62 protein-coding genes and 1 pseudogene (1 of these 63 only partly in view) are annotated in these 54,230 nt (G+C 57.4%); 31 read left to right on the forward strand and 32 right to left on the reverse strand.

From position 1 onward, the window contains the following. The 3 genes from ACR0KL_RS17895 to ACR0KL_RS17905 all read right to left on the reverse strand — a co-directional run. Positions 1-2,128, reverse strand: partial view of a chromosome segregation SMC family protein gene (locus tag ACR0KL_RS17895; protein ID WP_480777341.1) — the 5' portion only. Its footprint begins 1,328 nt before the window's first position; 2,128 of the gene's 3,456 nt are visible here — the first part of the coding sequence; its start codon is at positions 2,126-2,128; its stop codon lies off the left edge, out of view. 141 nt (positions 2,129-2,269) lie between these two features. Next, positions 2,270-2,665: a hypothetical protein gene (locus tag ACR0KL_RS17900; protein ID WP_170681290.1), complete on the reverse strand. Its 396-nt coding sequence runs from the start codon at positions 2,663-2,665 to the stop codon at positions 2,270-2,272. 35 nt (positions 2,666-2,700) lie between these two features. Beyond that, on the reverse strand, positions 2,701-3,909 hold the full coding sequence (locus tag ACR0KL_RS17905) for an aminotransferase-like domain-containing protein (protein ID WP_480777342.1): 1,209 nt from the start codon (positions 3,907-3,909) through the stop codon (positions 2,701-2,703). Between the two features lie 149 nt (positions 3,910-4,058). Here ACR0KL_RS17905 and ACR0KL_RS17910 point away from each other — a divergent pair, with 149 nt between their 5' ends. After that, complete coding sequence (locus tag ACR0KL_RS17910) at positions 4,059-4,835, forward strand: FCD domain-containing protein (protein WP_170556365.1); 777 nt, start codon at positions 4,059-4,061, stop codon at positions 4,833-4,835. A 17-nt stretch (positions 4,836-4,852) separates the two neighbouring features. Here the strand turns inward: ACR0KL_RS17910 and ACR0KL_RS17915 are convergent, their stop codons facing one another. The 8 genes from ACR0KL_RS17915 to ACR0KL_RS17950 form a co-directional block, all read right to left on the reverse strand. Further along, positions 4,853-6,367 carry an FkbM family methyltransferase gene (locus ACR0KL_RS17915; RefSeq protein ID WP_170681295.1) on the reverse strand — a complete coding sequence of 505 codons (1,515 nt, stop codon included), beginning with the start codon at positions 6,365-6,367 and terminating at the stop codon, positions 4,853-4,855. 150 nt (positions 6,368-6,517) lie between these two features. Next, positions 6,518-7,375 (reverse strand): DUF5672 family protein, encoded by an 858-nt coding sequence (locus tag ACR0KL_RS17920; protein WP_170556363.1) that lies wholly within the window; start codon positions 7,373-7,375, stop codon positions 6,518-6,520. Positions 7,376-7,522: 147 nt separating this feature from the next. Next, positions 7,523-8,083, reverse strand: a complete 561-nt coding sequence (locus tag ACR0KL_RS17925; RefSeq protein WP_480777343.1) for a F0F1 ATP synthase subunit B — start codon at positions 8,081-8,083, stop codon at positions 7,523-7,525. A 5-nt stretch (positions 8,084-8,088) separates the two neighbouring features. Then, positions 8,089-8,640: a F0F1 ATP synthase subunit B' gene (locus ACR0KL_RS17930; protein WP_170681299.1), complete on the reverse strand. Its 552-nt coding sequence runs from the start codon at positions 8,638-8,640 to the stop codon at positions 8,089-8,091. Between the two features lie 86 nt (positions 8,641-8,726). Continuing rightward, a complete protein-coding gene (locus ACR0KL_RS17935; RefSeq protein ID WP_005981269.1) occupies positions 8,727-8,951 on the reverse strand; it encodes a F0F1 ATP synthase subunit C in 225 nt (74 codons plus the stop codon). 48 nt (positions 8,952-8,999) lie between these two features. Beyond that, positions 9,000-9,758 (reverse strand): F0F1 ATP synthase subunit A, encoded by a 759-nt coding sequence (locus ACR0KL_RS17940; protein WP_170681303.1) that lies wholly within the window; start codon positions 9,756-9,758, stop codon positions 9,000-9,002. A 2-nt stretch (positions 9,759-9,760) separates the two neighbouring features. Continuing rightward, on the reverse strand, positions 9,761-10,093 hold the full coding sequence (locus ACR0KL_RS17945; protein WP_170380482.1) for an AtpZ/AtpI family protein: 333 nt from the start codon (positions 10,091-10,093) through the stop codon (positions 9,761-9,763). 185 nt (positions 10,094-10,278) lie between these two features. Further along, positions 10,279-11,190 (reverse strand): DMT family transporter, encoded by a 912-nt coding sequence (locus ACR0KL_RS17950; RefSeq protein WP_480777352.1) that lies wholly within the window; start codon positions 11,188-11,190, stop codon positions 10,279-10,281. Positions 11,191-11,274: 84 nt separating this feature from the next. On the opposite strand from ACR0KL_RS17950, the gene ACR0KL_RS17955 reads away from it, so the two are divergent. Further along, a complete protein-coding gene (locus ACR0KL_RS17955; RefSeq protein WP_170681306.1) occupies positions 11,275-11,610 on the forward strand; it encodes a metalloregulator ArsR/SmtB family transcription factor in 336 nt (111 codons plus the stop codon). 1 nt (position 11,611) lies between these two features. Here ACR0KL_RS17955 and ACR0KL_RS17960 read toward each other — a convergent pair whose 3' ends face one another. The 4 genes from ACR0KL_RS17960 to ACR0KL_RS17975 all read right to left on the reverse strand — a co-directional run bounded on the left by ACR0KL_RS17960 (position 11,612) and on the right by ACR0KL_RS17975 (position 14,228). Next, the gene (locus tag ACR0KL_RS17960) at positions 11,612-12,025 is read right to left on the reverse strand and encodes a universal stress protein (RefSeq protein ID WP_480777344.1); all 414 of its coding nucleotides are present in this window, start codon (positions 12,023-12,025) and stop codon (positions 11,612-11,614) included. Positions 12,026-12,112: 87 nt separating this feature from the next. Then, positions 12,113-12,388 carry a hypothetical protein gene (locus ACR0KL_RS17965; RefSeq protein WP_170681310.1) on the reverse strand — a complete coding sequence of 92 codons (276 nt, stop codon included), beginning with the start codon at positions 12,386-12,388 and terminating at the stop codon, positions 12,113-12,115. A 59-nt stretch (positions 12,389-12,447) separates the two neighbouring features. Further along, on the reverse strand, positions 12,448-13,353 hold the full coding sequence (locus ACR0KL_RS17970) for a DMT family transporter (protein WP_170681312.1): 906 nt from the start codon (positions 13,351-13,353) through the stop codon (positions 12,448-12,450). After that, on the reverse strand, positions 13,350-14,228 hold the full coding sequence (locus ACR0KL_RS17975; RefSeq protein WP_170681314.1) for a LysR family transcriptional regulator: 879 nt from the start codon (positions 14,226-14,228) through the stop codon (positions 13,350-13,352). Before ACR0KL_RS17975 ends, ACR0KL_RS17970 begins: the two co-directional genes overlap by 4 nt. Positions 14,229-14,340: 112 nt before the next feature. Here ACR0KL_RS17975 and ACR0KL_RS17980 point away from each other — a divergent pair, with 112 nt between their 5' ends. Both ACR0KL_RS17980 and ACR0KL_RS17985 read left to right on the forward strand, forming a co-directional pair. Then, positions 14,341-14,922 (forward strand): NAD(P)H-dependent oxidoreductase, encoded by a 582-nt coding sequence (locus tag ACR0KL_RS17980; protein ID WP_170681316.1) that lies wholly within the window; start codon positions 14,341-14,343, stop codon positions 14,920-14,922. 73 nt (positions 14,923-14,995) lie between these two features. Continuing rightward, on the forward strand, positions 14,996-15,736 hold the full coding sequence (locus tag ACR0KL_RS17985; RefSeq protein WP_170681318.1) for an aspartate/glutamate racemase family protein: 741 nt from the start codon (positions 14,996-14,998) through the stop codon (positions 15,734-15,736). Here ACR0KL_RS17985 and ACR0KL_RS17990 read toward each other — a convergent pair whose 3' ends face one another. Beyond that, positions 15,737-16,267 carry a prolyl-tRNA synthetase associated domain-containing protein gene (locus ACR0KL_RS17990; protein WP_170681319.1) on the reverse strand — a complete coding sequence of 177 codons (531 nt, stop codon included), beginning with the start codon at positions 16,265-16,267 and terminating at the stop codon, positions 15,737-15,739. Positions 16,268-16,355: 88 nt separating this feature from the next. Between ACR0KL_RS17990 and ACR0KL_RS17995 the strand changes: the two genes are divergently transcribed. From ACR0KL_RS17995 to ACR0KL_RS18045, 11 genes are all read left to right on the forward strand, one after another. Beyond that, positions 16,356-16,874, forward strand: a complete 519-nt coding sequence (locus ACR0KL_RS17995; protein ID WP_170681321.1) for a hypothetical protein — start codon at positions 16,356-16,358, stop codon at positions 16,872-16,874. 206 nt (positions 16,875-17,080) lie between these two features. After that, a complete protein-coding gene (gene ffh / locus ACR0KL_RS18000) occupies positions 17,081-18,589 on the forward strand; it encodes a signal recognition particle protein (RefSeq protein ID WP_170681323.1) in 1,509 nt (502 codons plus the stop codon). Beyond that, positions 18,590-19,144: a GNAT family N-acetyltransferase gene (locus ACR0KL_RS18005; RefSeq protein WP_170681325.1), complete on the forward strand. Its 555-nt coding sequence runs from the start codon at positions 18,590-18,592 to the stop codon at positions 19,142-19,144. It begins immediately after the preceding gene. Next, positions 19,141-19,692 (forward strand): GNAT family N-acetyltransferase, encoded by a 552-nt coding sequence (locus ACR0KL_RS18010; RefSeq protein ID WP_170681327.1) that lies wholly within the window; start codon positions 19,141-19,143, stop codon positions 19,690-19,692. Before ACR0KL_RS18005 ends, ACR0KL_RS18010 begins: the two co-directional genes overlap by 4 nt. Next, a complete protein-coding gene (locus ACR0KL_RS18015) occupies positions 19,689-19,985 on the forward strand; it encodes a chorismate mutase (protein ID WP_480777345.1) in 297 nt (98 codons plus the stop codon). Before ACR0KL_RS18010 ends, ACR0KL_RS18015 begins: the two co-directional genes overlap by 4 nt. A gap of 71 nt (positions 19,986-20,056) precedes the next feature. Beyond that, a complete protein-coding gene (rpsP, locus tag ACR0KL_RS18020) occupies positions 20,057-20,446 on the forward strand; it encodes a 30S ribosomal protein S16 (protein ID WP_170350323.1) in 390 nt (129 codons plus the stop codon). A gap of 12 nt (positions 20,447-20,458) precedes the next feature. After that, the gene (gene bluB, locus ACR0KL_RS18025; protein WP_170681329.1) at positions 20,459-21,094 is read left to right on the forward strand and encodes a 5,6-dimethylbenzimidazole synthase; all 636 of its coding nucleotides are present in this window, start codon (positions 20,459-20,461) and stop codon (positions 21,092-21,094) included. Positions 21,095-21,236: 142 nt separating this feature from the next. Next, positions 21,237-21,740, forward strand: coding sequence for a ribosome maturation factor RimM (gene rimM / locus ACR0KL_RS18030; protein WP_170681331.1), 504 nt, complete (start codon positions 21,237-21,239; stop codon positions 21,738-21,740). Further along, positions 21,740-22,555 carry a hypothetical protein gene (locus tag ACR0KL_RS18035; RefSeq protein WP_170681333.1) on the forward strand — a complete coding sequence of 272 codons (816 nt, stop codon included), beginning with the start codon at positions 21,740-21,742 and terminating at the stop codon, positions 22,553-22,555. The genes rimM and ACR0KL_RS18035 overlap by 1 nt, the downstream gene beginning before the upstream one ends. Continuing rightward, positions 22,552-23,361 carry a tRNA (guanosine(37)-N1)-methyltransferase TrmD gene (trmD, locus tag ACR0KL_RS18040; protein ID WP_170681334.1) on the forward strand — a complete coding sequence of 270 codons (810 nt, stop codon included), beginning with the start codon at positions 22,552-22,554 and terminating at the stop codon, positions 23,359-23,361. The genes ACR0KL_RS18035 and trmD overlap by 4 nt, the downstream gene beginning before the upstream one ends. 138 nt (positions 23,362-23,499) lie before the next feature. After that, entirely contained in the window at positions 23,500-23,925 is a 426-nt protein-coding gene (locus tag ACR0KL_RS18045) for a hypothetical protein (protein WP_170681336.1), read from the forward strand. Positions 23,926-23,930: 5 nt separating this feature from the next. Here ACR0KL_RS18045 and ACR0KL_RS18050 read toward each other — a convergent pair whose 3' ends face one another. Continuing rightward, positions 23,931-24,728: a glycoside hydrolase family 25 protein gene (locus tag ACR0KL_RS18050; protein ID WP_170681338.1), complete on the reverse strand. Its 798-nt coding sequence runs from the start codon at positions 24,726-24,728 to the stop codon at positions 23,931-23,933. Positions 24,729-25,094: 366 nt separating this feature from the next. Here ACR0KL_RS18050 and rplS point away from each other — a divergent pair, with 366 nt between their 5' ends. Next, positions 25,095-25,478, forward strand: coding sequence for a 50S ribosomal protein L19 (gene rplS / locus ACR0KL_RS18055; RefSeq protein WP_170380501.1), 384 nt, complete (start codon positions 25,095-25,097; stop codon positions 25,476-25,478). An 11-nt stretch (positions 25,479-25,489) separates the two neighbouring features. Beyond that, the gene (gene rpmE / locus ACR0KL_RS18060; RefSeq protein ID WP_170380502.1) at positions 25,490-25,711 is read left to right on the forward strand and encodes a 50S ribosomal protein L31; all 222 of its coding nucleotides are present in this window, start codon (positions 25,490-25,492) and stop codon (positions 25,709-25,711) included. Positions 25,712-25,839: 128 nt separating this feature from the next. Here the strand turns inward: rpmE and ACR0KL_RS18065 are convergent, their stop codons facing one another. Continuing rightward, the gene (locus ACR0KL_RS18065) at positions 25,840-27,426 is read right to left on the reverse strand and encodes an MFS transporter (protein ID WP_170556343.1); all 1,587 of its coding nucleotides are present in this window, start codon (positions 27,424-27,426) and stop codon (positions 25,840-25,842) included. Positions 27,427-27,506: 80 nt separating this feature from the next. After that, on the reverse strand, positions 27,507-28,394 hold the full coding sequence (locus tag ACR0KL_RS18070) for an AEC family transporter (protein ID WP_170681340.1): 888 nt from the start codon (positions 28,392-28,394) through the stop codon (positions 27,507-27,509). A 217-nt stretch (positions 28,395-28,611) separates the two neighbouring features. Here ACR0KL_RS18070 and ACR0KL_RS18075 point away from each other — a divergent pair, with 217 nt between their 5' ends. Next, positions 28,612-29,421, forward strand: a complete 810-nt coding sequence (locus ACR0KL_RS18075) for a division plane positioning ATPase MipZ (RefSeq protein ID WP_480777346.1) — start codon at positions 28,612-28,614, stop codon at positions 29,419-29,421. A gap of 56 nt (positions 29,422-29,477) precedes the next feature. Here the strand turns inward: ACR0KL_RS18075 and ACR0KL_RS18080 are convergent, their stop codons facing one another. Beyond that, positions 29,478-30,164: a GNAT family N-acetyltransferase gene (locus ACR0KL_RS18080; RefSeq protein WP_480777347.1), complete on the reverse strand. Its 687-nt coding sequence runs from the start codon at positions 30,162-30,164 to the stop codon at positions 29,478-29,480. Positions 30,165-30,287: 123 nt separating this feature from the next. Between ACR0KL_RS18080 and ACR0KL_RS18085 the strand changes: the two genes are divergently transcribed. Next, positions 30,288-31,223 (forward strand): hydrogen peroxide-inducible genes activator, encoded by a 936-nt coding sequence (locus tag ACR0KL_RS18085; protein WP_170681346.1) that lies wholly within the window; start codon positions 30,288-30,290, stop codon positions 31,221-31,223. A 160-nt stretch (positions 31,224-31,383) separates the two neighbouring features. Here the strand turns inward: ACR0KL_RS18085 and ACR0KL_RS18090 are convergent, their stop codons facing one another. The 3 genes from ACR0KL_RS18090 to ACR0KL_RS18100 all read right to left on the reverse strand — a co-directional run bounded on the left by ACR0KL_RS18090 (position 31,384) and on the right by ACR0KL_RS18100 (position 34,563). Beyond that, positions 31,384-32,724 carry a serine hydrolase domain-containing protein gene (locus tag ACR0KL_RS18090; protein ID WP_480777348.1) on the reverse strand — a complete coding sequence of 447 codons (1,341 nt, stop codon included), beginning with the start codon at positions 32,722-32,724 and terminating at the stop codon, positions 31,384-31,386. An 82-nt stretch (positions 32,725-32,806) separates the two neighbouring features. Continuing rightward, complete coding sequence (locus ACR0KL_RS18095; protein ID WP_170681350.1) at positions 32,807-34,063, reverse strand: adenylate/guanylate cyclase domain-containing protein; 1,257 nt, start codon at positions 34,061-34,063, stop codon at positions 32,807-32,809. Between the two features lie 59 nt (positions 34,064-34,122). After that, positions 34,123-34,563, reverse strand: a complete 441-nt coding sequence (locus tag ACR0KL_RS18100) for a MarR family transcriptional regulator (protein ID WP_170380509.1) — start codon at positions 34,561-34,563, stop codon at positions 34,123-34,125. A gap of 57 nt (positions 34,564-34,620) precedes the next feature. Between ACR0KL_RS18100 and hmgA the strand changes: the two genes are divergently transcribed. From hmgA to ACR0KL_RS18120, 4 genes are all read left to right on the forward strand, one after another. Beyond that, entirely contained in the window at positions 34,621-35,976 is a 1,356-nt protein-coding gene (gene hmgA, locus ACR0KL_RS18105; RefSeq protein WP_170681352.1) for a homogentisate 1,2-dioxygenase, read from the forward strand. Positions 35,977-35,982: 6 nt separating this feature from the next. Further along, the gene (locus ACR0KL_RS18110) at positions 35,983-36,606 is read left to right on the forward strand and encodes a LysE family translocator (protein WP_170681354.1); all 624 of its coding nucleotides are present in this window, start codon (positions 35,983-35,985) and stop codon (positions 36,604-36,606) included. Positions 36,607-36,626: 20 nt separating this feature from the next. Next, a complete protein-coding gene (gene fahA / locus ACR0KL_RS18115) occupies positions 36,627-37,883 on the forward strand; it encodes a fumarylacetoacetase (RefSeq protein ID WP_170681356.1) in 1,257 nt (418 codons plus the stop codon). A gap of 90 nt (positions 37,884-37,973) precedes the next feature. Beyond that, a complete protein-coding gene (locus ACR0KL_RS18120; protein ID WP_170681358.1) occupies positions 37,974-38,309 on the forward strand; it encodes a DOPA 4,5-dioxygenase family protein in 336 nt (111 codons plus the stop codon). Here the strand turns inward: ACR0KL_RS18120 and ACR0KL_RS18125 are convergent. Next, on the reverse strand, positions 38,306-39,934 hold the full coding sequence (locus ACR0KL_RS18125; RefSeq protein WP_480777349.1) for an acyl-CoA synthetase: 1,629 nt from the start codon (positions 39,932-39,934) through the stop codon (positions 38,306-38,308). The two genes, ACR0KL_RS18120 and ACR0KL_RS18125, sit on opposite strands and share 4 nt — an antisense overlap. A 224-nt stretch (positions 39,935-40,158) precedes the next feature. On the opposite strand from ACR0KL_RS18125, the gene ACR0KL_RS18130 reads away from it, so the two are divergent. Continuing rightward, entirely contained in the window at positions 40,159-41,550 is a 1,392-nt protein-coding gene (locus ACR0KL_RS18130; RefSeq protein WP_170380990.1) for an aminotransferase class III-fold pyridoxal phosphate-dependent enzyme, read from the forward strand. A 141-nt stretch (positions 41,551-41,691) separates the two neighbouring features. Continuing rightward, positions 41,692-42,510 carry a DUF2189 domain-containing protein gene (locus ACR0KL_RS18135; RefSeq protein ID WP_480777350.1) on the forward strand — a complete coding sequence of 273 codons (819 nt, stop codon included), beginning with the start codon at positions 41,692-41,694 and terminating at the stop codon, positions 42,508-42,510. Positions 42,511-42,601: 91 nt separating this feature from the next. On the opposite strand, the gene rplT is transcribed toward ACR0KL_RS18135, so the two are convergent. The 5 genes from rplT to pyk form a co-directional block, all read right to left on the reverse strand. Further along, on the reverse strand, positions 42,602-42,967 hold the full coding sequence (gene rplT, locus ACR0KL_RS18140; RefSeq protein WP_008756009.1) for a 50S ribosomal protein L20: 366 nt from the start codon (positions 42,965-42,967) through the stop codon (positions 42,602-42,604). Positions 42,968-42,981: 14 nt separating this feature from the next. Beyond that, positions 42,982-43,182, reverse strand: a complete 201-nt coding sequence (gene rpmI, locus ACR0KL_RS18145; RefSeq protein WP_010443552.1) for a 50S ribosomal protein L35 — start codon at positions 43,180-43,182, stop codon at positions 42,982-42,984. Positions 43,183-43,364: 182 nt separating this feature from the next. Next, positions 43,365-44,915 carry an alanine/glycine:cation symporter family protein gene (locus ACR0KL_RS18150; protein WP_170681364.1) on the reverse strand — a complete coding sequence of 517 codons (1,551 nt, stop codon included), beginning with the start codon at positions 44,913-44,915 and terminating at the stop codon, positions 43,365-43,367. A 14-nt stretch (positions 44,916-44,929) separates the two neighbouring features. Further along, a complete protein-coding gene (locus ACR0KL_RS18155) occupies positions 44,930-45,367 on the reverse strand; it encodes a universal stress protein (RefSeq protein ID WP_170380993.1) in 438 nt (145 codons plus the stop codon). 246 nt (positions 45,368-45,613) lie between these two features. Continuing rightward, positions 45,614-47,059: a pyruvate kinase gene (gene pyk, locus ACR0KL_RS18160; protein ID WP_170681366.1), complete on the reverse strand. Its 1,446-nt coding sequence runs from the start codon at positions 47,057-47,059 to the stop codon at positions 45,614-45,616. A 127-nt stretch (positions 47,060-47,186) separates the two neighbouring features. Between pyk and ACR0KL_RS18165 the strand changes: the two genes are divergently transcribed. The 6 genes and pseudogenes from ACR0KL_RS18165 to ACR0KL_RS18190 all read left to right on the forward strand — a co-directional run bounded on the left by ACR0KL_RS18165 (position 47,187) and on the right by ACR0KL_RS18190 (position 49,949). After that, positions 47,187-47,924 carry an N-formylglutamate amidohydrolase gene (locus ACR0KL_RS18165; RefSeq protein ID WP_170681368.1) on the forward strand — a complete coding sequence of 246 codons (738 nt, stop codon included), beginning with the start codon at positions 47,187-47,189 and terminating at the stop codon, positions 47,922-47,924. Between the two features lie 61 nt (positions 47,925-47,985). Then, positions 47,986-48,225, forward strand: a complete 240-nt coding sequence (locus tag ACR0KL_RS18170; RefSeq protein WP_170681370.1) for a DUF6868 family protein — start codon at positions 47,986-47,988, stop codon at positions 48,223-48,225. Positions 48,226-48,301: 76 nt separating this feature from the next. Beyond that, complete coding sequence (locus tag ACR0KL_RS18175) at positions 48,302-48,616, forward strand: DUF1244 domain-containing protein (protein WP_170681372.1); 315 nt, start codon at positions 48,302-48,304, stop codon at positions 48,614-48,616. Between the two features lie 445 nt (positions 48,617-49,061). Next, positions 49,062-49,187: a hypothetical protein gene (locus tag ACR0KL_RS18180; protein ID WP_480555436.1), complete on the forward strand. Its 126-nt coding sequence runs from the start codon at positions 49,062-49,064 to the stop codon at positions 49,185-49,187. Beyond that, positions 49,147-49,269, forward strand: a pseudogene (locus ACR0KL_RS18185) (hypothetical protein); the annotation flags it as partial. The gene ACR0KL_RS18180 and the pseudogene ACR0KL_RS18185, both read left to right, overlap by 41 nt. 215 nt (positions 49,270-49,484) lie before the next feature. After that, positions 49,485-49,949, forward strand: a complete 465-nt coding sequence (locus ACR0KL_RS18190) for a hypothetical protein (protein ID WP_480555473.1) — start codon at positions 49,485-49,487, stop codon at positions 49,947-49,949. A 771-nt stretch (positions 49,950-50,720) separates the two neighbouring features. Here ACR0KL_RS18190 and ACR0KL_RS18195 read toward each other — a convergent pair. The 3 genes from ACR0KL_RS18195 to ACR0KL_RS18205 all read right to left on the reverse strand — a co-directional run bounded on the left by ACR0KL_RS18195 (position 50,721) and on the right by ACR0KL_RS18205 (position 53,913). After that, the gene (locus ACR0KL_RS18195) at positions 50,721-51,662 is read right to left on the reverse strand and encodes a hypothetical protein (RefSeq protein WP_170681374.1); all 942 of its coding nucleotides are present in this window, start codon (positions 51,660-51,662) and stop codon (positions 50,721-50,723) included. After that, on the reverse strand, positions 51,659-52,408 hold the full coding sequence (locus tag ACR0KL_RS18200; protein ID WP_170556694.1) for a class I SAM-dependent methyltransferase: 750 nt from the start codon (positions 52,406-52,408) through the stop codon (positions 51,659-51,661). The genes ACR0KL_RS18195 and ACR0KL_RS18200 overlap by 4 nt, the downstream gene beginning before the upstream one ends. A 1,334-nt stretch (positions 52,409-53,742) precedes the next feature. Further along, complete coding sequence (locus ACR0KL_RS18205; RefSeq protein ID WP_480777351.1) at positions 53,743-53,913, reverse strand: SAM domain-containing protein; 171 nt, start codon at positions 53,911-53,913, stop codon at positions 53,743-53,745. Positions 53,914-54,230 lie beyond the last annotated feature (317 nt).

The raw sequence follows: 54,230 nt of genomic DNA on the forward strand, positions 1-54,230 counted from the left end.
CCAGCTTGCCCTGCGCCAGATTGCGATCCGCCTCGGCGCGCGACAAGGCGCGGGCGGCTTCGGCCATGCGCTGATCGGCACCGCGGCGCGCCTCACGCGCGCGGCGGTCTGCTTCGGTGACATCGGCCAATTGCTGCGACAGGGCCTCATGCGCTGCGCGGGCCCCTTCGGCCTGCGCCTCGGTGCGGGCGAGTTCCTGTTTCAAAGCTTCCAGCTTGTTCAACTGCTCCAACCGCAAGGCAGCTGCGCTGGGTGCATCTTCGGCCCAGGCGCGGAATCCGTCCCAGCGCCACAGATCACCGGATCGCGACACCAGCCGCTGACCCGGTTTCAAGGACGTCTGCAACCGCGCGCCAAGCTCTGCATCAACCAAGCCGATTTGCGCGATCCGGCGGCTGAGGCGATCCGGCCCCGAGACATGCAGCGCCAAAGGTTCGGCCCCTTCCGGCAGAGGCTGATCCGCGTCGTAGCCCGCGACCTGCACCCAACCTGATGGCCCATCGCCCTCAACCAAGGGCGCGCGCAGATCGTCGGCCAAAGCCGCCCCAAGCGCCTTTTCAAAGCCCGGTGCGACGCGCAGAAGGTCCAGCACCTGCCCACCTTCGGCAGTGTCCCGTTCGACCAGTTTGGCCAGCGCGGTGGTTTCGGCCCGTATAGCCCCCAACTCACCCTCGGCCTCGGACCGTTGGGCCCGGGCCTCAGCCTCGCGCGCCTGCGTCTCGGTCCGCATCTCATCTGCGGCAGCCAGCGCTTCCTCGGCCGCTTCGGCAGCTTCACGAGCCTCTTCTTCACCCTCTTGCGCCGCCTCAAAAGCGTCATCCGCGCGCGTCAGGGCAGACTTGGCATCGTCCACCGCCAGCCGCGCTTTCTGCTCTTCGCCCTCGGACCGAGCTAGGGTCTTGCGGCTGTCCTCAACCAAGCGCTGCGCCGACTGGTGGCGCGCGACCAGGCGGGCCATATCCTCGGTCTGTTGAGACAGGTGGTCTTCGCGTTCCTGCAGGATCGAGGCCGCTTCGCGCGCCACCTCAGCTGCCTCGGCAACCTTTTCATCATGACCTTCCGCAGCCTTGATCAGCTCGCGGGCTTCCCATTCGAGGCGCTCAATCATTTCGCCTGCATCGCGGTTCAGGCCCGTTTCGCGTTCGATATCGTTGCCGAGTTGCTGGATGCGGTTGGTCAGCGTCTCAATGGTCTGGCGCGCGCGGGTTTCCTGATCCGAGAGTTGATCGCGCTGTACCTGCTGGCGTTGCAGGACGGCGGCGGCGATGGCCTCTTCTTCGCGAAGGGGCGGTAAGGTTTCCTCAATCTCCGCGCGTTTGGCAGCGGCCTCTCGAGCAGCGGCTTCAGCGCGTGAAGCCTCTGTGATCCGGTCGCGCAGCTTGTCTTCGGCAACCTGGCGGGCGATATCGGCCTCTTTCCATCGCCGATAAAGCAGCATCCCCTCGGCCTGCCGCAGCTGTTCTCCGATCTCGCGGTAGCGCGCGGCCTGACGCGCCTGACGCGCCAATTGCGCAAGTTGGCCGCCCAACTGTTCCAACACATCATCGACACGGGTCAGGTTGGCCTCAGTGCCTTTCAACTTCAACTCGGCCTCATGCCGCCGCTGATAGAGGCCTGAGATCCCGGCAGCCTCTTCCAGAATGCGGCGTCGGGCGCGGGGTTTGGCGTTGATCAGCTCGGCAATGCGGTTCTGACCCACCAGTGCCGGCGAGTGCGCCCCGGTCGAGGCATCGGCGAACAGCATCTGCACATCGCGGGCGCGCACGTCCTTGCCATTGGTCTTGTAGGCGCTGCCGACATCGCGGGTAATGCGGCGGATGATCTCCAACTGGTCGCTGTCATTGAAGCCCGAAGGCGCCAGACGTTCCGAGTTGTCCATGGTTAGGACCACTTCGGCAAAGTTGCGCGCAGGTCGCGTAGCCGCCCCGGCGAAAATCACATCCTCCATCGCGCCGCCACGCATGGATTTGGGACGGTTTTCGCCCATCACCCAGCGCAGAGCTTCAAGAAGGTTGGATTTGCCGCAGCCATTGGGACCCACCACACCGGTCAACCCGTCCGCAATGATCAGATCGGTCGGATCAACAAAGCTTTTGAAGCCGGTCAGTTTGAGTTTGCTAAAGCGCAAAGGCCGCCTGTCCCATGATTCCTAATACAGGGAAGTCTGCGCAACGGATTGGGGCCGAGTCAACGGATATGCGCAGGATATGGGCGATGGACCCGAGTTATCCACAACATCTTGGCAGTTTCACGCGCAATGCGACGCGCGCTAATAGGGCGTACACTCAAAGACCTGATAGTCGGAACTGCCGGAATAACCGTAGTTGACGCATTCATAGGGCCGCAAAAGCAGCGCACCAAAGATCAGCTTTTCCCCAAGTTCCTGATCACAGCCCAACACGCCCACCGTCACCGCCGCATCCCCCAACACATCCATCAACGGACAGCCCGAGACCTGCGCCATGGCTAGCGCCGCCCGGTCGCGAACCGGCCCCAGCCGCGGCGCGTATTGAGAGTTCACTCGCACCGCCTCGGCCAATGGGCCGCGCACACGCACGTCAAAGACACTACCATTCACTGCAACCCGCGTCGCAGGCATATCACGGAAATGAGGCGAGCCACCCGAACAGGCAGCCAGCAGCAGGACAGGAAGCAAGCGCATCATGCTGCCGTTCTAACGGCGATATGGTTAACGAAGCCTTACTGACCGCCAGCACGCAGCACCTGCCCAAGGCGCCGAATGCCCTCGCGGATGGTGTCCTCATCGGAGTTTGAGAAACTCAGCCGAAGGGTGTTTTCACCACTGCCATCCGGGAAAAACGCCTGACCGGGAACAAAGGCCACTTTGACCGTGTCCAGAGCTCGGGCCAAAAGCGCAGCACCGCTGGTCCCGGCGGGCAGCGTCAGCCACACGAACATCCCACCCTCGGGTTTGGTCCAGGAGACACCGTCGGGCATATGGGCCTGCAACGCCGTCAACATGGCATCGCGGCGCGCGCGATAGGTCTGCCTCTCTTTTGGGATATGGCTTTCGAAACAGGCCTGCGCCACCTGATGCACAGCCATCTGGTTGATCGTGGCCGAATGGAGATCCGCCGCCTGCTTCATCAGAACCAGCTGCGAGATGATAGGTTTGGCCGCCACAACCCAACCAACCCGCAACCCCGGCGACAGGGTTTTCGAGAAGCTGCCGCAATAGATCGTCCGACAGCCCTCAATCGACCCCTTCCGCGCTTGCTCCAGCGCCAGAATCGGAGGGATTGGCGCACCGTCATAGCGCAGCGCCTGATAGGCCCCATCTTCGATAACCACGCAGTCCAGATCCTCGGCCAGATCCAGCAGTGCCTCGCGCCCACGCAGATCGACAGTTTCACCCGTGGGATTGGAAAAGTCCGGCGAGAGATACGCGAATTTGACCCGTCCCTCGCCTGCGGCCTTTCGATATTCCTCGGCCCCTTGATTGCCGGGAATGCTGAGCTGGTCGAAACGCGGCTCATAGGCATTGAACGCGGAGATTGCACCCAGATAGGTCGGCCAGCCGACCAAGGCGGTATCGCCGGGAGACAAGAACAGCTTGCCCAAATAGTCCAGCGCCTGCTGCGAGCCCGAAGTGATCAGGATGTTGTCCATGTCACACGCGACTCCGATTGAGGCCATATGGTCGACCAACCATTCGCGCAGCGGAGCATATCCTTCGCTCACCGAATATTGCAGCGCTTGCGCCTGCCGGTCCGGACCAAGAGCTGCCTGAAAGGCCTGCGCAAACGCGTCCGCCGGAAACAGGGCAGGATCGGGGATACCACCGGCGAATGAGATGATATCTGGCTGATCCAGGAGTTTCAGCAACTCCCTGATCTCGGATGCCTTCATGTTCTGCGTCCGAGTGGCGAATAGCGGATGTGTGGTCATTGGGCTCCTCCGATCTCAATGCGCGCAGCCTATGCGGACGCCAAATAAAGTCAATAATATTGACCTAATGTTTCACACGATGTGAGGCCCTGTTCTTGAACCTGCACGCGCCCTGTGGTCATATGTTTTGACCAATTTCGGACGACCCTATGCCCTTTCAGAAAATTCAGACCGAGAAGCTATCGATTGCAGTGGTCCGGCAGATCGAGCTGCTGATCCTGCGTGGCATCCTGCGCCCCGGCGAGAGATTGCCGTCAGAACGAGAACTGGCCGAGAGGATGGGAGTCTCTCGCCCATCCCTCCGCGACGCCATCGCCGAATTGCAGGAGCAGGGCCTGCTGACCGCGAAAGCCGGGTCAGGAATCTACGTAGCCGAGGTGCTCGGGTCCGCCTTTTCGCCAGCGCTGATCCGATTGTTTGGCAGCCATGAAGAGGCAGTGTTCGACTACCTCTCTTTCCGCCGCGACCTCGAGGGGCTGGCCGCCGAGCGTGCCGCGCGTCTGGGATCGACAAGTGATCTGAAAGTCGTTCAGGCGATCTTTGACCGGATGGAGGCCGCCCATGACCGCAACGCCACCCAAGATGAGGCGCAACTGGACGCGGACTTCCACATGGCCATCATCGAGGCCAGCCACAATGTAATCATGCTGCATATGATGCGGTCAATGTATGACCTGCTGCGTCAGGGCGTGTTCTACAATCGCCAGATGATGTTCCAGCAACGCGCAACCCGCGAAGCCATCCTCGACCAACACCGAGCGATCAATCAGGCACTGCAACAGCGCGATCCTTTCAAGGCAAAGCAAGCTGTTGAAAAACACTTGAGTTTTGTCGAAACGTGTCTCTTCGAGCAACAAACCTCGAAACGAAATGACGAAATCGCAAAGCAAAGACTTCAACATCTACCGATGATGTGGCCCGATTGATGTAGGTTTACCAATTCCTAGGTTGCTCGTACGGCAGCAACAACCGTCGCTTCACTTTTTTGAATTTCAAAACCGTAAGCCTCCAGCTTTTCTAGTAATTGCTGAACGGTTTTCCCCCGATCGTAAAACACTCCAGGATGCAATTCCACGATCATTGCGCGACAGTTGCTAAGCGCCGCTGCATCTTGGGAAATCAGATCGAACTCAGCGCCTTCAATATCACACACCAAAGAATACTCACCTTCAATGCACTCTTGTTGCAGTAGCTGCGTCAATGTTATGGCTTGCACCGATATTCTTTCGCCACCGGTTCCGTTGTCCCGCCAGTTTTCAGCGACATGGCTACCGTGGGTACCGGAGGTGACCGTAAACGGGATACTATCTCTTCCAGAATAGTCTATCGCACAATTAACTAGCGCAAGTTTTCGACTAGGGTTGATAGCGAGCGCGTTTTCTCTGCATAGGTCTAAGAGTTCGGGGTTAGCTTCGACAACAACTTGGCGAGCGTCCTCGTTCAGTTTTCGATTCAAAAGTCCTGAGACAATTCCATAGGATCCACCAAGTTCAACGACTGGGAGATCAGGAGGAAGATAGTCCTGCATCAAATTGCGCTCTGGTTGCTGATAAATCCCTTTGTAGAGGGCGTGGTACGCAGCAAAAGGAATATCTTCGGGGTAGCTGAATCGCATTCCGTCTATTTCAATGGTGTGCCCCGACAGTTTTGAACGAATTTTCTTCTTCGCTTTTTTACTCGGCCGAACAAAGTTTGGTCCGCGTTCAAATCCAAGGTAGCGATCTTTTCGCCCCTTACCTTCCAATGTACCAATGTCGACTGTTGCACATGTCGTGGTTACAGTCTTCGGCTTGAATGCGCGAGCATATTTTTCTTCGAACCTATTGCAAGATTCCTTGAACGCATCGTCAATCTTGCCTAGGCCCAAATGCTCCACTCGGAAATCGACGACGTAACAAGAGTATCCTCGCATTTCGGCCTGCGCAACGAGGTCTGTTCCATAGAGATGAAACCCCGTGAGATCATTCGAGAATGCAACGCGGGTGTTTTGGCGAACCACCATGAAGTTCTCATCAAGAGAATTCACCCTGGCTATTGGGTTCCTTTTCGTCCCTGCGACAACTGTGTTTCTTTCAGTCAAATAGTAATAACGATCTTTGCCTCCAACTCCTGCGTTCCCTAAAACCGCCCAATTTGGATCCAGCTCGCTAACTTGTGAAATTACTTCTCGCAACCTTGTGGGTCCATCTATTGCAAGGATATCCTGATGGCACAAAATCGCATACCGCCCTCGAGCCTGGTTTAGGGCCGCATTCAAACCAGCAAATCCATCACCAGTATTTTCCACGCGATTGTCGACATATAGAAACTCGCAAAATGTATCATCAAAACCCGCATTTCGCATTGAAACAATCATATTTTGGTATTGATCAGCGCTGGACACCAACGAACAGAACGAAAACTCCAACTCGTACCCGGTCTTGTTGGTTACGACAGACGCCTTCGGTATCGTTTTCATTTCTTTTCGTCCGTTTCCTCGCGCGACATGCGTCGCAGTTTGCACAAAGCAAGATTGTACTGAGCTCTGCCAGGCTGGTGTCCAATGAAACCTGCCGACCAAGTGTTTGCCTTGTTTGACACTTCGGCAGAAGCAATAGTCCGGCCTTCGCTATTCAGTTTTTCCCAAATATCCTATCGCAGCCTTCAATTCGGCGGGCACATGTTTTACCCAAAAGTCAGGCTCATACCGCTCATAAGCATGACCGCCCATTGGTAATTTTCTGTCAAGCAGTTCATATAACTCTGACGGACAAGCTTCAAAGGCAAATTGAGCGGCGTCTCTCGGCCGTGGAACCCGAAATTCTGGAAATCTTTCTGGCACAAATCCGGACCAAAAAATGTCCTCGTTTATACCGGATTTCACAACCATTACCCTGGAATTTAGAAAAATTCGACAAATCCAATCAGCAATACGCACGAAACCAAGCTTAGAAAGCGTACTAAAAAACTTGGTTCGATTGATCATTTTCGTCGATTGCAACACCCTCAAAGCAGATTGAACGTGGCGCAAACTGAACCCTCCATTCAACGTCTTCAAGAGCTTCAATGGCCTGTGAGGCTCGCTATACCCTTTAAACATAGGTGCTCCGACAAATGCATAGCCTTTTTGCACCCACTCCTCAACTTCATCCCTTAGAACAACCGCATCATGCTGACAGATCAAAATGTACTCGCTGTCCAAGAAGCGGCGAAAAAATGTCTCGCTCTTTAGTAGACTGTTGTAACCTTTTACACTTTCAAAGTGATTGCCTTCAAAGAGCTCCAAGAAAACTTCCTGTCCGACCGCTGGTGATATGACATCTCTCGTTTTTCGCAGCAAATCACGTTGACAGCGTGAACCAATGAGCACGACTCTATTTCTCGCCAACACGTCCAGATTGTGCTTGAGTACCTGAAGCTCAGCCGAACAAAGTTCACGATAGACCGGAACCACAACAGTACATGTACTGCTTACTGACTTGTTCAAGATCAATCTCCTAAGTCACTCTGTTTCAATGCAACCAGCAGGTACTATAGAAGTGTTGTTCTTTGGAAATACAGGGCGTCCGCAACGTTCGGTGTTGTTATGTTTCAGGCACCTCAACAGGCGCCTGAAACATTGGTCTTGCATGCTCTAGTGCAACTTAGCACCGACATCAGCAATGGCCGCGTCGATCAGCTTGTTCGCCTGCGTCGCAGTCATCTGTTTCGCCAGAACGGCGTTTGCAGCGGATACCGCAACCGAGATCGCCTGATCGCGAACTTCCTTCACAGCCGAAGCTTCAGCCGAAGCGATCTGATCCTGCGCGGCCGCCAAACGGCGTGCGATGGATATTTCCAGGTCGACCTTGGCCTGTTCCGCTGCCAGAGCCGCATCGTCCTTGGCCGCAGCCACGATGGCATCTGCCTGCGTCTGCACTTCACGCTGCTTACGCTCATACGAGGCCAGCAGGCTGCGGGCTTCTTCATGCAGGGCTCGGGCTTCGTCGAGTTCCGACTTGATGCCCTCGGCACGGTTGTCCAGGGCGCCACCGATCATGCCGGGGACCTTGAAGTAGAACAGAACCCCGATGAAGACGATGAAGCCCAGAAGGACGACAAAGTCGGTGTTGCCCAGCGAGAAGAACGGTCCTTTGGCCGCCAATGCGGGGCTGGCCGCGCCGAAGGTCAGGATAAGGGCAAGAGTGTTCCGCATGTCACTTATCCTTTCATCTGCGCGTCAACGGCACCGTCGATGGCTTTGGCATCTGCCTCGCCGCCCAGTGCAGTCACCAGTTCAGCCGCCGTATCTTTGGCAACCACTTGAATGCTTTCCAACGCACCGGCACGGATGTCGGCAATTGCCTTCTCCGATTCAGCCGCCTTTGCAGCGATTTCCGCATCCGCTTTGGCAATCGCGTCATCCAGACCAGACTGGATTTCGGCGCGGGCTTCCGCTGCGATACGCTGAGCCTCAGAACGGGCATCGGCCAGCGCCTTGTTATAGGCCTCTTCGGCCTCGACCGCTTTGGCCTTCAGATCTTCGGCCGCAGCCAGGTCATTTGTAATGGTCCCCTGACGTTCAGCCAGGATTGCCGCGATGCGAGGCAGAGCCACGCGAGACAGGACCAGAAAGATGACGACCAGCGTAATGACCAGCCAGAAAATCTGGTTGGGGAACCAATCGAAGCAGAGCTGCGGCATCCCGATGGCAGAGCCATAGGAGTCGACGCACGAGCCAGCTACCTCTTTAGTAATGGGTTCAGTCGCCATGATATCCTCCGTCGGAAACGTGTCTTTACAACAGGTGGGCCGCTATGGCTTGGGCCCACCTGCGCGTAAGGATCAGGTTCCGCAGATTATACGGCGAACATCAGCAGCAGCGAGACCAGGAATGCGAAGATCCCCAGGGCTTCTGCGAACGCGATACCGATGAAGAGGGTTGCGGTCTGCGAAGCAGCCGCCGAAGGGTTGCGCAGAGCGCCGGCCAGGAAGTTGCCTGCTACGTTGCCCACCCCGATTGCGGCTGCGCCGGAACCGATTGCTGCCAGGCCTGCGCCGATGTGTGCGAGATCGCCTTCCATGATGTATCTCCTTACGAATTGGAAGTTTCGATGTTGGGTGTTCGGACCTTAGTGCGACGGATGCAGCGCATCTTTCAGATAAACACAGGTCAGAATGGTGAATACGTAGGCCTGAATGAAGGCCACCAGGACCTCAAGACCGTACATTGCGGTGATCGCCAGAACGGACACGGGCGAGATCACGGCAACCGCAGCGAAGCCTGCGAAAACCTTGATAACCGCGTGGCCAGCCATGACGTTACCGGCAAGACGAATGGAGTGGCTGACGGGGCGTACGAAGTACGAGATCAGCTCGATGATCGCCAGGATCGGGCGCAAGGCCAGAGGCGCGCTGGAAACCCAGAACAGACCCAGGAACGCGGCGCCGTTTTTGACGAAGCCCAGAACGGTTACGGTCAGGAACACTGCCAGCGCCAGCGGAATGGTGACCGCGAAATGCGAGGTTGTAGTGAACGAGGTCGGGATCAGGCCCAGGAAGTTGGCGCAGACAATGAACATGAACAGGGTCATGACATAGGGGAAGAACTTAACGCCCTCCTTGCCGCAGATGTCTTCCAGCATCTTGTAGACGAATCCGTAGGTCAGCTCTGCAACAGACTGCATACGTGTCGGAACAATCGCGCGCTTCGATGTGGGCAGAACCAGCAGCAGAATAACCGCGACGATTGCAAAGAACAGCCACAGGGTTACGTTGGTGATGGTGAACATACCAACAGCGCCGTCGCCAAACAGCGGTTTGACGATGAACTGATCCATTGGGTGGAATACCAGGCTGCTGCCTTCTGCTGCGGTGGTCTCAGTTGCCACGTTCAGTCCCTCTCGTCCTTCTCGGCAGCCGTCGCCGCCATTTGTTTCTCTTGGGCCTCTTTCGCGCTGCGGAGCATAACCTTCACGCCCGCGACAAGGCCCAGCAATGTGAACAGCACCAGAAAGATCGGGATTGTCCCGAGCAGGCTATCCAGCCCATATCCGATGCCAAATCCGATCCCCAGACCGGATACCATTTCGATGACCATCCTCCAGGCAAGCTCGCCTCCGGATACGTCAGCATCTGCACGGGGCTTGGGCTGTTTTGCCTTTTTCGCCGCGTCGATCTTGGCCTCAAGCTGCGCCATACGCTGCTTTTGGTCGTCATCGGTCACGGGCGTTTCCCTCGTATAGTCTTGAGGCTAGGTGCTAAGGGGCAAGGGGCGCAGAGTCAACGGGCTTGAACGCCCGAATTGACGCAGGTTAAAGTACTGATTTTAAAATAATAAACCACCTACTCAAAATCGCTCAACTGCACAGGCAAAGGCCAAAATCAGGCAATCCGCCTAAAATGCCATATTCAACCCTTTGGTTGATCTTTGACTTCCGTGCCTTGGCGCATCCGCCGAACAATGCGGCCATCGATCAGCAAAAGCCCGACAAGGATCGCTGCCATACCAAGCATATGCTCGGGGCGCAGGGCCTCTTTTAACACCCACGTTCCCAGCACCAACGCCGAGACCGGCGCGATGAGGGTAACGGTTGAAATGTTCGTCGGACCCACTTTGGGCAGCAGCCAATAAAACACGATGAACGCCGCCGAGGTCAGGACAAATCCGATCATCAGCAGAGACGCCCAGGTCTCAACCCGGGTGACATGGGGCAACCCCTCTTGCCAGAGGGCCAGCGGAGTGATTGCCAGTGTTGCTCCGGTCAGAGCCAAGGCAACCAGAACCACGGGCTGCATATCCTGGAACGCGCGCGCGAAGTTGACCGAGAAGGCGTAGCAGACCGGAGCCAGCAGGATCAGCAGTATGGCCCAGAACTGGGAACCGGCCCCGGAATACAGAACCGGCAGCGACAGCACGACAATGCCCGCGAACCCACAGACCACGCCCATAGACTTCAAGAAGGTTGCCCGCTCACCCCCCGGCCAGAAATGCGAGACGATGACCGCGAAGGCAGGCGTCGTTGCATTCACGATACCCGCCACGCCGGCACCAATATGCTGCTGGCCCAGCGCGTAAAACGCGAATGGCGCGGCATAGCTGAGCGCACCAAACCCCAGTAAGGCAATCGCGCGGTTGCCTGACAGGCGTGCGTTCAGACGGGCGCCAATGACGTAAATCCAGCACCCCAGTGCTCCAAACCCAACCCGCCCCATGGACACGGACAGCGGCCCGAGTTCGCGCAGCAAAATGGCGTTGAACATGAAAGACATGCCCCAGCCTATGCCGAGGATACAGATCACCAGCCAGTATTTCAGCGGCATTGAGACACCCATTTTCAAGTCAACGCGCAGCATCGCGATGGGCCGCAAATTGTCAAACCGGTTCCTGCGTATTAGGAACGTGACATGTCAAACGACCTCGATACTGTTTTTGCCGCTTTGGCCGATCCGACCCGCCGCACCATCCTTGCGATGCTGCTGGAGGATGACATGGCCGTCACCGATGTGGCCGAACCGTTCGAGATGTCTCTGGCCGCGATCTCGAAACATCTGGTCATTCTGACCCGGGCCGGGCTGATCAGCCAGGAAAAACGCGGGCGGGTGAAATGGTGCAAGCTGGAGCCGGACGCCCTGCGCACAGCCTCGGTCTGGATGCAGGGCTTCGGGCAGTTCGAACCCGTCAATCTGGACGCGTTCGAACGGTTTTTGGAAGTCGAGCTACCGTCGGGAGACGACCCCTAAGTCATCTGACCACGAAGACCGACATTTTTGAATGCTGCGCCAGTTTCCCGGCGTGGCTCGTGAAGATGTAGTCTGTGATCCGCGGGGCGTGTGTGCCAACAACGATCAGATCCGCGCCAATCTCTTCGGCGGCTTTCGCAAGATCCCCGTCTACCTCGGCGGCGACATCGACAGAGTGGATATTGCGCGTCTCAACCTCGGTGCCACTTAGTTTGCCGATCTCGTCTGCCAGCGCCGATAGGCTTTCGGCAATCGCCTCATCCGTTTGCAAGGCCTCGCCAGGCAGCATACCCGTCACGCTGACGAGGGTAACCTTGGCGCTCTGCCATTTGGCGATTTCAGCCGCGACTGCAGTTGCCTTCTGGACCTCAGGCGGCATATGCAAGTCGACAGGGATCATGATGTGATTGTACATGAATTCCTCCTCTCTCCGGGTTTGAGGTTAGAGGACAACGCAATTTGGGGCCTTGATCTGGCTCAACCCCTTTAAAAAAGGGCCGGTTTACCCCTCCTGACTGTATTCTACACCGGTGATCACACCGGTCGCATCGGCCCGGCAAATCCAGGGCGCTTCAGCACCCGCCACAGAGACGCTCACGACCGTTCCCGTTGCCTCTGACCGCGTTGAGGTCGCCTGAACATCGCCAGATGCCACACCCGTTTCCGCCGATACCAGCGCCTCGCAACTGGCCTGCAGATCTGATCCCTTCTTGTCAGAGCCGCTCGGGGCACAGGCACAGAGAAAAAGGGCCGTTCCAATCACGAAAACTCGGGTCATTTTTGCGTTCCTTTCGTGCAATGGTCGAATTCTGCCACAGCTGGGATCAAGCACAAGAGTCACTCCGGCGCTGTTTGCGGAGCGGGCGCTTCGTCTTTCAAGAGCATGAGAAGCGCGAGGATGGTCAGCCCGACCCCACCCAGAAGAAGGCCTGTCGGGATGCCGTTGCCCAGCGCGATCTCCCACAGGATCACCCAGCTTGGGACGAGATAAGTATACGCCATCACTTTGGCCGAGGGCAGGCGCAAAGCTGCGAACTGCACCAGCACGAAACTGACAGCTGTTGCAAAGAAGGACAGGTAGAACAGGCCCAGCCAAACGATACCCGGAAGGTTGGCCCAGTCGGTTGCAAGGATGTCGCGCCAGCCAAAGCCGGTCAGCAACAGGCACCCTGCGACGAGCGTGCCGAAGGTGAACACCACGGCCGGCTCGCCCCGGTTCAATTTGCGCACCATCGGGGTGTAGATCGCATGGGCGACACAGCCCCAGAAATAGATGATCTCACCTCCTCCGATCGAGAACGCCCGGAACGCCTGCCAATCAGCGCGAAAGATCACCCAAAGCGCACCTGCCGCGCCGACCACCAAGGCCAGAGCCATCCGGGGCGTTGTGACCTGACGCAACAGCGCCCACCCAGCGAAGGCGGCAATCACGGGTGTAAGGGTAAATACCGCAGCCGCGCTGACCGGGGGGGCGGTTTGCAGCCCGTAGAACATCAGCACGAAATAGGTGGCGAACAGCCCGCCCAGCACAAGATACCGCCAAGGCGCCTGCGCTGCACTGCGTGGCAAACCGGTGGTGGCCAATGCGGCAAGGCCGATCACAGCTGCTGCTATCCCGAACCTCACCGCATTCAGCGCCGCCGGAGCGATCTCATTGGCGATGATCGACCCCAACGAGAAACTGCCTGCGACCAGGGCCGAGAAGACCAGCATGGCCAGATGGCCACGCGCTTGTGGGCTCATGGCAGCCAGCCCTTGGACTGGTCCTTCAGGAATTGCAGGAAAGACTGCACCTTGGTCGTACGATGCAGGTCTACATGGGTCACCAGCCACAGCTTGCCGGACCACTCCGGCAGCGGCTCCATGACCTCTTCGAGTTCAGGATGGCGCACGGCCTCCCACCGGGCCATGAAGCCTATCCCTGCCCCAGCCAGAACCGCTTCGCCGCAGGTGAAGTTGTTGGAACACAGGAAAGTCATCGCCTCAACCGGTGCATTTGCACGCAGCCAGCGTGAAAACGGCGCGCGGCTGTTTTCATCGTCATTGCCGACAAATGCGTGATTGCCAAAATCCTCTACACCCGAAGGCTTGCCGCGCCGTGCTATATAATCCTTGCTGGCGTAGAGCCCGACCTCCTGCGCTACAAAGGGCTGTACAACATTGTCAGGCTGATCAGGCGCGGCACCTGCACGAATGGCCACATGCGCCTCACCATATTCCAGCCGAAACAGACGATCCCCGGTCAGATAGCGCACGATCAGGCCCGGATGTGACCTCTGAAACTCGGTCAATGTCGGCACGACCAGGGGGGCCAGCGACGCCAGAGAGGTCACGACCAACTCGCCCGAGACGTCATCGCCGCGCCCTTTCATGCGACCAACCAATTGGTTGAACTGATCTTCTGTGGCTTGGGCCACGCGCAAAAGGTCCTCACCCGCTTCGGTCGGGGTGTACCCCCGCGCATGACGCTGGAACAGCTTCACTCCAAGGCGCGCCTCGATGGCGTCGATATGGCGAATGACCGTTGCATGATGCACGCCCAGAACCTCGGCCGCGCCGCTGACCGTTCCCATACGGGCCACCTGATACGCGGTTCTGACTTCGTCCCAATTGTCCATCACGACCTCATAATGTGCAATTTCAAACACTCAATGTTGACTTAGCCGAGTTTTGTTCGCCAGCACAACGCTCATATTGGGAGCAGAGCGAAATTTCCCCAATGAGGACATCATGACCAAAACAATCCTGCATATCGACGCCTCGGCCCGCCGCACCGGATCAGCAACCCGCGACCTGTCGCATCGCGTCGTCCAGCATCTTGGCGCGGAACGCATCATCCGCCGCGATCTGGCCAGCCCCCTGCCCCTGCTGACCGAGGACTGGATCGCCGCTAACTTCACTCCGGCAGACCAACGCGATGCCGTTCAGCGTGATCAACTGGCCCTGTCCGACGAGCTGGTGAACGAACTTCAACGCGCCGATACCATCGTGATCGGCCTGCCGATCTACAACTTCTCGGTCCCGGCGGCGTTCAAGGCATGGATTGATTTGGTTGCCCGAGTCGGTCTGACATTCTCTTACTCCGAAAACGGCCCCAAAGGCCTTCTCGAAGGCAAACGCGCCGTTCTGGCAATCGCATCAGGTGGCACGGCGGTCGGATCTGAAATCGACTTTGCAACCAATTACGCCAAGCATGTTCTAGGCTTCATCGGCATCACTGACGTCGACGTCGTAGCTGCAGATCAATTGGCCATTGACGCCGACTCGTCGGTCAAAAATGCCCACAAAGCCATTGGTGAACTGGCAGCCTGATCAGGCTCTGGCCAAAGCAAAGCGAAACGTCCAATCTGCACGGCAGTAGCTTTCTGCGGATTGGGCGTTTGTCATGAAAAAGATCGGAATTCTTGGGGGCGTCGGCTGGGCCTCGACGGTGGATTACTACCGCGCGATTTCCGAAGGGGCGAGCCGCCACTTCGCCGCGCGTGGACACGGGTCCCCCCTCCCCATTCCACCGATGACAATCGAGTCCGTCACGCAAGCCAAAACACGGGCCTTGCGCGGTATGGCCGGCGATGAGGCAAGTTGGACCGCATTCGACGCGGTGTTTCGAGAGGCGCTTCTGACCTTGGAGAATGCGGGATGCGACTTTGGCATCATCGCCTCAAACACTCCGCACGCACGTCTTCATGCTATCCGGCAGGGCGTGTCGATGCCAATTCTCAGCATCTTCGACGCGACGGCCGAGGTCACCGCGTCAACAGGCGCGTCACGGGCGCTGGTTTTGGGCACGGCCGTGACCATGCAGGCGACCAACTACGCCGACAGGTTGGCACAGGAGGGCCTCGCCGCAAATGATCGTCTGCCCGAAGTCGAAATCGCCGAGATGCAGGCCATGATCGACAACGAGTTTTACGGCGGTGCGTCAGAATCCGCTCATGACCGGCTGCTGGCCTTTTGTAACAAGCATGCAGAACCGGGCACGGCCATCCTGCTGGCTTGTACGGAACTGCCGCTGGCCTTCCCCAACCATCTGGACGATCCCGTGTTCGAAGCCGACGGACATTTGTTCATCAACCCTTCGGCGGCCCATGTAGCCGCCGCGCTGAAACAAGCGTTGGAGGAGTGACTAAGGCAGCCAGGTCACGGCGCATCCGATCCGGTCGAAGAACGCCATCAAATCGGACTGCGTCATCGCGACGGTTCGGTCATTGACCAGCGGGTGCATGTAGATCACGTCGGCCTGCTGCGCCGCTGCGTCCATGAAGAACCGCACGTTATTCTGTACCCCGTTGATCATCGCCAGCGGGCTGACTGCACCCGGACGGATGCCGAGGTTCTCCAACAAGCGATCCGCCGAGCCGAAAGACAGGTTACCGATCCCCAATTCAGCGCCCAGCGCTTTGAGGTCAATCTCGCGGCTCTGTTCAAGCGTCACCAGATAGTTGCGCTTTTTCTTGTCGCGCAGGTACAGGTTCTTCAACCGCAAGGCATTCTCACCCGGCACCATAAACTGGTCCTCAACGGCCTTTGCATCCTCAACTGTGCGCAGCGGCACATGAGAATGCAGCCGATACTCCAACCCCCAATCATCCAGCTGCGCCAACAACGCATCGGAACTGAGCGGCAATGTGTCCTGAAAAGCGGATGATGCGTCCATGAGACCCTCCTGTTCGACGCGCTCATCGCGCAACGCGCGGGCGAATTCAAGCCACGACAGCCCTCGAATTCGATGCTAGCGTACCGCCATGAAAGTCACGCGCAACACCCCGGACCAGTTGATCCTGTCCAATACACCCTGGCTGATAGGCATCATGCTGGTTGTCTTCATCCTCTGTTTCGTCGGCGCAGGCCTCTTCATGGCCACCGAAGGGGGTGAGGGCATCTTCTTCGGCATTTTCTTTGCCCTGGTCGGTGGAGGTTTGGGCTTTGGCGCCTTCTGCGTCTTTGTGCGGCGCGTGCAGGTCATACTGGACCGTCGCACAAACAGCATCGTGATCCGCCGCCAATCGATCTTTGGTTATGACACCGTGGAACATGATCTGTCGAACCTCTCCCATGCCGAGGTGGAAACCACCACCTCGAGCCGTAAAGGAAACTCGTCCAAGATGCATCGCCCTGTTCTAATCTTAGAAAAGGGCATGAGTGCTGGTCGTCACCCGATTGTCGAAGCCTATGTCAGCGGAGGCGGCGCACAGCGGATGGTCGATGCGGTCAATGCCTGGCTTCCGGCGCACACGGTTGACTCTGACATCCAATCCGCCTAAAGCCCCACCAAACATCCGGAAGCGTAGACCTTCCGGTCCCTTGAGTCGTTCAGGGATCGCCCCCCACCAGCGAGTTTCGCCCGTGGGGGCAATGCCATTTGGCATTACCCCCACGTCTAATTCAGTGGGAGGGGGCAATTGTGCATTTAACCGGCGTTTCCTACTTAGGGGATGCCACATCTAAACCGGCATAGGAGGCCGAAGGCATGTTTGAAAATCTATCCGAACGCCTCTCTGGCGTCTTTGACCGGCTGACAAAACAAGGTGCGCTGTCCGAGGAAGACGTCAAAACCGCCCTGCGCGAGGTTCGCGTTGCCCTGCTTGAGGCCGACGTCTCGCTGCCGGTGGCGCGCGCTTTCGTCAAGAAGGTTCAGGAGCAGGCGACCGGCCAGGCGGTGACCAAGTCGATCACGCCCGGCCAGCAGGTCGTCAAGATCGTGCACGACGCGCTGGTCGAAACCCTGCGTGGCGAAGAAGACCCCGGCAAGCTGAAGATCGACAACCCGCCTGCCCCGATCCTAATGGTCGGTCTGCAGGGCTCGGGTAAAACCACGACCACCGGTAAGCTCGCCAAACGACTGAAAGAGAAAGAGGGCAAGAAGGTCCTGATGGCCTCGCTCGACGTCTATCGCCCGGCGGCGATGGATCAGCTTGCTGTTTTGGGCACGCAGGTTGGTGTTGACACGCTGCCGATCGTTCCGGGCCAGACGCCGGTCGATATCGCCAAACGCGCCAAACAGCAGGCGACGCTGGGTGGTTACGACGTCTACATGCTCGACACTGCGGGCCGTCTGCACATTGACGAAGTGCTGATGGACGAGGTCGAGCAGGTCCGCAATGTGGTTGACCCACGCGAAACCCTGCTGGTCGTCGACGGCCTGACCGGCCAGGTCGCAGTTGAAGTCGCCGAGGAGTTCGACGCCAAGGTCGGCATTTCCGGCGTGGTCCTGACCCGGATGGACGGTGACGGGCGCGGCGGTGCGGCGCTGTCGATGCGCGCTGTCACCGGCAAGCCGATCCGTTTTGTTGGTCTGGGCGAGAAGATGGACGCGCTCGAAACCTTCGAGCCGGACCGGATCGCTGGTCGTATTCTGGGCATGGGCGACATCGTTGCTCTGGTCGAAAAGGCCCAGGAAACGATGGAGATGGAACAGACCGAGCGCATGATGAAGCGCATGGTCAAAGGTCAGTTCAACATGAACGACCTGAAAATGCAGCTGGAGCAGATGATCCAGATGGGCGGTATGCAGGGCATGATGGGCATGATGCCTGGCATGGGCAAGATGGCCAAGCAGATGGATCAGGCCGGTCTCGATGACAAGATCCTGCGCCAGCAGATTGCAATGATCCAGTCGATGACCAAACGCGAACGCGCCAACCCGCAGCTGCTGCAGGCCAGCCGTAAGAAACGGATCGCCGCCGGTTCGGGGATGGAGGTTAGCGACCTCAACAAACTGCTCAAGATGCACCGGCAGATGTCGGACATGATGAAGAAAATGGGCAAGATGGGCAAAGGCAAGATGCTGAAACAGGCCATGAAGGGCATGTTCGGCAAAGGTGGTCCCTCGCCCGAAGAAATGGCAGCAGGCATGGACCCCAAGGCGCTGGAACAGGCGGCCAAGGCCATGGGTGGCAAGATGCCCGGTGGTCTGCCCGGACTGGGCGGCGGCATGGGCTTGCCTCAGGGCCTCAGCGGGTTTGGCAAGAAGAAGTAAATGACTGCCCTCGCGCCTAATATCCCCCAACTTGAGACCGAGCGCCTGATTCTGCGCGCGCCGTTCGAGGCTGATCTGGACGCAGACACCGCGTTCTTCTCCAGCGAAGCTGCGAAGTATGTCGGCGGTCAGATGCGCCGGGACGAGGTATGGCGTGTGATCGCTGCTCTGCTGGGCCATTGGTCGCTGCGCGGCTACGGATACTGGAGCGTCGATGAAAAAGACACCGGCGAATATCTTGGTCGTGTCGGTCTATGGTGCCCCGAAGGCTGGCCTGAACCCGAGGTTGGCTGGACGCTGCTGAACCACGCCACTGGCAAGGGATACGCGACTGAGGCCGGGTTTGCAGCGCGCAGCTATGCCTATGATGTTCTGGGTTGGGATACTGCGATCTCGCTGATCGATCCTGATAATCACGCCAGCATCGCCGTTGCCAAACGTCTGGGCGCACAGTTCGAATACAATTACGAGCATCCCAAATATGGGACGTCGGAAATCTGGCGGCACCCAGCCCCGGCGGATCTGGTGAATGGTGGAATGGAGGCCTACGCATGACCTCTTTCAACATCCCCACTGTCGAAACCGAACGTCTTATCCTGCGCGCACCGCATCAGGACGACCTTCCCGCGATGACTGCGTTCTTCAATACAGAACGCAGCTATATGGTCGGAGGTCCGAAGGATGAACTGGGCAGCTGGGATTCGCTGGTTAAACGGTTGGGCCATTGGGCGCTCAATGGCTTTGGCCTGTGGCATCTGACACAGAAATCCAGCGGCGCGTTCGTTGGTTGGGCGGGTATGATCTTTGCTCCGGGCTGGGATGAGCCGGAATTGGGCTGGACCCTGATGGAGCAGGCAGAAGGCAAAGGTCTGGGCTTTGAGGCCGCGCAGGCCGCGCGCCACTACGCTGCCCAGCATCAAGGCTTGAACGGCGTTATGTCCTATATCGCCCACGCAAATGACCGCTCGCGCGCTTTGGCCGAGCGTCTTGGCGCCACCTATGAGCGCGAAGCCGAGCTGCTGGGCAAGAAAGCCCAGATGTGGCGTCACCCGCGTATCACCGTTTCTAAAACTGCTTTGACCTCCGAAAGGACCGGCCAATGACGAACCCCGTGACACAGGCTGCGACGCTGCTGAAAGAGCATCGCAAAAGCATCGACCGGCTGGACGCGATCCTTGTCTATACGTTGGGCGAGCGGTTCAAGCACACGCAGGCCGTTGGCAAGCTCAAGGCCGAACACGACCTTCCCCCGTCCGATCCCACGCGCGAAGCCGCGCAGATCGCACGGCTAGAAGACCTGGCGAAAGAGGCCGATCTGGACCCAGATTTCGCCAAGGCTTTTCTGAATTTCATCATTCAGGAAGTCATCCGACACCACCGGAAACATCAAGAGTGAACGTCCGGTTCAACAAATACCAGAATTGACCGGGCAATTCCCGGTACACGCCATCTAAAGGAGATACCACCATGGCAATGAAAATTCGTCTCGCCCGCGGCGGCTCGAAAAAACGTCCCTTCTATCGCATCGTTGCGGCTGACAGCCGTATGCCTCGCGATGGTCGTTTCATCGAGAAACTGGGCACCTACAACCCGCTGCTGCCGAAAGACAGCGAAGAGCGCGTGAAAATGAACATGGAGCGCATCCAGTACTGGCTGGATCAGGGCGCTCAGCCTACCGACCGTATCGCACGCATGTTGGAAGCTGCCGGCACTCGTGACAAAGCCGAGCGCAACAACCCCAACAAGGGTACTCCGGGCAAGAAAGCCCAAGAGCGCGCAGAAGAGAAAGCTGCAAAGGCTGCTGAAGCGGCCGAAGCTGCTGCTGCACCGGCTGAAGAAGCTGCAGCAGAAGAATAAGCAGGCCGACGCGTGCAGGATCAGGCTTTCACCGACGATTTTCGCACGCAGTTCGATCTGTTGATGCGGCTCCGGCGCGATGTGCGTCGGTTCCGCACCGACCCTGTGGACGAGGCAGTGCTGACGCGCTGCCTCGACGCATTTCTGCTGGCCCCTTCCGTGGGGCTCAGCGAACCTTGGCGCGTGATCCGCGTCGAAAGTGAGGCCGCGCGCGACGCGGCGCTCAAGAATTTCCAAACCGCCAATGCGGACGCTCTGGCCGGGTATTCCGGTGAGAAAGCACAGCTGTATAGCGGCCTCAAACTTTCGGGCATGCAGGAAGCGCCAGTGCAATTGGCGGTGTTCTGCGATGACACCACCAGCAAAGGCCAGGGTCTGGGCGCGGGCACCATGCCCGAGATGCGGCGCTATTCGGTTGTCTCAGCCATCACCCTGTTCTGGCTGGCCCTGCGCGCGCAGGGGCTGGGGCTGGGCTGGGTCTCGATCCTCGACCCCGACCAAATGAACACCGATCTGAACGTGCCGGACAACTGGCGGCTGATCGGCTATTTCTGCGTCGGCTGGCCGGAAGAAGAATCCGACACGCCCGAGCTGGAACGGGCGGGTTGGGAAGACCGCGACGAGACTCTGCCGATCGAGGTGCGATAGCCGATGTTCGGATTGTTACGACTTCCCATCCTGTTGCTGATCGCTTTTATTGTCGGCGTGTTCTTTGAACGCAATAACCAGCGCGAAGCCTGCGAAGTGATCGGGCAATGGCGAAACGGACTATGTATAACGGAAGGCTCAAATGAGTGATCTGATCTGCGTCGGCAGCATTGCGGGCTCATACGGTGTGCGCGGCGAGGTGCGGCTGAAAAGCTTTTGCGCCGTGCCGGAAGACATCGAAGCCTATTCGCCACTGACCGACGAAGACGGCAAAGAGCGCTTTCCCGTGGTGCTGACCCGCGCAATCAAAAACGGATTTGCCGCGCGTCTGGGCGGGGTTGAAACCAAGGAAGAGGCGGACGCCCTGAACGGCCTACGCCTGTATGCTCGGCGGGATCAACTACCTTCGCTGCCGGATGACGAGTTCTATCACACCGACCTGATCGGGCTGGAGGTGTATGACACCGGCGGCACCCTGCTGGGCCGGGTCAAATCGGTCCAGAACCACGGCGCCGCGGATTTGTTGGAATTGCACGGGCCGGGTCTGAAATCGACTGTCCTGCTGCCCTTCACTTTGGACGCTGTTCCGACAGTTGATCTGGAGGCCGGTCGCATCGTCGCCGATCCGCCAGAAGGCCTGATCTGATGCGGCGCGTTCTGCTGCATCTGGGGTTGCACAAGACCGGCACCACTGTTGCGCAGTCGTTTCTCTACAAGAACCGTCAGCTGATCTGGCCGCATTTTTCACTGATCCTGCCCTATAAGACCCGCAAAACCGGACTTGCAGACATCGCCACGCGGCATTCGGTCTATCGCATGAACAGCACCCTGGCCGAGTTCGAAACAGGTGTGCATGCGCTGCTGGAACCGATCGACTTTGGCACCAGTCGCGGCTTGATCCTCAGCGAGGAAAACTTCGCCGGTCTGCGCCCCAGTCGCAACAGCGCCGAAGGCTACGGGGCGACCCCGGAATTGGCGACGACGCTGGTTGAACAGGTCAAGGATCGGCTGGGTCCCGAGCCGGTCGACCTTACGATCTATCTGTCCCTGCGACAGCGTGAGGATTGGACGCGCAGCCTCTGGGCACATGATTTGAGGCGGACGCGGCTGGTGCAAGACTATGACGGGTTCCGGGAGGCGCTGAACCACCTGCCCTCTCCGAAAGAGACGGCCGACATGCTTCAGGACCGACTACCGCTAGTCAAGGTCCAGACCGAGTGGATGGAGGACCTGCGCAAGCGGCGCTTTGGTCCGGGCGCTCCGTTTGCGGCATTTCTGAATCTACCACGCGACAAGATGTTCAAACTGGTCGCGCCGGAGCCGCACAAGGCCCGTCCGACTGATGATGTTCTGCTAGAATTGCTGGAGTTGAACCGTTCCGCGCTGGACGATGCGGCTTTGATGGCGCAAAAGAAGGCCCTCATCAAACGCGCCAAGGACGATCTGGTTGCCCAATCATGACAGATACACCAAGCAAATCCTACGGTCGCAAGGCCATCCGACCCACTCTGCAACCGCGCGAGTTGATGACTCCAACGCCGGATCTGCACGGCGTATGGAAAGCCAAGATCATCACCTTGTTTCCCAGCGCTTTCCCCGGCGTTCTGGGCGAAAGCCTGACAGGTAAGGCTCTGCAGGAAGGGCTTTGGCAGCTGGAAACTGTTGATTTGCGGCAATTCGGGATCGGTAAACACCGCAATGTGGATGACACACCCGCAGGCGGGGGCGCTGGTATGGTGCTACGCGCCGACGTGTTGGGGCCTGCCATCGAACAGACCATGGCCGGTATCCGAGGCAACTGGCCACTAATCTATCTCAGCCCGCGCGGCAAGCGTATGGACCAGCGGATGATGCAGAATCTGGCGCGCTGCGACGGGATGACCTTGCTCTGCGGTCGGTTCGAGGGCGTAGACGAGCGTGTGTTGGAGCATTACGGCGTGCAAGAGGTCAGCCTCGGCGATTTCGTCATGACCGGCGGTGAGATCGCGGCGCAAGCTCTGATCGACGCCACCGTGCGGCTGATCCCCGGCGTGCTGGGCAATCAGGCCTCGACCGAAGAAGAGAGCTTTTCCTCGGGCCTGCTGGAACACCCGCAATACACGCGCCCCGCAGAATGGAACGGCCGCCCGATCCCCGAGGTCCTGATGTCCGGTCACCACGGCCGCATCGCCGAATGGCGCCAAAAGATGGCCGAGGACCTAACGCGGGAACGGCGGCCTGATGTGTGGGACGAATACGTTCGCGCCAGGCAGAAATCTATCAAATGATACAGGCTACTGTGGCCCGCAAACCGCAGGTCCACAGTTAAAGCTGATGCTAATTGCAGTTGAAGAAATCGCGGGATACTCATCCCAGAGCAATGCGATGGACACAAAAGATTCGCACATTTGAATGAACGGCAATTCATGAAAAAGCTATTACTTTTGGGCTGCGCACTTGTCTCGGCATGCGCGACCAGTGCTTTGGAAGACTCCGTGCCAACTCAGGCCGGACACAATATGGCATCCGCTCGAAACGCGGTATTGTCTTGCTCGAACGAAGCAGAAATCGGCGGGAATGCCGCAGTGATCGGAGCCTATCCAGCCTTCATCTTGATGTCGTCGCCCTTGGTCGGATCTGTGCTTGCATATGGCAGCCGACACGAACTCAGGGCGCAAGGCGAGATGGATCAGGTAGACCGCTGCCTGAGCGAGCGCGGCTTTGACCGCCGCGTTCTGACCCAAGGAGAAGCGTTCTGGCTGCGCAATGCCTACGGTGAGGAACGCGTGCGCAGGCTAGATCACCTTGTCGCGGGCGGCACCGTGGAAAGCTACGCGGCACCTCAATCCTAAGGCGTCTATCCTTTCCACTGCGCCCAAATCTCGGGCGGGCCGCTGAAGACGTTTATGTCGACCTTACCCTGAACCCCCGGCACCAGCCCGGTGCCAGTGTATTGCCAGAACCTCCACACCGCGCCGGGATAGACCTGACGGGGATGTCCCGCGACCGAGCGCAACCAGAACTCGGTCTTTGACAACCGTCCGATGTCGGTATCCTGGTAGAAATCCACAGTCGTGTAGACGATGGGTCGGCGGCCATAGTGACGTTCGAGGATATCGAGGAACTTTTGCGCCTCGGCCCGAACGATTTTGCCATCAGGGCGAAGGGTGCAGGTTTTCGAATGCGGCGTCCACTCCATATCCAGCACATGTGGCAGGTCCGCGCCTTTCGGGACATTCCGAATGAACCACTGCGCCTGCTCACGCGCCGGTCGGCAGAAATAGTAGTAGTGATACGCCCCCCACGGAACGCCCGCCGCCTGCGCGCCGCGGCGATGTTCGTTGAACATCGGGTCGAGGAAATCACCCCCCTCGGTCGCTTTCATGAACACAAAGCTGACGCCCGAGGCCTTTGCCTGACGCCAGTCGATCGGCCCCTGCCAACGCGAAACATCCAACCCGTGAACCGGATACAGGCCGGGATGCCGCCCATCCCAGTCATGGGGATCGGCATCGCCAAAGTCGGGGTAGATCACGGCGGGCGCGGTCCGGTCCACGCCCGGCGTGGCCTCTACGACCTGCGGCGGAGGTCCTCTGCGTCCGCAGGACATCAAAACAGCGGCCGCCAGGGCCAGCATGATTGCAAATCGGGTCATTGTTTCAGCCTGAAATAACTGCTCTTGTAATTGACCTCAGAATGCCTGATCCAACGCACAAAGCAACGTCGCATTCGGGAATTGGCAAAATCCCACCGCCGGTGCCTGCGATTTGGGCTTGATCCCTGTCCGCAAACACCCTAAAGCAGCGCAATCCGGTGCCGCGTGATGCGACTCCGGTGTTTTGGTTTGTTTTATGGCACAACGCTTGGCTTTCTTCGGCCAACGCGTGTCAGGTCAGACCGGACCAAAGGAACATTCGATCTGACCTCTGGCGGGCTGTTCGCAGGACCCGGTGAAGACCAAGAGCTCTCAGGCCGTGCCCAAACTTCGTGGACCAACCACGAGCAGATAGGAGTGAATGCGATGGACCTGATCGCACAGCTTGAGGCGGAACAGATTGCCGCCCTGGGGAAAGACATCCCCGATTTCAAAGCCGGTGACACCGTTCGTGTCGGCTTTAAAGTGACCGAAGGGTCGCGTACCCGTGTGCAGAACTACGAAGGTGTCTGCATCGCGCGTAAAGGTGGCAACGGCATCGCCGGTTCGTTCACCGTCCGCAAAATCTCGTTCGGCGAAGGCGTGGAGCGTGTATTCCCGCTGCATTCGACCAACATCGACAGCATCACCGTTGTTCGCCGTGGCCGCGTCCGTCGCGCCAAACTGTACTACCTGCGTACCCGTCGTGGTAAATCCGCACGTATCGCAGAGGTCACCAACTACAAGCCCAAAGCTGGCGCCGAAGCGTAAGGAACGGAAAGATGAAAAAAGACATCCATCCCGATTATCACGTCATCGACGTCAAAATGACCGATGGCACCGTTGTTCAGATGAAATCCACCTGGGGCAGCGAAGGCGATCAGCTGGCTCTGGAAATCGACCCCTCCGTGCACCCCGCATGGACCGGTGGCTCGTCGCGCCTGATGGACGCCGGCGGCCGCGTGTCGAAGTTCAAAAAGAAATACGAAGGTCTGGGCTTCTAAGTCTTGCCACGTTCGATTTCGAAAGGCCGTCCCTTGAGGGGCGGCCTTTTTTTGTTTCCGACTAAATGCATGATGCACGCCGCGCCCCGCTGACCTTTTTCCAAAATGAAATCAGATCGGGAACTTTCTTATTTCGTCAGTTCCACTGCACTGTGCAGTGGTGGCACGGGTCCGCGCAGCAGCAGCAGCGCCAAAACCATCCCGATCAGAGCGGCAATCGCGGCGACCACCATTGCGCTGTCAAAGGCGTTGTCCTGCAAATCCCGCAGAGCCTCAGCCAAAGCTGTTCCTGCCGTCGGCTCCAAGCTGGTGAGTAACTGCTGGACCTCGCCAGGTTTGCCGTGGGTTAGCGCATGTGCCAGATCAGCCCGCTGCGTTGATCCGGAGGGTAGTGCGTCAATCACTTCGGACAGGCCCCGGCGTATGGTGATGGACTCTGCCAACCCACCGACCACTGCCCCCATGGTTGCTCCGAAATAGAGACAGGCGTTGATCACGCCTGAGCCCTGCCCTACATGCTCTTCGGGCAGCAGCCGCAGGCCGAGGCGTGGCAGAAGCGAGAAACAGATACCCAACCCGATCCCGACTATCAGCAGCTTCCACCAGATCTCGGAATATTGCGTGGTATTCGAAACTGTCGTCAGCAACAGGAACCCACATCCCATTGCCCCCAGTCCGATCGCAACCGGCCACTGGAAACTGTAGGGTGCCAGAAACCTGGGCGCGGTGACAGATATGACGAACATGCTGAGGCTTAGCGGCATGATCGCCAATCCCGCGCCAATGGAGGTATAGCCAAAGGCATCCGGCGATTGCACAAACGTGTTGAAATAGACAAAGAAACAGAAAAGCGTGAAACCGGTAAAGAACATTCCCGCGGCGGCCATGAAATAACGCGGATGGCGGAAATACCGCAGCTCGATCAACGGGTCATCACTGCGACGCGAGACAATGACCAGCAGGACGGTCGCCAGGGCCGCCACAGCCAGCGGTATTAGCGTCAGTGGCGTGCTCCACCCGCCGCTTTCCCCATTGCTAAGCGCAAAGGACAGCGGCCCGAGAAACAACAGAATGGCAACTGCTCCGGGATAGTCGAAACGTGCCCCGGCAAGGCGTGTGTCAGGCACGTACTTCCGTTTGCTGACATGCAACCCAATTGTGAAGGCCACGACCAGTAGAACTAGATCTGCGGCAAACACCGCGCGCCAGCTAATGTAATGCCCAAAGGCACCGCCTACGATGGGACCAACGCCTATAGCCAGCCCGACGATAGCGCCCCAGAATCCGGTGACACCTGCCCTCTGCTCCTCAGGGGTCGCTGCTGTCAGCAGGGAAAGAGAGGTTCCGAACAACGCCGCCGCCCCCGCGCCTTGCGCACCGCGCCCGATTAACAGCATGGTTGCGTCTTGCGCAAACAGGACCGAGCCAGATCCGAAGGCAAAGACGACCATACCAAAGAAGAAAACCCCCATCTTGCCGGTGATATCGCCCAGACGACTGACGATGGTAACAAGTGAGGCGCTTGCGACGGTATAGATCGCCATTACCCATTGCAGGCCGGACGGTGTCAGGTCGAATTCGGCCTTCAGGTTAGGTAGGATCGTCGCAACGGCGGTGGTGTTAAACCCTACAACCATCATGCAGATTGCCGTCATCGCCAGCACCACGCGGGCGCGGGCTTGTGGGGTTACGTCTGTCGGCGTCTTTCCGTTCATCGTGTCACCCTGAGCTTGTGGCTCTTTACCGCAATTTATCAGTAGACTAGCGATTTTTGCAGCCACGCATAGGGTTTACGTCAAATCCAATAGGTCAAGGCCAGCGGTAGAACGAGTATGGTCGTCAAGGTAGACACTAGGATGAACCCGGCGACATCCGGGCCGTATTCCGGCACGTGCTGGTCAATGAACAGGTATGTTGCCACCGAGGATGGCATCAGGCAGCACAGGATCAGGGCGCCGCGCTCGGCACCCGTGAAGCCGAAGAGCCAGACCAGACCCATGGCAATACCCACAGCCATGACCAGATGCAGTCCGGTCAGCAAGACTGCACGCCCCAGACTGGCAATCCTTAGCGTCGCCAGCGTGTGGCCCAGTGTCAGCAACATCAGCGGGATCGACAACCCGCCCAGGATATCGAAGGACTTGGCGATCGGTTGCGGCAGGCTGGTCCCTGTGGCCATCAGGATCAACGACAGGGCCACGGCATAGATGATCGGTGATGTGACCAGCTTTCTGACCGAGAACACACCGGCCGGGATCCACATTCCAACGGTAAAGATGCTGATCAGGACAACGACGACAAAGGCCATTGTGTAGGCCATCCCCGCGTCGCCCAGCGCCAGCAGAGTGATCGGCAGGCCGATATTGCCCACATTCCCATGCATCAGGGGCGTCAGGAACGCCCTTACAGGCAGGCGCAGAAGCCGCAAAGCCACAAAGCCCAGAACGCCAAAGCTGGCCACAGCCAGCGCAGCAGCGCTCATCATATCCAGAAACGTGCCCACATTCAGCTTGGTGCCCGCAAGATGCGACAGGATCAGGGTCGGATAGCCGACCCGCGAGACGATCCCTCCGACCACTTTATTGTCAAACGGAGACTTGGTAATCGCCAGCCCATACCCGATGCCCACGCAAATCAGGACCGGTAAAACCACGTTCAGAACGCTCAGGAACAGTTGCTCCAACCGGTATCCTCCTGTCCGATCCTCGATTAAAGAGTGAATCACGGGCCCGGTTTTGGCAAGCATGGCGTTCTAAACTGCCAAAGCGATTGGGTTTTCCAAATTAGAGCCTGATATTGGTCGAAACAACGCCCCGAGGTTCTTTTCTTCCCCGCTGACACAACATATAGTGGCTAATAACAACGTGTGGACAAACACGGCAGGGCTTGGGAACGACGGCATGGCACATATCATCGTAGTGGGGAACGAAAAGGGCGGCGCAGGCAAATCGACCGTTTCCATGCATGTGGCCACCGCTCTGGCGCGTCTGGGCCTCAAGGTTAGCACGCTGGATCTGGACCTGCGCCAGCGCAGCCTGGGTCGCTACTTCGAGAACCGGGCGAACTTTCTGAAAAATGCTGAGGCAAGCCTGCCCAGCCCACGTCACCACGACCTGCCCGAGATCGACGCCAGTACCCTGAAACCAGGTGAGAATATCTATGATCATCGCCTGTCGGCCGCCGTTTCGCAGCTTGAGAATGACAGTGATTTCATCCTGATCGACTGCCCCGGCTCACATACTCGTCTCAGCCAAGTGGCGCATTCGCTGGCCGATACGCTGATCACACCGCTGAACGACAGTTTCATCGATTTCGACCTTTTGGCCCGGATTGATTCCAAGGGTGAAAAGATCCTCGGCCCTTCGGTCTATTCCGAAATGGTGTGGAATGCGCGGCAATTGCGGGCGCAGGCTGGCTTGAAACCGATCGACTGGGTCGTTGTGCGCAACCGTGTGGGTACTCAGCGCATGGTCAACAAGGAAAAGATGCAACGCGCGATCGAGATGCTGTCGCAACGCATCGGGTTCCGCGTCGCCTCGGGCTTTTCCGAACGGGTCATCTTCCGCGAGCTCTTTCCCCGTGGCCTGACTTTGCTGGACCTCAAAGATATCGGCGTCAAACAGCTGAACATCTCGAACATCGCCGCGCGTCAGGAGCTGCGCGACATGATGCGGGAGTTGAACTTGCCCGGCGTCGAGATCGACTTCTAAGCGCTATTTGAACCGCTTACTCGCCAGACCTGGCAACCCCAATCGGGCACTACAGCCTAAGACGCGCGGCGGTAGCGCTCGAATGTTATCCAGATAGTGTCACGAGATATCTCGGCAAAGCGGCACTTTTTGAGGATCGATTGAGACGCAATATTGCTCTCGTGCACAACCGCAAAAAGCCGACTAATCTCAGGGTTCAGACGCAAGCACTGTGTGCAGAATTGCGCTACGATGGAGCTGGCATACCCTTTGCCCCAATGCTGCTCGCCGATCCAATAGCTAATTTCGGCGCTGTCTTGTCCCACTCTCAGCATTCGGGCTTGTCCGATGACAGTGTCGTCTATCGAAGCGGCCAAGACTTCGTGATGGTCTTCACCCGTCAACTCGATCAACTGTCGCGCGTCATCCTCGCTGATTGGGCCCGGGTATCGGTCGGGTAAATATTGCCACAAGCGTTCTGACGAGAGCATGGCAGCATAGTCAGCTGCATCCTGCGCCTGCCAGGGACGCAACCGAATTTGCCGAGATTGAGGCCGGCTGGATGTTTCAGATATGTCATCCTCACAGAGCAGAGGCACCCATCCGATTTGCACAGGATCATATGCCAACTCGATGCCACGCATCTTGCACCAGTCAATTTCGTCCCGTGAAAGGACACCCTGTGATCGCGAAGTTGGCAAGTGGACTGAGGCTAGAAATGCGCGGACATCGTCCGTTTTGGCAAAGTTGTTTTGAATATTCATGAAATCCTCCGAGCAAACGCACCAAAAACAAGCGCTCTAAAATAGGCCACATGGTAATAATGGTTGTTTCGGCCCAATATAATAGCCTATTGTGTTAGAAACTTTGATTGGAAAAACCTATCAATGGAATTGCAGCTGACACTAAAACAACTGACTTACTTCCGAGCGCTGGCCGAAACTGGTCACTACAGAAAAGCCGCTGAGCGGATAGGTATCAGCCAGCCATCTCTCAGCCTGCAGATTGCCAATCTCGAAGCAGCGCTTGAACTGAAACTGGTCGAGCGCGGCAGAGCCGGAGCAGTGCTGACACCTGAAGGGCGCGAAGTACTGGAAAAAACCCGGAGCATCTTATCGGAGGTCGCTTTGCTGCAAGAGACGTCAGGTCGGATGAAGTCCGAACTTGCGGGCACGTTCCGACTAGGATCATCACCAACCCTCGGTCCGTACCTTTTGCCACGTGTTTTTCACCACCTGCATGAAAACCACCCGAACCTAAAACTGACAGTGCGAGACGGAGCGCCATCCGAACTGATGCAGGAGCTTCTGAGCGGGATACATGATTTCATTCTGACGCAATTGCCCGTGAACTCGACAGATGTCACGATCCTGCGCCTGCTTCGGGAACCTCTGAAGCTTGCGGTGGCCCGAAATCACCGCCTTGCCCACAAGGAAATGGCCAATGACCAAGACCTGAAGGGTGAGAGCATTCTGGCGCTCTCTCGCCGTTTCACGCTTCACAACCAAGTTGCAGACCTCGCCAATAGCTTGGGGGCCAACCTCCTTTACGACTACGAGGGTACAAGTCTTGACGCAATTCGGCAGATGACAGCAATGAATATCGGCGTGTCCTTCCTTCCGTCACTCTACGCCGCATCTGAAATTCCAGAGGTCGGCGGAGATGTAGTTCTGGTGCCCTATCGCCCGGGACGGTTGAACAGGTCCATCGGTCTGGTTTGGCGAAAGTCCAGCGGTCACCACAAGACGTTCGCCTTCCTTTCGGAGATTATTCTAAGTGTCGCCAGAAATGAGTTTTCGGGACTGGTCAGCATCGAGGGCTAGAAGGAGTGCGTTTGGACCGATATGCCTGCGAGCAGGTGGTTCTTCTTCAGGATAGAAACCCGAATTTGGCCAATCCGCGCTGGCATCTCTTTTCGGAGATCGACGCAACAGGTCCGAGCAAGAGGAAAACCTGCGACCGCCGTCTGTACGCTGCAGCAGCTCAGCCGTCACCCATAGCCGCGATCAGAGCCTTGGCCAAAGGCAGTGGCGAATATCCCAACCGTGACGGCGTCAGCCCCAAACGCACCACGACCAAATCCTGCGAAGGAAAAATGCCTACGGATTGGCCGTCATGGCCCTGCAGCCAGACGGTGTCCTCGAATTGCGGCTCACCACGTGGGCCGTCCAGCCACATGTGCCCTTTGGCATAAGCCCCGTCTGAGGTCGCGACGGGTTCAAACATCCAATCGGTGTAGCCTTCGGGCAAGATCTGCTGCCCTTTCCAAACACCGCCTTGCAGCAGAAACTGCCCAAAGCGCGCCCAGTCGCGCGCGGTGGCGTACATGTAGCTTGAACCCACGAATGTATCTGCCCCATCGGTCTCCATCACAGCTGAGTGCATGCCCAGAGGGTCGAATAATGCGGTGCGGGGGTAGCCGAGGTCGCCCTCTTCAAGCTGGCCCTGCCACACCCGCGACAGAACTGTGGACGTGCCCGAGGAATAGCTGAACTCGGTCGCGGTGGGATAGGCGGCGGGGCGTCCGGCGGCGAAATCGACCATGTCATCCTTGAGATACAGCATCCGCGTTACGTCCGAGACGTCGCCATATTCCTCATCCCACTGCAAGCCGCTGGACATGGCAAGCATATCCTTGACTGTGATGTCGCGGCGCGAGTCCCCGGCCCAATCTGGGAAGACGTCCGTAAGATCATCGCCCAGCGCCATGTCGCCCGACTGGATCAGCGTACCAATTAGCCCCGCAGTGATCGTTTTGGTCATCGACCACCCCAGCAAAGGGGTTTCGGCATCAAAGCCATCAGCATAAGCCTCGGCAATGATGCGCCCGTCTTTGGCCACCACGACAGCGCGGTAGCCCTCGCCCAGTAAGGAAGGGTCCGACAAAACATCAGTCAGCGTGGGGTTCTCGGACAGAACCACCTCATTTCCTTGCGGCCAAAGACCGTTGGGTACGGGCGCGGGTTCGGGTAGCGTGTGATCTGACAGATTTGCCGCATGAACGTTGGTGCACCCCAAACCGGGACGATACTGGGATGTGGCCGGAGCGAAGACGCCAAACATCCGCGCCTCAACCGATTGGCCCTGTTCGTCGACGCTGACCGAAACCTGCTTCAGCAAGGGATGTCCCGGCGCCTGAACATCGCTTTGCAACACAGTCTCTGCATCGCGCCCGGCCAGGAACACGTTCGAACAGACGATCTTGGCGGAATAGTTGGTGCCCACTTTCAACAGATCCGGTGGCGCGATCCACAGGTAACCACCTGCTGCGACAAAAGCCAATGCCAACGTCCCAACCGCGTATTTTAGAACCTTCCCGAACATGCGCCCCCTTCGGACCTAAGCGGCCCGCCCCTTTTTTCCCACTTGACCAGAAGGTTTCACCACGACGGGCGCCGCGCCACCGTTACGTTGCGTTCTTGATCTCTGTCTCGTCCGAGAGCTGCGTGGGGCTGTATATCGTAAACAGCTCTTTCGGTTCGTTCACACCGCGCAACATGTAGCGCCCGACCGAAATCAGTTCCTGGCTGCAAGGTTGTGCGGCGCGGGCGACGTCGTCGGAGACGAGAATCCTCTGGCCCAACGACCGATGCATCCCGGCAATCCGGGCCGCCTGATTCACCGCAGGGCCAATCACCGTGAAATCCAGGCGGGTTTCCGAGCCGATATTGCCATAAAGGATCTCACCCGAATGCAGCGCCAGGGTGAAATTTGCCACCCTCTGCCCATCTGCCAGTCGTCGCGCGTTCAGCTCTTCCATCCGGCTTTGCAACATGGCGACGGCTGCGAGAGCCGCACGGGCATCAGCGTCGCTCTCTCCCACATCAAACATGGCCATCAGCCCGTCACCCATGAACTTTAGAATGTTGCCGCCATTGTCGTGCACCACACCCACGGCAACGGCCAGATAGTCGTTCAGCATGTCGATGATCTCGTGACCCGGCATATCCTCAGACAGGGTGGTGAACCCTTCGAGATCGAAATTCCAGATCACCGCATCAATCTGCTGCAATGAACCGCGACGGATTTCGCCAGAGAGGACGCGCCGCCCCGCATCACGTCCCAGGTAGACGCGCATCAGATCCTTGGCCATGGTCTGGTTCTTGGCGGATTTCAACGCAAGCCCAAGATGCGGCAGAGCGACATGAATTTTCCCCAGATCGCTGTCATCAAAACCGGTCGGGGCGTCACTGGTCCAGGACATCAGCACTCCGTCACCGATCTTTTTCTCACCCGCCGGGCGCACCTGATCGGAGCGTTCAAACGAAACACCCGTTGCATAGTAATCCGTCGCCCCGATCTCTCGCAGGTCATTCAGCAAGGGGAAACGGCTTGGTTCGTTCTGGTCCACCAGTCGAACGCGCAGGTCATCCATGTCTTCATGCAAAAGCGCATAGAGAGGGCTGCGTTGCCAGACCTCGCTTGGGGTGTCGGTGTTTGCGAACCGCTCAGATTCCCCGCCGGAATCCCGATACCAGCTATAGCCAGTGCCGCCATAAAGCGGATGCAGCGTCGACTGCGCCGCGTGGAACCGCATCAGGGGAAGGCCTAGATCAATCAGGCGGTTGCAAAAGCCGTCAAGCAATTCTTCCTGACCAGCCCCTTCTAGCCCTTTGGAAACAAGCCAGTCGATAAGGTCAAAGATGGGATCTGAAGAGGTCATGGAACTGTCCGTCAAAGTACTGCCCTGAATGTGGGCTGCGTGATGGAAATTACCAGACCCTAAGCCATCCCTGCCAGCCGTCGCAGCATTTTCCTCAGCATGGCGGCCTCTTCTTCCGAGAATGCGCCCGCCAGTTTCCCATCATAGCGCTCTGCGATACCACTCAGTTCACGATAGACGGCCTGACCGGCGGGCGTCAGCGTCAGCCATTCGACCCTTCGGTCATCCTCATCCCTTGTGCGCTTGAGGTAACGGCTTTGTTCCAGCTTGTGAACCGCGCGGCTGATCTTGGTTTTGTGCAGTTTCGCGCGCTTGCCAATCTCTTTCGCGGTCAGAGTGCCAAAGACACCCAGATGAAACAGCACCCGCCATTCGCTGCGCAGCATGCCATAGCGTTCCTTGTAGAGGCGCTGAAACTCCAACGAGGCTGCCTCAGCTGCCTGATTCAATAGAAACGGCAAAAAAATCTGCAGATCAAAATCATCTTTTTCTTGGGACATGCTTGTTAGTTACAAAAACAACTAATAATTCACAAGCAGAAAACCGAGGAGTTCAAGATGACCAACAAGGCTGAACCGCATGGCCTGACGCAGGCTGTCACACCTGTAGGAACGCGTCCCGGCTACATGCCTGGCTTCGGCAATGACTTTGAGACCGAGGCCCTGCCTAGCGCCTTGCCGCAGGGCATGAACAGCCCGCAACGCTGCAACTATGGCCTCTATGGCGAACAGCTCAGCGGCACGGCCTTCACCGCCAACCCGCCCGAGCGGACGTGGTGCTACCGCATTCGCCCTTCGGTCAAGCATTCCCATCGTTATGAGAAAATCGACCTGCCCTACTGGAAGTCCGCGCCCTGTATCGACCCGGATGTGATCAGCCTGGGCCAGTATCGCTGGGACCCAGTTCCGCATTCTGACGCCCCTTTGACCTGGTTGACCGGCATGCGCAGCATGACGACGGCGGGGGATGTGAACACACAGGTCGGCATGGCCAGCCATGTCTATCTGGTCACCGACTCGATGGTGGACGACTATTTCTTCTCGGCCGATTCCGAGCTTCTGGTGGTTCCGCAAGACGGCCGCCTGCGCTTTGTGACCGAGCTTGGGATCATAGATCTGGAGCCGCAGGAAATCGCAATCCTTCCGCGCGGGCTGCTCTACCGTGTTGAAGTGCTGGAAGGTCCGGCGCGCGGATTTGTCTGCGAAAATTACGGCCAGAAATTCGAACTGCCGGGTCGCGGCCCGATTGGCGCCAATTGCATGGCCAATCCGCGCGATTTCAAAGCGCCCGTCGCGGCGTTCGAGGACCGAGAGGTGCCTTCAACCGTGACGATCAAATGGTGTGGGCAGTTCCACGTCACTCAGATCGGTCATAGCCCGCTGGACGTAGTGGCCTGGCACGGCAACTATGCGCCTTACAAGTACGACCTGCGCACCTACTGCCCGGTTGGCGCGATCCTGTTCGACCACCCCGATCCGTCGATTTTCACCGTACTGACGGCCCCTTCGGGCCAGCCCGGCACAGCCAATATCGACTTCGTCCTGTTCCGCGAACGCTGGATGGTGGCCGAAGACACCTTCCGCCCGCCGTGGTACCACAAGAACATCATGTCCGAGCTGATGGGCAATATCTACGGCCAGTATGACGCTAAACCTCAGGGCTTTGTTCCGGGCGGCATGAGCCTGCACAACATGATGATCCCGCATGGTCCGGATCGCGAAGCGTTCGAAAAAGCCTCAAACGCAAATCTGGGGCCGGACAAGCTGGACCACACGATGTCCTTCATGTTCGAAACCCGCTTCCCGCAACATCTGACCGCCTTTGCCGCGACCGAGGCACCCTTGCAGGACGACTATATTGACTGCTGGTCCTCGCTTGAGAAAAAGTTCGATGGAACACCGGGAAAGAAATGACCTGCAATGAGCTTTGATATCTGGATCACCTATGTCGCCACCGTCCTGCTGCTGATGAGCACACCGGGGCCAAGCCAGCTTCTGATGCTGTCGAACTCGGCCACCAACGGGCTGCGCCGGGGCGTGTTCACGGCTGCTGGTGATCTGACGGCGAACCTGTTGCAGATGTTGGCGGCGGGTCTCGGGCTTGCCGCGATCATTGCGGCCTCGGGCACCGCGCTGGCTGTGATCAAATGGTTGGGTGTCGCATATCTGGTTTTTCTCGGCGTCAAAGCGATTGTCAAAGCCAAACCTCAAACAGCGCAAACCGCGCAGGTGGCCAGCCGCAAAACCTTGTGGATGCAGGGCTTCATCACCTCAGCCGCCAATCCCAAAGCAGTTGTGTTCTTTGCTGCTCTGTTTCCGCTGTTCATCGACGGCGCGCTGCCCTTCTTGCCGCAATTCGCGATCCTCTCGGCCACCTATCTGATCATGGACGGCTTGTTTCTGACCGCTTACGGGGCCAGCGCCAGTTGGCTGGCGACGCGGCTCAAAGGGTCTGCGCGGCTGTGGCTGGATCGCGCGGGTGGCGGGTTCATGATTCTGGCTGCCGTTCTGCTGGGGCTGAAGTCCCTGCGAGACGCTCAATAAACCAAGACAAGGATCAAAAGATGCCTTTGCTGAAATCCTGGGTCGCTTCGGCCAATGATGCGACCCATCCATTTCCTTTGAACAACCTGCCCTACGGGGTGTTTGCCGCCGGCGACGAAGAACCCAGATGCGGTGTCGCCATTGGGGACATGATCCTCGATGTCACTGCAGCCGAGGCCGAAGGGGTCATCACTCTGACCGATGAGCCGCTTTTCGACCTGCCGTTCTGGAACCCTTTGATGGAGCAAGGCCCCGCCGTCTGGGCCGCCCTGCGCGACCGCCTGACGACGCTTCTGTCCGAAGGCGCGACGGAGCAAGATGTGGTGGAGCCCCTGCTGGTACCGCAAAGCGCGGTTGTCATGCACATGCCCTTCGCGGTCAGCGAATACACCGATTTCTACGCTGGTCGGCATCACGCCTTTAACGTGGGTTCGATGTTCCGGGACCCCGAAAACGCGCTGCCACCGAACTGGTTGCATATTCCCATTGGGTACAACGGCCGGGCATCCTCGGTCGTGGTGTCGGGTACGGATATCCGGCGCCCGTGGGGGCAGCTGAAGTCGCCCGATCAGGACAAACCCGCCTTCTTGCCCAGCCGCCGCTTCGACTTTGAGCTTGAGATGGGGGCAATCGTTGGCACTCCGTCCGACGGCCCGATCTCGGTGCAGCAGGCGGATGATCATATCTTCGGCTACGTATTGCTGAACGACTGGTCCGCCCGGGATATTCAAGCGTGGGAGTATCAGCCTCTTGGCCCATTCCAAGCCAAGGCCACGGCCACATCAATCAGCCCATGGATCGTGACCAAACCGGCGCTGGAGCCGTTCCGCTGTGACACACCTGAGCGCGAATTCGAGTTGCTGGATCACCTGAAGGATTGTGGCCCGATGCTCTATGACCTTTCGCTTGAGGTGACGCTGACCCCCGAAGGACAGGCGGCGACCACTATAACGCGCACGAACTACAGCGAGATGTACTACTCCGCCGCGCAACAACTGGCCCATCACGCCAGTTCGGGCTGCCCGATGAATACCGGTGATCTGCTGGGGTCCGGCACGATTTCCGGGCCGACGCGCGATACCCGAGGTTCGCTGCTGGAACTCTGCTGGGGCGGCAAGGACCCGTTGAGTCTTGAGACCGGTGAGGCCCGCAGCTTCATTGAAGACGGTGACACGCTCACCCTGTCCGGCTCTGCGCAGGGGGATGGCTACACAATCGGGTTCGGGACTTGCCATGGCACTGTACTACCGGCGCTGGAAGACCCTTTCAAACCCTGAGCCATGCCGCACAGCACCTGTGTGCCGGTGTTGGTAGGATTGAGCGCCAAGACCGCCTAGGTTCATTGCATCCAAGCAATGAGGCCCCCGATGTCTAAGATCACCGGCTATCACGCCCATGTCTATTTCGACGCCGACACACAGGATTTAGCGCAACAAATCTGCGAAGAGGCGGCCCGCCTCTTTCCGGTCCAGATGGGGCGCATGCACGCGCGCCCGGTTGGCCCGCATCCGAAGTGGAGCTGCCAGCTGGGCTTTGCCGCCGACGCGTTCGATCAGGTTATTCCGTGGTTGATGCTCAACCGGCAGGGCCTGACGATCTTCACCCATGCTGAAACCGGCGATCACCTGGCCGACCACCGGGATCACGCCGTATGGATGGGAGAGTTTTTGGATCTGGACCTGTCGATATTCGACAAGGCCTAGCCCAACGCCCGCGCCTGATCCCGCAGCACGAATTTCTGAACCTTGCCGGTGGATGTCTTGGGCAAAGTCCCGAACACCACGGTCTTGGGCGCTTTGAAATGGGCCATGTTGTCCCGGCAGAACGCAATCAGATCGGCCTCGGTCGCGCTAGCCTCAGGCTTTAACTCAACGAAAGCACATGGGGTTTCGCCCCATTTCTCATCCGGGCGGGCGACCACTGCGGCTTCCATAACCGCAGGGTGCTTATAGAGGACACCTTCAACCTCGACAGATGAGATATTCTCACCACCAGAGATAATGATGTCCTTGGATCGGTCCTTCAGCGCGACATAGCCATCGGCGTACATCACCCCCAAATCGCCCGAGGCAAACCAACCGCCGTTGAACGCCTTGTCGGTGGCATCCGGGTTCTTGAGATAGCCTTTCATCACCACATTGCCCTGCATGAATATCTCACCCATGGTTTCGCCGTCGGCGGGCACCGGCTCCAACGTTTCGGGATCGGCCACCATCAGGCCGGACAGCGCTGAATAGCGCACGCCCTGACGCACCTTGAGGGCGGCCCGTTCGGCTGGAGCCTTCTGGTTCCACTCATCCTTCCACGCGCAGACGACTGAGGGGCCGTAGGTCTCTGTCAGACCGTAGACATGGGTCACCTCGACGCCCATCCCCTCCATCGCTTCGATCACGGCAGCTGGCGGCGGGGCACCTGCGGTCATTACCTTGATCTGGTGGTCGAAATCCTTGAGGTGATCGGGGGCATGCGCCAGCATATTCAGAACGATGGGCGCGCCACAGAAATGGGTGACTTTCTCTTCCCGAAAGGCGGCATAGATCGGCTCGGCCCGAACCGCGCGCAAGCAGACCGAAACCCCGGCATTCAGCGCCATGGCCCAGGGGAAACACCAGCCATTGCAGTGGAACATCGGCAGGGTCCACAAATAGACCGAGTGCTTAGGCATACCCCAATCCAGCAGGTCGGACTGCGCGTTCAGGGCCGCGCCTCGGTGGTGATAGACCACGCCTTTGGGGTTGCCGGTCGTGCCAGAGGTATAGTTGAGCGTGATCGCGTCCCACTCATCCGCGGGCAGAGACCAGTCAAACTCAGGGTCGCCTTCGCCCAGCAGGGCCTCATAGGTCAGGCTGCCAAGGCGTTCGCCACCATCAAAGCTAGGATCTTCGATATCGATCACCAGAAGGTCATGATCGACCTGCGGCAAAGCCTCTTTAACGACGGCAGAGAACTCGGGGTCCACCAACAGCACCTTTGCCTCGGCGTGGTTTAAGATGAAGGCGATGATCGGCGCATCGAGGCGCGTGTTGATCGCGTTCAAAACAGCGCCGGCCATGGGAATGCCAAAATGGGCCTCATAGAGCTCGGGGATGTTGGCGGCGATGATCGAGACGGTATCGCCCTTGCCCACCCCACGGGCCGTCAGGGCGCCGGCCAGACGGCGGCAGCGCGCATAGGTCTGCGCCCAGCTGTAGCGACGGTCTCCATAGACGACGGACGGGTAGTCGGGATACACCGCCGCCGTCCGTTCGATGAAGCTGAGCGGGGATAGCGGCGTGTAATTCGCACGGTTCTTATCCAGATGACGCTCATACATATTGGCTGCTTGCATCCGCCAACCCTCCCAATTCGCGTGTGTCGCCACATGACCATAAACACGAGGCTGTGACTATCTTGTAGAAATACGACAAGTGGCGGGGCTCTGGCGATACGCTATGATGACATCTGGCCCTATATTCGCGCCCCCATTCGCGGTGATCTGGGCCATCGCATTTACTTGCTATCGTGGGACCGATCCCACAATCTGCACACCGCATCAGACTGAAAGGACATGTCATGGACGGCACGTTCAACGAAAACGATCTTTCCCGCGTGGTCGAGGCCGACCGCGCCCATATCTGGCACCACCTGATCCAGCATAAACCCTTTGAAACAAACGATCCCCGCATCATTGTTGAAGGCAAAGGCATGCGCGTCTGGGACCAGAAAGGCAAAGAGCATCTGGATGCGGTCTCTGGCGGCGTCTGGACGGTGAACGTCGGCTATGGCCGCGAATCCATCTGCAAGGCGGTCTATGACCAGCTGATGAAGCTCTGTTATTTTGCGAATTCGGCAGGGTCGATTCCCGGTTCGATCTTTGCGGAGAAGCTGATCGAAAAGATGCCGGGCATGAGCCGCGTTTACTACACAAACTCAGGCTCCGAGGCGAACGAGAAAGCCTTCAAGATGATCCGTCAGATCGCGCATAAGCGCTATGGCGGCAAAAAGACCAAAATCCTGTATCGCGATCGCGACTATCACGGCTCGACTCTGGCGGCGATGTCAGCGGGTGGTCAGGATGAGCGCAACGCGCAATACGGCCCGTTTGCTCCGGATTTCGTACGTGTTCCCCATTGCATGGAATACCGCAAGCACGAACTGAACGGCGCGCCGGAGGAAAACTTTGGCGAGTGGGCCGCCGACCAGATCGAAGAGGTCATCCTGCGCGAAGGGCCAGACACCGTTGGCGCGCTGTGCCTTGAACCTGTGACCGCAGGTGGCGGTGTGATCGAAGCACCCGAAGGCTACTGGCAGCGCGTTCAGGAGATCTGCAAGAAGTACGACGTGCTGCTGCATATTGATGAGGTCGTGTGCGGCGTCGGTCGGACAGGTACGTGGTTCGGCTACCAACAGTATGGCGTGAAGCCTGACTTTGTCACCATGGCCAAAGGTGTTGCCTCGGGCTATGCGGCCATCGCCTGCCTGGTCACCACCGAAGAGGTCTTTGACATGTTCAAAGACGACGCGGCAGATCCGATGAACTACTTCCGCGATATCTCGACCTTCGGCGGCTGCACCGCTGGCCCTGCGGCTGCGATCGAGAATATGCGCATCATCGAGGATGAGAACCTGCTGGGCAACTGCGTCGACATGGGCGACCGCATGATGGGTAACCTGCAAGCGCTGATGGAGAAACACAAAGTCATCGGCGATGTGCGCGGCAAAGGCCTCTTCTTGGGTGCCGAACTGGTTGCAGACCGCTCCACGCGTGAACCGATGGACGAAAAGAAGGTACAAGCCGTTGTGGCAGACTGCATGGCGCAGGGTGTCATAATCGGCGCGACCAACCGCTCGCTGCCGGGTCGCAACAACACGCTGTGCTTCTCGCCTGCTCTGATCGCGACGACGGATGATATCGACCAGATCACCGATGCGGTCGACGGCGCGCTGGGGCGCGTGTTCGGCTAGAGAATGAAAAACGGGAAACCGGGCGTTCCTGCGCCGGTTTCCCTTCCTCCGGGCCGCAAAATTTTTTGCGACCAGACGATCAGACACACCTCTTGCTCTTGCGTTTTAACCGGCGCAGACTTGCATGCAGAGGAGTGTATCATGACACCCAAAACCTCAGACACGGACCCGTCGGGCGATATGGCATCGCCGCAAGGTGCAGCGCTCAAGGTCAACACTGTAAGCGCGCAAGATATCAAGGACTCGTTGAAGGCGGGCGTGGCGGACTTTCTGGCCCGCCCTGTCATGAGCGGGTTTTTCGGCCTGTTCTACGCCGTTTTTGGCCTTGTGTTTGTTTGGTGCCTGATCTGGCTCGGCAAGGTCTGGATGATCATTCCGGCCATTGTGGGCTTTCCACTGGTCGCGCCCTTTGCCGCTGCCGGGCTCTATGAGATGTCCCGACGATTGCAGAACGGGGAACAGTTCGGATGGTCCGATATCTTGACGGTGATGGCCAATCAACGCAAACGCGAGATGGGCTGGATGGCCTTTGTCACCCTGTTCATTTTCTGGGTATGGGTCTATCAGGTGCGCCTTTGGTTGGCGATCATCCTGCAGAATGCGTCCTTCTCGGACTTTGACGGATTTCTGAACACCGTCTTCTTCACCCCCGAAGGCTGGACATTTCTAGCTATCGGCACCTGTATCGGCGCGGGCCTTTCGGCCGTGCTGTTTTCGGTCACCGTCGTCGCTATGCCGCTGCTTCTGGACCGAGAGACCAACTTCGTATCAGCCATGCTGACCTCGATCCGAGTCGTCACCGAGAACCCGGTGGTGATGCTGGGTTGGGCAGCAATCATCTCGGTAACCGTGCTGGTCTCGCTGATCCCAGCCTTTCTGGGCCTGATCTTCACCCTGCCGATCCTTGGCCACACCACGTGGCACCTATATCAGCGCGCCGTCCCTCCGTCCGAGGACTGAACGGGGCCCCTTTAAGGGACAGGCACATCAGAAACAAAAAGGACCGCCCCAAATGGGACGGCCCTTTGTTCACTGTCTCTCTTTTCAGAGATCAGGCAGCCAGAGCGGCCTGAGCTTTGGCGACGATCGCACCGAACGCTTCCGGTTCGTGTACGGCCAGGTCAGCCAGAACTTTGCGGTCCACTTCGATACCGGCCAGGTTCAGGCCATTGATGAAGCGGGAATATGTCAGAGCCTCGTCATGCGAACGGACAGCAGCGTTGATGCGCTGGATCCACAGCGCACGGAAGTTACGCTTGCGGTTCTTACGGTCGCGGGTTGCATACTGGTTGGCCTTGTCGACGGCCTGACGTGCAACTTTGAAGGTGCTCTTACGGCGGCCATAGTAACCTTTGGCGGCCTTGATGACCTTCTTGTGACGGGCGTGAGTTACGGTTCCACCTTTAACGCGGGACATCTCTTAATCTCCTCTTAGCGGTCGTAGGGCATGTAGCCCTTGACGATCTTGGCGTCGGGGGCGGACAGGGTGGTGTTGCCACGGGCATCGCGGATGAATTTCTTGGTCCGCTTGATCATGCCGTGCCGTTTGCCGGCCTGGCCAGCAAGGACCTTACCGGTCGCAGTCACCTTGAAGCGCTTCTTGGCGCTCGACTTAGTCTTCATCTTAGGCATTTCCGTCTCCTTTCAGGGTTCGGTACTAAACGCGACTCGGCATGCCATCTCGGCCGGTCACGCGATCAGATGCGCCGTTTACGCAAGTTCGGTCATACTGGCAAGGGGGTTTGGCCCAGAATCTGTGCTTTTCGCAGCGGCCTAGGCACCGGGGCAGCATAGGGCCACCCCGGTGTATTGGTTTAGTGGCTGAATTTGCGGATTTCGCCGCTCTTCAGACGCTCGGAGTAGGACGCCAGCTCCTGACGCACCACTTTCATCAGGAAGTAGAGCGCAAAGACGTTCACAACCGCCATCGCAAAGATCGCCGCATCCGAGAAGTCGATGACCGGGCCAAGGTTGGCCGCCGCACCAATGACAACGAAGATGCAGAAAATGATCTTGAACACCAACTCTTTGGTGTGGCCTTCGCCGAACAGATAGGTCCAGGCTTTGAGGCCATAGTAGGACCAGCTGATCATCGTCGAGAAGGCAAACAGGACCACGGCAATCGCCAGAATGAACGGGAACCAGCTGAACGCGCTGCCGAAGGCCGCCGAGGTCAGGCTGACGCCGGTATTGCCGTCGACCGTTGCAATCGCATTGCCCGCTTCGTTCAGCATGTAGTTGCCGGTTGCCGGATCAACGATCAGTTGCTGGGTGATGATGATCACCAGCGCAGTCATTGTACAGATCACAACCGTGTCGATGAACGGCTCAAGCAGCGAGACAAAGCCCTCGGTGATCGGTTCTTTGGTCCGTACGGCTGAGTGCGCAATCGCCGCGGAACCCACGCCCGCTTCGTTCGAGAACGCCGCACGACGGAAGCCCTGGATCAGCGCACCGACCATACCGCCAGCAACGCCGAGACCGGTGAAAGCACCTGCGAAGATCTGACCAAAGGCCCACCCGATCTGGTCTGCATGCATCAGGATGATAACCAGCGCCGCCAGCACGTACATGACACCCATGAACGGCACGACTTTCTCGGTCACACGCGCGATGGATTTCAGGCCACCCACGATCACCGCAAAGACGATGCCCGCAAAGACCAAACCTGTGATCCAGCCTGGATAGTCTCCGACAATCCCAGCAATCTGCTGATGCGCCTGATTGGCCTGGAACATGTTGCCCCCGCCCAATGCGCCAAGGATACAGAAGATCGAGAACAGCACGGCCAGGATTTTACCGCCCGGCAGGCCCAGTTCCGCAAAGCCCTTTGACATGTAATACATCGGGCCACCCGAAACGGTGCCGTCTTCATATTCATTTCGGTATTTCACACCCAAAGTACATTCGGTGAATTTCGACGCCATGCCCAGCAGGCCGGCGACGATCATCCAGAACGTGGCACCCGGTCCACCGATCCCGATGGCAACCGCCACACCGGCGATGTTCCCAAGACCAACGGTCCCCGACAAAGCGGTGGCAAGGGCCTGAAAATGGCTGACCTCACCCGCGTCATTGGGGTCGGAGTAATCGCCTTTAACCAAGCTGATCGAGTGTCCGAAGAATCGGAATTGCACAAAGGCAAAATAGAGCGAAAACACTGTGGCCGCGACGACCAGCCACCCCACGATCCATGGGAATCCAGTGCCCGGAAACGGCGCGAAGATAAAGCTAACGAAGGGGCCGGTAAAATCCGCGAAAGCCTGATTGATCTTCTCGTCCAGACCGGGCGCCTCTTGCGCGAAAGCGGGGCTAGACATCAGAGCCATGGTCGCACCAAGGCCCAGTTTTTGAAGCATATTCATCCTAATCCCTCCGCTCAGTTCACGACCGTGACAGGCACGTCGGCATGCATGACCAAGTTCTGAGTCGAGCTTCCAAACAGCCGTTTCTTGAACCCATCCGCCGAGGCGCGGCCGACGATGATCTGAGTGCCGCCGTTTTCGACCGTGATCGCGTTCAGCGTCTCGGCCACGTCGCCATGGCGCACGATGCCGTGCGCTTCGAACCCATCGGCCTTTAGCGCCTCAACCGTAGGGGCAATGATCCGCGAGGTGGCCAGTTCGACCTCTTCCTCGCGACGCTTGTGCCGTTGGGCGTTTTCTTCCGGTGTTTGGAAAGTGAAAGGGGACCATTCGATGACATAAACAACCAGCATTTCGCATGAGCCAATCCGCCCAGCCAAATCCTTGGCAAAGGCGATAGCGCGCTCTCCGGTTTCTGTCCCGTCCAGTCCAATGACAATCTTTGTTGTCATGACGTTCCTCCATTTTTTTTCTGGTTTGACCGGGACCCGTGCCCCCGGTAGGGCGACCGGAACCTGGAACTATCTGAGATGATCGCCCTAAGGTTCAGTATCCGGCAAAATCACCAAAAAACAGAGGTATTTTTGCTGAATACAACCCTACGGGCATCTTCCCCTTGAAAACAAACAAGAAAAGCCGCCTAAAAATTAGGCGGCCTGAGAGTTCTCAATATGATCCTTCCTGAAATCCGGGCGAACTCATCCCGGATCGGTGTTGTAGATCAGCCGCTCATCACAAGGGGCAATACGCAGAATATTGGTGGTTCCGGGGACATTGAACGGAACGCCTGCGGTAACAACGATCTGATCGCTCTCGGCGGCGAAGCCCCCTCCGCGCGCGGCGCGGGCCGCATTGACCACGGCCCCTTTGAACCTCTCAAGCTCGGGCGTCATCACACAGTGACAACCCCAGCTCAGGCACAGACGGCGGGCGGTTCCAGTCGCTGGCGTCATGGCGATGATCGGGACGCCGGGACGTTCGCGCGCAGTCAACAGCGCTGTGGTGCCGCTTTGGGTAAAACAGCAGATCGCTTTGATGTCGGTCTTTTCCGCGATCTCCCGCGCGGCCGCCACGATACCGTCCGCGATGGTCGACCCTTTGGCAGTACGCGAGGCGGCGATGATCTGCGTGTAGGTCGGGTCGGCCTCGACCTCGATGGCGACCTTGTTCATCGTCTGCACGGCCTCGATCGGGTACGAACCGGCCGCAGATTCCGCGCTGAGCATGATGGCATCCGTGCCTTCGTAAATCGCAGTTGCAACGTCCGAGACCTCGGCGCGGGTAGGCATCGGGCTTTCGATCATGCTCTCAAGCATCTGGGTCGCGACGATTACCGGCTTGGCCGCACCACGGCACTTGCGAACCAGACGTTTCTGGATCGGAGGAACAGCCGAAACCGGCAGCTCAACACCCAAATCGCCACGGGCCACCATGATCCCGTCTGATGCGTCGAGAATATCGTCAAACGCCTCAACCGCTGCGGGCTTTTCGATCTTCGACAGGATCGACGCTCGTCCATCCGCCAGCGCGCGCGCCTCGAACACATCTTTGGCCCGCTGTACAAAGCTGAGCGCCAGCCAATCCACTCCCAATTGGCACACAAACTCCAGATCATCGCGATCCTTGGCCGACAAGGCTGCCAGTGGCAGCAGCACATCAGGCACGTTCACACCCTTGCGGTTCGAGATCGTCCCGCCGACTTCGACAGTGCAATTGGCGAAGTCCTGGCCGCAATCCTGCACGGTCAGACGGATCTTGCCGTCATTGACCAGCAGCCGCGCGCCGGGTTCGAGCGCTGCAAAAATCTCGGGGTGTGGAAGGCAAACACGGTTGATGTCTCCGGCCTCGGGGTCGAGGTCCAGCCGGAACGCGGCACCCTCGACCAGTTCTTCCGCATCATTGGCAAAAACCCCAACACGCAGCTTCGGGCCTTGAAGATCGGCCAGGATCGCGATCGGGCTGTCCAGATCCTTTTCCACCTGACGAATGATGCGATGCCGTTCGCGGATCTCGTCATGGCTGCCATGGCTCATGTTCAGGCGAAAGACGTCGGCCCCGGCCTCATGCAAGGCCCGGATGGTGTCATAGTCATTGGACGCCGGTCCCAGCGTCGCCACGATTTTTACATTTCTAAGGCGTCGCACTGGTTTCGCTCTCCTCAATCCCTCGGTGATGCGGCAATGTTACCGCAAACAGTATGTGGGTGGTTATTGCGCAATTCCCTTTTGGAAGCAACTGCCATACACCTGCCGCAAACTTGATGACAGGCACATGACATACACTCCGTTTTTTATCCATGGCGAGGATCGCCCATCCCGATGGCTGATCACCTGCGATCATGCGACCAACACCGTTCCTCCCGAAATCAACGGCGGGGATCTAGGATTGCCGCGCGAAGATATGGAACGCCACATCGCCTATGATGTCGGTGCCTACGAGGTCTCGAAACATCTGGGCGAGATCCTGAACGCGCCGGTCATCGCAGCCAATTTCTCGCGCCTTGTGATTGATCCGAACCGGGGTGAGGACGACCCGACCCTGCTGATGAAGCTCTATGACGGTTCGATCATTCCCGGCAATCGCCACGCTGATTCGGCCGAGCGCGAGCGGCGTTTGGACATGTGCTACCGCCCTTATCACGACGCGCTTGGGAGGTTGGCCGCCCTGCCCCATGCGGTGATTGTGTCTATGCACTCTTTCACCCGCCAACTCCGCGGTCGGGAACCACGCCCTTGGCATGTAGGCGTTCTGCACACCCCGGATGAGCGCTTTTCACGCCCTCTGATCAACCGCCTGAAGGCCGAAGACGATCTGTGCGTCGGCGTAAATGAGCCCTATACCGGCGTTCTGCCCGGCGATGCCATCGACACGCATTGCACCTCGCACGGTCGACCAAATGCATTGATCGAGCTTCGCAATGATCTGATCGCGGATCACGCGGGACAGCGGGCATGGGCAGAAAGGCTCGCAGTGATCCTTCAGGATGCGCTAACAGACAGCGGCCTTTGATCGCACATTGTTGTGAGCTGCACCTTCAGCCCCCACATTGGAGACCGGGAAGGAGGCGACCATGACACAAGAGTTGCTGACAAGTGTTTTTGGCTGGATGGCGGTACTGAACATCGTCGTTTTGCTGTTCACAACCGTTATGATTGTGCTTTTGCAGGACTGGATTGCAGGGGTTCATGCCGGAATGTTCCGAATGGAGCGGCCTGATGTAAAGCGCGCCTATTTTAGGTATCTGGCCAACTACAAGATCCTCACTTTGATTTTCTGCATCATTCCCTGGCTGGCCTTGAAACTGGCCTAACGCTGAGTCAGTTGAAACACGCACATCAGAGCGTTAATTCGGAAACAGACCGCATCCACTTATTCGGAGCCAGACCATGGAAAAGCAAACCGAAATCGAACTTCAAGCCGCAGCGTTCCGTCGGCTGCAAAAGCATTTGATGGAAGATCGCACCGACGTTCAGAATATCGACATGATGAATCTAGCCGGGTTCTGCCGCAACTGCCTGTCACGCTGGTATCAGGAAGCGGCCAACGACAAAGGCATCGAGATGGGCAAAGACGAAGCTCGTCAGATCTTCTACGGCATGACCATGGATGAATGGAAAGCCAACTACCAGACCGAAGCCAGCCCGGACAAACAAGCCGCCTTCAAGGTCGCGTTTGATGAGAATGTCACGAAGAAGGGCTAAGAACTTGAAACCACGCGGCCAAACACTTAAGACTGATGAGCAATTCCTATGCGGAAGCACCCCAAAGCACTCTGTGATGCGTGCTCATGTTTTTCGAGTTTAGGTTGATCTCTGAACAAGCCGTTTCCGCTCGTGATGCTTCCACAGTGCTTTCAGTTGGGTTGTCGCAAATAGAAACACCGCGCGGACGCGGCATTCAAGCTGTTATTATCTGACCCTAAACATTGGTTGGGGTAGTATGATTTGAACCTACGACCTTCAGGTTATGAGATAGCTTACGCTCACCTATACCAACTACGCCGGAAGGCGCGGATTTAATCTATCTTATTGGAATCATTTTTAATTTTGGCGACCAGCACGCCCCGTTTCTACCTCCTACGCCATGAAACGCTTCCCGTTACTTCCACAATGCTTCCATGGGGCGATGACAGCGAAAGGATGAGGGATGCCCAAACTGACCAAACCCGCGGTAGAAGCCTTACCAGTTGAGGCGAAATACTACTTTGTCTGGGACAGCCAGATTGCCGGGTTTGGCGTCCGCGTCATGCCTTCCGGGGCCAATAACCTATGAAGCGCGGTATCGGAAAGATGGACGGACACGGCGTGTTTCCATCGGTCGGCATGGCAAGATCACCGTAGCCGAAGCGCGGAAGTTGGCAAAGGAGCTCATGGGACAAGTGGCTAGGGGTGTGAACCCCGCCGAAGAGGTTGCCCAGCATCGCCGCGCATCAACGGTTGCGGCCTTGTGTGAGCGGTTCTTTGATACTCACATCAAAGAACACGCTGTAAGCCGTCTACCCAAGGGGAATATCGCAGGGCTAGTGACCTTTTCAAAGATCCAGCCATCGGCAGCTTCAAAGTGGTTGATGTGGAGCGAAAAGACCTTGCCGAACTGCACCACAAATTCCGGGACAAGCCCTATCAGGCAAACCGGACATTGGGCGTACTGTCCAAGATGCTCAATCAGTGGAAAATCTGGGGCTTGCGGCCTAATGGGTCAAACCCCTGTTGCCATGTCGCAAAATACCGCGAAGAGAAACGGGAACGGTTTCTGAGCCAAAACGAGTTGCAACGGCTTGGGCGGGCTTTTACAGACGCGGAACGCGATGGATCGGAGTTGCCCTTTGCTGTCCCCGCCTTCCGGTTGCTGATCCTGACCGGGTGTCGCCTCGGCGAAATCCAGACGCTGCAATGGCCCTTCACTACAGATGCAGGAATGGAGCTTCCAGACACCAAAACAGGCGCGACGCATTCCTCTACTACAAGCGGTCCGAGCGGTTCTAAGCGCCTTGCCACAGCTTCGCGACAACCCTTGCGTCATTTCCGGGGCTAGCTCTGGCCATCGCGCCACCAACCTGCAAAAGCCATGGCGTCGCATACTAAACGGGCTGGGTCTGCACGATGTCCGCATTCACGACCTGTACCATACCTATGCGTCAAATGCCGTATCGTCGGGTGTGCCAATCCAGATGGTCGGGCGATAGCTGGGTCACAGTCAGATTCAGACAACCATGCAGTACGCGCATTTGGCTTATGATCCTGTACAGCCGGCAGCGGAGGAAAACACAGCGCGCTCAATACAATCGTAGGCTCACTGAAACCCAACCATGATCTCCGCCTAGTTAGGTAAAACGCTCGACGCGACCAGCCCCCTAAACGTTTACTTACACGTACTAAATTACGTGTAGCGTCTACGTATAAGGTACATACGAGTTTTCTCACTTCCCGGGGTATGCGCGGGACCGTGTTTACAACAGGAAGGGAAGACCACAATCCAAGCCGATCTCTCAAATGACCGCTTGGAGCCCAAGGCGGTCATTCAGTTCGAGCGAAACGAGCATAAATTGATCGAAATTCTTTTATGAGTCTGCGGTCCTCAAATTTTCTTTTCGTTGGACTACTTTCGGTACCAGCTTTGTGGCTTGGGCTTCCATTTCACATAGGTTTGGTCGCCAGCTACACGGTTTCAGATCAGGCTACTGTGACTGGACTGGGAAGACGTCAGATGGAGAATAGGAAGCCGCAGAGATGCGCCTTTCTAACCCCGTCAATTGTAGCATCGAACGATCAAAGAAAAACACGCCGTGTTGCCCAATAAACCAGCCTAATTCTGGTCCGCAATGGCAAGCGCAGTTTTGATCGCCTCCGCAAGTTCTCTAATGGCGAAATTCGGTGTGCTGAGCTGACGAACATGTTCCATAACTTCAAGTCCACGTCGCCATTCCGCACCGCCATAGCCTGCCCGCGCGGTCTCTATGCCTTCAGCGATGTGGCGTGCCCTGAATGACTTGATCAAATATGGATAGTCCGTTCCAAGGTAGAATTCCGCGTCATCTGTTTGCCTGTTGACCAAGATGTTCGCCCCCATAGCCGCGGCGAAGAAGCCCTTGGTGAAAGGCTTTGAAACCTCTCGGCTCGCACTTCGAGGCCGGACACCGTAGTGCATCGGATAGTCAGTCATTTGCTGCAGCGCTTTAGTATAATCACTCTGATCCTTATAAGTTAGAACTTGGACCGCTCGCGGGTCGGGCGGTGCAATCATCTTTCTTGGGTTCCCAAGATAGCCAATTCGAAAATCCGATCTTGAAGCCGCCGAAACAAGAGTAATCCGCGGATCGGCGTGATGGGTCACATGGACAACGGAAGACCCGGAAACACCTTCCTTTGCAAGACGTGTATTTACGCGCCGGCAGCCTACGCGGGACGCAAGTATATGTGCATGGTAAATCCCTAGCTCGTCTGTTTCAGGGACACTGTCTACGTGATCCGAGCACATGCCGGCAGAGGTCTCTCGCAGGGCAATCATGCGATCACGTCCAAGAAGGCGCAGGCTTGTTTGAAGTCCTATGACAACTGCACCTTTAGCATGTCGAACAAATTCTTCATGCTGTTCGGTAAAGCGTGGTTTGGCAAGTGCTACCGTCTCAACTTCATAGGTGTCGGAATACACTTCGGCCAAGAGTTTGGCATTTTGCTGCACTCGAGGCACCACCGATCCTTGATTGCGACGCCAACGTGGAAAGGCGAAAATAACACGCTGTTTCATGGAGTTACGATGGATGCTTCAGGCAAGGCAAGTTCAGGACGGTGCAGGTGTGCTGCTATTGGGAAACTGGCACGTACTTCGTCCAACGCGCTGGAAAAAGGAAGTTGCTCGAAGAAGCGTTCAATACCAAATTCGTCAATTTCCATATCCTGATAGTGCGAAACGATGTCGTCTAAAGACGTCCCAATCTTCAAGTGCGATTGCTTCGGATCTAGGCCAGTGATCGCTAATAGTCCCGTCGGTGCCGCGTCAAAGGCAGTAAGCTTAAGATCGGGCCGGTGTTCCTGCAGTATCGGGATCAATTTCCATACATCGCCTGTCCAAATTTCTGGTAGCGAAGATAGATCGCGGGTCGTCATCTTTGTGTTTCTTGGAAAGCAGTCGTGAACGAAAATCACACCATCGAGAGCCATTGACCGTTCGGTATTCAGTACATCCCTTAACGCGTACTCGAAGAGGTGCATCCCATCGATGAAAGCTACGGAAATTTTCGCGCCCAGCCGTTCAAGTCTCCCCTTTGCGAAAAAAGTATCACTTTCCTCTTGGTAGAGAAGCATTTCCGGTTTTTTGCCCAAAACTCCAGAAGAAAGTCGAAAATGTGGATCAACCCCGATCGTCTTTCCCTGAACCATGGACAGGATTGTTCCCTCCCTGCAACCAATCTCCAAATACCAATCGAAGATGTACTTGCTGTGAAGCCGGCGAAAGAAGCGCCGATAAGGAAAGCCCTTTGCTGGACTAAACATTGAACACACCTTCCAAAAGTTCTAGCGGCTTCGAACTGCAATCGGGCAGATTAGTAACCCGGCTTGTACCGTTCACTACTTCTAGCGACAATTCAGCTTTTCGAGTGCAAATGCAACTGCTTGAGGACCGGTCCAGCTTAGTTCTTCGAGGCAGGAGCAAAGCGTTCGGCGTTCTCAGCTAGAAAGACACCCTTTACGCCTGAACCGATATACAAATCTCACCTTTCCATCCATTTGATGCTCTCAGCGGTTCTTCTTTGATAGTATCAATACGAAGTCACGCTTGATATCGAACATATCCTGTTAAGCTAAACGGCCATCGGCTGAAATCGCATGGTCTTGTCGGAGCTGATCCGCGACCTCGTCCCGAAAGTTTTTAACGGAGACTGAAACCCTCGGCTACCCGATGAGGCGGTTGATTGACGAAGCCATGGGAGCAAGCGAGCTCCGTCGAGCCGATCCAATCCTCGTAACCAACCAACTCTTGGCGCCAGCAAACAACTTCTTCTGGCCGGAGTTTTCAATGCGAGAATCCTACTCCCAATGACGAACTGGACGACTACGGCGTCATATTTCTGGCGCACTACAAAGCGGGCGTTTGATTAGTCACCAGAATGGCAGGTTCGTCCACATACCAGCCATTTCCTAAGCGTCGGAACTTGGCTGCGTCACTTGTTTCCTCTAGCAGCAAAAATACCGATCACGTCTCTGCAATATTTGGGGTGAACTTACCCAACCTGGACCCTACACCGAGTAGGTTTTTTGACCACGCGAACAAGATGAGGTGTGCGTGACCGGCAGCATGGAGCTTCGAGAGAATTCCCGATGGCATGCAAATTCTGTAAAAGTGGACACGGCCCCTTATTTCAAGACTGAATGGTATTCGACGCTTTCTGTGTCAGAGCATGCGCACCATTCAGAAATGGCGTGTGACAGGGTTTGGCCCAAATTCTATAAGTCGGGCCGCTCTACCGCCGTGACACCTGCTGGAATGGGCCGAGGCGCGTCGCTACGGCAACACCAGCAGCTACACCGCAGCCTGAGTTTTGCCCGTGCGGGGTCGGCAGCGCAGTGCGGGATTTTTGGACCGGACAGGCCCTGTAGGGGCTCGTGCGAAAAGGTCCTACACCCCTTTGCTCAAACGTCACTAGAAAGGCACTGCGCCATGCCAAACCGGCCTACACAGAAAATTCAAAATCGGTCTCATTACCGCCATCATCAGGGACAATGACGGCTTTTTTTCCGTCGATATGTCCCGCACTTACAAGACCGATACCAGTGAATCGCGCAATTCGACCAGCTTCCACCATTCGGACTTACTCGCTGAAATTGCTTCAAGATAAGGTAGCAGCTCTTCTACGCGGCCCAATCGGAAGTCCGATCTCAATCAGATCGTTCTTCGTTAGAATAGGAAGATCCGATACGCGAACATCTTGCTTTTTGAAAGCCTCTGCGTAGTGACCAAGGCTGTGTAATTCCAACCATTTATCGAGTTCGTCGGGCATATCGTGCCTCTTAAACCCCGCTATCAATTGGTGAGGGCGGGAAATAACCTAAAAAAGTAGGGGTTTTTGAAAGCTATACTCCAGTCCGCCAACCCCAGTCGTAGCACCCTCACAGGATTAACAATTTTTCTGCCACTTGATGGGCAAAACATTCTTTCAGTTTACAGCAATAATGTAACTTCCCAAAACACTTTGGGGGCATCCCAGAATGAACAAAGCCGCCTTGGGGCGGCTTGTTCGGTACTTTGTTCGACTGTGATGTTTGCGGGAGCAGGATTTGAACCTGCGACCTTCAGGTTATGAGCCTAACGAGGTGA

Source organism: Ruegeria sp. C8 (genome assembly GCF_056537565.1).

Excerpts from the sequence above, each read along its gene's own strand:
- rpsP (WP_170350323.1), top strand. The coding sequence starts at position 20,057 with ATGGCAATGAAAATTCGTCTCGCCCGCGGCGGCTCGAAAAAACGTCCC.
- ACR0KL_RS17975 (WP_170681314.1), bottom strand. The coding sequence starts at position 14,228 with ATGGACAATTGGGACGAAGTCAGAACCGCGTATCAGGTGGCCCGTATG.
- ACR0KL_RS17955 (WP_170681306.1), top strand. The coding sequence starts at position 11,275 with ATGTCAAACGACCTCGATACTGTTTTTGCCGCTTTGGCCGATCCGACC.
- ACR0KL_RS18045 (WP_170681336.1), top strand. The coding sequence starts at position 23,500 with ATGAAAAAGCTATTACTTTTGGGCTGCGCACTTGTCTCGGCATGCGCG.
- ACR0KL_RS17915 (WP_170681295.1), bottom strand. The coding sequence starts at position 6,367 with ATGAAAACGATACCGAAGGCGTCTGTCGTAACCAACAAGACCGGGTAC.
- ACR0KL_RS17980 (WP_170681316.1), top strand. The coding sequence starts at position 14,341 with ATGACCAAAACAATCCTGCATATCGACGCCTCGGCCCGCCGCACCGGA.
- fahA (WP_170681356.1), top strand. The coding sequence starts at position 36,627 with ATGCCTTTGCTGAAATCCTGGGTCGCTTCGGCCAATGATGCGACCCAT.
- rpmE (WP_170380502.1), top strand. The coding sequence starts at position 25,490 with ATGAAAAAAGACATCCATCCCGATTATCACGTCATCGACGTCAAAATG.
- ACR0KL_RS17910 (WP_170556365.1), top strand. The coding sequence starts at position 4,059 with ATGCCCTTTCAGAAAATTCAGACCGAGAAGCTATCGATTGCAGTGGTC.
- ACR0KL_RS18085 (WP_170681346.1), top strand. The coding sequence starts at position 30,288 with ATGGAATTGCAGCTGACACTAAAACAACTGACTTACTTCCGAGCGCTG.
- ACR0KL_RS17950 (WP_480777352.1), bottom strand. The coding sequence starts at position 11,190 with ATGCCGCTGAAATACTGGCTGGTGATCTGTATCCTCGGCATAGGCTGG.
- ACR0KL_RS18170 (WP_170681370.1), top strand. The coding sequence starts at position 47,986 with ATGACACAAGAGTTGCTGACAAGTGTTTTTGGCTGGATGGCGGTACTG.
- ACR0KL_RS17900 (WP_170681290.1), bottom strand. The coding sequence starts at position 2,665 with ATGATGCGCTTGCTTCCTGTCCTGCTGCTGGCTGCCTGTTCGGGTGGC.
- ACR0KL_RS17960 (WP_480777344.1), bottom strand. The coding sequence starts at position 12,025 with ATGTACAATCACATCATGATCCCTGTCGACTTGCATATGCCGCCTGAG.
- ACR0KL_RS18165 (WP_170681368.1), top strand. The coding sequence starts at position 47,187 with ATGACATACACTCCGTTTTTTATCCATGGCGAGGATCGCCCATCCCGA.
- ACR0KL_RS18080 (WP_480777347.1), bottom strand. The coding sequence starts at position 30,164 with ATGAATATTCAAAACAACTTTGCCAAAACGGACGATGTCCGCGCATTT.
- ACR0KL_RS18100 (WP_170380509.1), bottom strand. The coding sequence starts at position 34,563 with ATGTCCCAAGAAAAAGATGATTTTGATCTGCAGATTTTTTTGCCGTTT.
- ACR0KL_RS18110 (WP_170681354.1), top strand. The coding sequence starts at position 35,983 with ATGAGCTTTGATATCTGGATCACCTATGTCGCCACCGTCCTGCTGCTG.
- ACR0KL_RS18015 (WP_480777345.1), top strand. The coding sequence starts at position 19,689 with ATGACGAACCCCGTGACACAGGCTGCGACGCTGCTGAAAGAGCATCGC.
- trmD (WP_170681334.1), top strand. The coding sequence starts at position 22,552 with ATGACAGATACACCAAGCAAATCCTACGGTCGCAAGGCCATCCGACCC.
- rplS (WP_170380501.1), top strand. The coding sequence starts at position 25,095 with ATGGACCTGATCGCACAGCTTGAGGCGGAACAGATTGCCGCCCTGGGG.
- ACR0KL_RS18075 (WP_480777346.1), top strand. The coding sequence starts at position 28,612 with ATGGCACATATCATCGTAGTGGGGAACGAAAAGGGCGGCGCAGGCAAA.
- ACR0KL_RS17995 (WP_170681321.1), top strand. The coding sequence starts at position 16,356 with ATGAAAGTCACGCGCAACACCCCGGACCAGTTGATCCTGTCCAATACA.
- ACR0KL_RS18205 (WP_480777351.1), bottom strand. The coding sequence starts at position 53,913 with ATGCCCGACGAACTCGATAAATGGTTGGAATTACACAGCCTTGGTCAC.
- ACR0KL_RS18095 (WP_170681350.1), bottom strand. The coding sequence starts at position 34,063 with ATGACCTCTTCAGATCCCATCTTTGACCTTATCGACTGGCTTGTTTCC.
- ACR0KL_RS18150 (WP_170681364.1), bottom strand. The coding sequence starts at position 44,915 with ATGAATATGCTTCAAAAACTGGGCCTTGGTGCGACCATGGCTCTGATG.
- ACR0KL_RS18065 (WP_170556343.1), bottom strand. The coding sequence starts at position 27,426 with ATGAACGGAAAGACGCCGACAGACGTAACCCCACAAGCCCGCGCCCGC.
- ACR0KL_RS18035 (WP_170681333.1), top strand. The coding sequence starts at position 21,740 with ATGCGGCGCGTTCTGCTGCATCTGGGGTTGCACAAGACCGGCACCACT.
- rpmI (WP_010443552.1), bottom strand. The coding sequence starts at position 43,182 with ATGCCTAAGATGAAGACTAAGTCGAGCGCCAAGAAGCGCTTCAAGGTG.
- ACR0KL_RS17965 (WP_170681310.1), bottom strand. The coding sequence starts at position 12,388 with ATGACCCGAGTTTTCGTGATTGGAACGGCCCTTTTTCTCTGTGCCTGT.
- ffh (WP_170681323.1), top strand. The coding sequence starts at position 17,081 with ATGTTTGAAAATCTATCCGAACGCCTCTCTGGCGTCTTTGACCGGCTG.
- ACR0KL_RS18005 (WP_170681325.1), top strand. The coding sequence starts at position 18,590 with ATGACTGCCCTCGCGCCTAATATCCCCCAACTTGAGACCGAGCGCCTG.
- ACR0KL_RS18090 (WP_480777348.1), bottom strand. The coding sequence starts at position 32,724 with ATGTTCGGGAAGGTTCTAAAATACGCGGTTGGGACGTTGGCATTGGCT.
- ACR0KL_RS18180 (WP_480555436.1), top strand. The coding sequence starts at position 49,062 with ATGCCCAAACTGACCAAACCCGCGGTAGAAGCCTTACCAGTTGAGGCG.
- ACR0KL_RS18135 (WP_480777350.1), top strand. The coding sequence starts at position 41,692 with ATGACACCCAAAACCTCAGACACGGACCCGTCGGGCGATATGGCATCG.
- ACR0KL_RS17990 (WP_170681319.1), bottom strand. The coding sequence starts at position 16,267 with ATGGACGCATCATCCGCTTTTCAGGACACATTGCCGCTCAGTTCCGAT.
- ACR0KL_RS18125 (WP_480777349.1), bottom strand. The coding sequence starts at position 39,934 with ATGCAAGCAGCCAATATGTATGAGCGTCATCTGGATAAGAACCGTGCG.
- ACR0KL_RS17970 (WP_170681312.1), bottom strand. The coding sequence starts at position 13,353 with ATGAGCCCACAAGCGCGTGGCCATCTGGCCATGCTGGTCTTCTCGGCC.
- ACR0KL_RS17905 (WP_480777342.1), bottom strand. The coding sequence starts at position 3,909 with ATGACCACACATCCGCTATTCGCCACTCGGACGCAGAACATGAAGGCA.
- rplT (WP_008756009.1), bottom strand. The coding sequence starts at position 42,967 with ATGTCCCGCGTTAAAGGTGGAACCGTAACTCACGCCCGTCACAAGAAG.
- ACR0KL_RS17930 (WP_170681299.1), bottom strand. The coding sequence starts at position 8,640 with ATGGCGACTGAACCCATTACTAAAGAGGTAGCTGGCTCGTGCGTCGAC.
- ACR0KL_RS18130 (WP_170380990.1), top strand. The coding sequence starts at position 40,159 with ATGGACGGCACGTTCAACGAAAACGATCTTTCCCGCGTGGTCGAGGCC.
- ACR0KL_RS18195 (WP_170681374.1), bottom strand. The coding sequence starts at position 51,662 with ATGAAACAGCGTGTTATTTTCGCCTTTCCACGTTGGCGTCGCAATCAA.
- ACR0KL_RS18200 (WP_170556694.1), bottom strand. The coding sequence starts at position 52,408 with ATGTTTAGTCCAGCAAAGGGCTTTCCTTATCGGCGCTTCTTTCGCCGG.
- ACR0KL_RS17925 (WP_480777343.1), bottom strand. The coding sequence starts at position 8,083 with ATGCGGAACACTCTTGCCCTTATCCTGACCTTCGGCGCGGCCAGCCCC.
- rimM (WP_170681331.1), top strand. The coding sequence starts at position 21,237 with ATGAGTGATCTGATCTGCGTCGGCAGCATTGCGGGCTCATACGGTGTG.
- ACR0KL_RS18120 (WP_170681358.1), top strand. The coding sequence starts at position 37,974 with ATGTCTAAGATCACCGGCTATCACGCCCATGTCTATTTCGACGCCGAC.
- ACR0KL_RS17935 (WP_005981269.1), bottom strand. The coding sequence starts at position 8,951 with ATGGAAGGCGATCTCGCACACATCGGCGCAGGCCTGGCAGCAATCGGT.
- hmgA (WP_170681352.1), top strand. The coding sequence starts at position 34,621 with ATGACCAACAAGGCTGAACCGCATGGCCTGACGCAGGCTGTCACACCT.
- ACR0KL_RS18155 (WP_170380993.1), bottom strand. The coding sequence starts at position 45,367 with ATGACAACAAAGATTGTCATTGGACTGGACGGGACAGAAACCGGAGAG.
- ACR0KL_RS18050 (WP_170681338.1), bottom strand. The coding sequence starts at position 24,728 with ATGACCCGATTTGCAATCATGCTGGCCCTGGCGGCCGCTGTTTTGATG.
- ACR0KL_RS18010 (WP_170681327.1), top strand. The coding sequence starts at position 19,141 with ATGACCTCTTTCAACATCCCCACTGTCGAAACCGAACGTCTTATCCTG.
- ACR0KL_RS17985 (WP_170681318.1), top strand. The coding sequence starts at position 14,996 with ATGAAAAAGATCGGAATTCTTGGGGGCGTCGGCTGGGCCTCGACGGTG.
- ACR0KL_RS18175 (WP_170681372.1), top strand. The coding sequence starts at position 48,302 with ATGGAAAAGCAAACCGAAATCGAACTTCAAGCCGCAGCGTTCCGTCGG.